This is a genomic window from Geodermatophilus sp. SYSU D00779 (assembly GCF_054050595.1).
The window spans coordinates 1-57,252 of the sequence record NZ_JBJGZQ010000028.1; the positions used below are offsets into that span (position 1 = coordinate 1).

53 protein-coding genes, 1 pseudogene and 1 riboswitch (1 of these 55 only partly in view) are annotated in these 57,252 nt (G+C 74.7%); of the genes and pseudogenes, 33 read left to right on the plus strand and 21 right to left on the minus strand.

Going from position 1 to position 57,252, the window contains the following annotated elements:
- Positions 1-181 precede the first annotated feature (181 nt).
- The 3 genes from ACI79G_RS19985 to ACI79G_RS19995 all read right to left on the minus strand — a co-directional run bounded on the left by ACI79G_RS19985 (position 182) and on the right by ACI79G_RS19995 (position 2,100).
- Positions 182-334, minus strand: coding sequence for a hypothetical protein (locus tag ACI79G_RS19985; RefSeq protein ID WP_175479654.1), 153 nt, complete (start codon positions 332-334; stop codon positions 182-184).
- Between the two features lie 224 nt (positions 335-558).
- Positions 559-1,596, minus strand: a complete 1,038-nt coding sequence (locus tag ACI79G_RS19990; protein WP_456882815.1) for an alpha/beta fold hydrolase — start codon at positions 1,594-1,596, stop codon at positions 559-561.
- A 75-nt stretch (positions 1,597-1,671) separates the two neighbouring features.
- Positions 1,672-2,100: a MarR family winged helix-turn-helix transcriptional regulator gene (locus tag ACI79G_RS19995; protein ID WP_456882816.1), complete on the minus strand. Its 429-nt coding sequence runs from the start codon at positions 2,098-2,100 to the stop codon at positions 1,672-1,674.
- A 136-nt stretch (positions 2,101-2,236) separates the two neighbouring features.
- Between ACI79G_RS19995 and ACI79G_RS20000 the strand changes: the two genes are divergently transcribed.
- The 7 genes and pseudogenes from ACI79G_RS20000 (at position 2,237) to ACI79G_RS20030 (ending at position 8,725) form a co-directional block, all read left to right on the plus strand.
- Positions 2,237-3,295: a substrate-binding domain-containing protein gene (locus ACI79G_RS20000; RefSeq protein WP_456882817.1), complete on the plus strand. Its 1,059-nt coding sequence runs from the start codon at positions 2,237-2,239 to the stop codon at positions 3,293-3,295.
- Positions 3,296-3,370: 75 nt separating this feature from the next.
- Positions 3,371-3,700, plus strand: coding sequence for a zinc ribbon domain-containing protein (locus ACI79G_RS20005; RefSeq protein WP_456882818.1), 330 nt, complete (start codon positions 3,371-3,373; stop codon positions 3,698-3,700).
- A gap of 41 nt (positions 3,701-3,741) precedes the next feature.
- A pseudogene (locus ACI79G_RS20010) lies at positions 3,742-4,050 on the plus strand (AmiS/UreI family transporter); the annotation flags it as partial.
- Positions 4,051-4,120: 70 nt separating this feature from the next.
- Positions 4,121-5,368, plus strand: coding sequence for a formamidase (gene fmdA / locus ACI79G_RS20015; protein ID WP_456882819.1), 1,248 nt, complete (start codon positions 4,121-4,123; stop codon positions 5,366-5,368).
- 71 nt (positions 5,369-5,439) lie between these two features.
- Positions 5,440-6,594 carry an MFS transporter gene (locus tag ACI79G_RS20020; RefSeq protein WP_456882820.1) on the plus strand — a complete coding sequence of 385 codons (1,155 nt, stop codon included), beginning with the start codon at positions 5,440-5,442 and terminating at the stop codon, positions 6,592-6,594.
- Positions 6,595-6,735: 141 nt separating this feature from the next.
- Positions 6,736-6,888: riboswitch (cyclic di-AMP (ydaO/yuaA leader) on the plus strand.
- 288 nt (positions 6,889-7,176) lie between these two features.
- Complete coding sequence (locus ACI79G_RS20025; protein WP_456882821.1) at positions 7,177-8,052, plus strand: hypothetical protein; 876 nt, start codon at positions 7,177-7,179, stop codon at positions 8,050-8,052.
- Between the two features lie 40 nt (positions 8,053-8,092).
- A complete protein-coding gene (locus tag ACI79G_RS20030) occupies positions 8,093-8,725 on the plus strand; it encodes a class I SAM-dependent methyltransferase (protein WP_456882822.1) in 633 nt (210 codons plus the stop codon).
- A 19-nt stretch (positions 8,726-8,744) separates the two neighbouring features.
- Here ACI79G_RS20030 and phaZ read toward each other — a convergent pair whose 3' ends face one another.
- The 3 genes from phaZ to ACI79G_RS20045 all read right to left on the minus strand — a co-directional run bounded on the left by phaZ (position 8,745) and on the right by ACI79G_RS20045 (position 12,696).
- Positions 8,745-9,989, minus strand: a complete 1,245-nt coding sequence (gene phaZ, locus ACI79G_RS20035) for a polyhydroxyalkanoate depolymerase (protein ID WP_456882823.1) — start codon at positions 9,987-9,989, stop codon at positions 8,745-8,747.
- Positions 9,990-10,173: 184 nt separating this feature from the next.
- A complete protein-coding gene (locus ACI79G_RS20040) occupies positions 10,174-11,778 on the minus strand; it encodes an acyl-CoA synthetase (RefSeq protein ID WP_456882824.1) in 1,605 nt (534 codons plus the stop codon).
- A gap of 102 nt (positions 11,779-11,880) precedes the next feature.
- A complete protein-coding gene (locus ACI79G_RS20045; protein ID WP_456882825.1) occupies positions 11,881-12,696 on the minus strand; it encodes an alpha/beta fold hydrolase in 816 nt (271 codons plus the stop codon).
- A gap of 268 nt (positions 12,697-12,964) precedes the next feature.
- Here ACI79G_RS20045 and ACI79G_RS20050 point away from each other — a divergent pair, with 268 nt between their 5' ends.
- The 11 genes from ACI79G_RS20050 (at position 12,965) to ACI79G_RS20100 (ending at position 26,374) form a co-directional block, all read left to right on the plus strand.
- The gene (locus tag ACI79G_RS20050; RefSeq protein WP_456882826.1) at positions 12,965-14,668 is read left to right on the plus strand and encodes an AMP-binding protein; all 1,704 of its coding nucleotides are present in this window, start codon (positions 12,965-12,967) and stop codon (positions 14,666-14,668) included.
- Between the two features lie 22 nt (positions 14,669-14,690).
- The gene (locus ACI79G_RS20055; RefSeq protein ID WP_456882827.1) at positions 14,691-15,830 is read left to right on the plus strand and encodes an acyl-CoA dehydrogenase family protein; all 1,140 of its coding nucleotides are present in this window, start codon (positions 14,691-14,693) and stop codon (positions 15,828-15,830) included.
- 92 nt (positions 15,831-15,922) lie between these two features.
- Positions 15,923-18,553 carry a PEP/pyruvate-binding domain-containing protein gene (locus ACI79G_RS20060; protein WP_456882828.1) on the plus strand — a complete coding sequence of 877 codons (2,631 nt, stop codon included), beginning with the start codon at positions 15,923-15,925 and terminating at the stop codon, positions 18,551-18,553.
- Positions 18,554-18,789: 236 nt separating this feature from the next.
- A complete protein-coding gene (locus ACI79G_RS20065; RefSeq protein ID WP_456882829.1) occupies positions 18,790-18,957 on the plus strand; it encodes a hypothetical protein in 168 nt (55 codons plus the stop codon).
- Positions 18,958-19,132: 175 nt separating this feature from the next.
- On the plus strand, positions 19,133-19,366 hold the full coding sequence (locus ACI79G_RS20070; protein WP_456882830.1) for a hypothetical protein: 234 nt from the start codon (positions 19,133-19,135) through the stop codon (positions 19,364-19,366).
- Between the two features lie 127 nt (positions 19,367-19,493).
- A complete protein-coding gene (locus ACI79G_RS20075; RefSeq protein ID WP_456882831.1) occupies positions 19,494-20,156 on the plus strand; it encodes an RNA polymerase sigma factor in 663 nt (220 codons plus the stop codon).
- A 126-nt stretch (positions 20,157-20,282) separates the two neighbouring features.
- Positions 20,283-20,939 carry a superoxide dismutase family protein gene (locus ACI79G_RS20080; RefSeq protein WP_456882832.1) on the plus strand — a complete coding sequence of 219 codons (657 nt, stop codon included), beginning with the start codon at positions 20,283-20,285 and terminating at the stop codon, positions 20,937-20,939.
- A gap of 173 nt (positions 20,940-21,112) precedes the next feature.
- Positions 21,113-22,462 (plus strand): NADP-specific glutamate dehydrogenase, encoded by a 1,350-nt coding sequence (gene gdhA / locus ACI79G_RS20085; protein WP_456882833.1) that lies wholly within the window; start codon positions 21,113-21,115, stop codon positions 22,460-22,462.
- 87 nt (positions 22,463-22,549) lie between these two features.
- A complete protein-coding gene (locus ACI79G_RS20090) occupies positions 22,550-24,244 on the plus strand; it encodes a PHA/PHB synthase family protein (protein ID WP_456882834.1) in 1,695 nt (564 codons plus the stop codon).
- Between the two features lie 37 nt (positions 24,245-24,281).
- Positions 24,282-25,496, plus strand: a complete 1,215-nt coding sequence (locus ACI79G_RS20095; protein WP_456882835.1) for an acyl-CoA dehydrogenase family protein — start codon at positions 24,282-24,284, stop codon at positions 25,494-25,496.
- 35 nt (positions 25,497-25,531) lie between these two features.
- Positions 25,532-26,374 (plus strand): alpha/beta fold hydrolase, encoded by an 843-nt coding sequence (locus ACI79G_RS20100; RefSeq protein WP_456882836.1) that lies wholly within the window; start codon positions 25,532-25,534, stop codon positions 26,372-26,374.
- Here ACI79G_RS20100 and ACI79G_RS20105 read toward each other — a convergent pair.
- From ACI79G_RS20105 to ACI79G_RS20115, 3 genes are read right to left on the minus strand one after another with little or no spacing between them, the layout of a single operon-like run.
- Complete coding sequence (locus tag ACI79G_RS20105; protein ID WP_456882837.1) at positions 26,313-27,308, minus strand: GNAT family N-acetyltransferase; 996 nt, start codon at positions 27,306-27,308, stop codon at positions 26,313-26,315. The two genes, ACI79G_RS20100 and ACI79G_RS20105, sit on opposite strands and share 62 nt — an antisense overlap.
- A gap of 38 nt (positions 27,309-27,346) precedes the next feature.
- Positions 27,347-28,315 carry a zinc-binding dehydrogenase gene (locus tag ACI79G_RS20110; RefSeq protein ID WP_456882838.1) on the minus strand — a complete coding sequence of 323 codons (969 nt, stop codon included), beginning with the start codon at positions 28,313-28,315 and terminating at the stop codon, positions 27,347-27,349.
- A 26-nt stretch (positions 28,316-28,341) separates the two neighbouring features.
- Positions 28,342-28,608 carry a hypothetical protein gene (locus tag ACI79G_RS20115; RefSeq protein WP_456882839.1) on the minus strand — a complete coding sequence of 89 codons (267 nt, stop codon included), beginning with the start codon at positions 28,606-28,608 and terminating at the stop codon, positions 28,342-28,344.
- Between the two features lie 584 nt (positions 28,609-29,192).
- Between ACI79G_RS20115 and ACI79G_RS20120 the strand changes: the two genes are divergently transcribed.
- Complete coding sequence (locus tag ACI79G_RS20120; protein ID WP_456882840.1) at positions 29,193-29,771, plus strand: N-acetyltransferase family protein; 579 nt, start codon at positions 29,193-29,195, stop codon at positions 29,769-29,771.
- 852 nt (positions 29,772-30,623) lie between these two features.
- Positions 30,624-30,989, plus strand: a complete 366-nt coding sequence (locus tag ACI79G_RS20125; protein ID WP_456882841.1) for a hypothetical protein — start codon at positions 30,624-30,626, stop codon at positions 30,987-30,989.
- Positions 30,990-31,077: 88 nt separating this feature from the next.
- Here the strand turns inward: ACI79G_RS20125 and ACI79G_RS20130 are convergent, their stop codons facing one another.
- From ACI79G_RS20130 to ACI79G_RS20145, 4 genes are all read right to left on the minus strand, one after another.
- Complete coding sequence (locus ACI79G_RS20130) at positions 31,078-31,305, minus strand: hypothetical protein (protein WP_456882842.1); 228 nt, start codon at positions 31,303-31,305, stop codon at positions 31,078-31,080.
- Between the two features lie 306 nt (positions 31,306-31,611).
- On the minus strand, positions 31,612-32,217 hold the full coding sequence (locus ACI79G_RS20135; protein ID WP_456882843.1) for a dihydrofolate reductase family protein: 606 nt from the start codon (positions 32,215-32,217) through the stop codon (positions 31,612-31,614).
- 400 nt (positions 32,218-32,617) lie between these two features.
- Positions 32,618-33,031, minus strand: a complete 414-nt coding sequence (locus ACI79G_RS20140) for a hypothetical protein (protein WP_456882844.1) — start codon at positions 33,029-33,031, stop codon at positions 32,618-32,620.
- Positions 33,032-33,157: 126 nt separating this feature from the next.
- The gene (locus ACI79G_RS20145) at positions 33,158-33,541 is read right to left on the minus strand and encodes a hypothetical protein (RefSeq protein WP_456882845.1); all 384 of its coding nucleotides are present in this window, start codon (positions 33,539-33,541) and stop codon (positions 33,158-33,160) included.
- Positions 33,542-33,879: 338 nt separating this feature from the next.
- On the opposite strand from ACI79G_RS20145, the gene ACI79G_RS20150 reads away from it, so the two are divergent.
- Entirely contained in the window at positions 33,880-34,029 is a 150-nt protein-coding gene (locus tag ACI79G_RS20150; RefSeq protein ID WP_456882846.1) for a hypothetical protein, read from the plus strand.
- Positions 34,030-34,056: 27 nt separating this feature from the next.
- Here the strand turns inward: ACI79G_RS20150 and ACI79G_RS20155 are convergent, their stop codons facing one another.
- On the minus strand, positions 34,057-34,392 hold the full coding sequence (locus ACI79G_RS20155; RefSeq protein ID WP_456882847.1) for a hypothetical protein: 336 nt from the start codon (positions 34,390-34,392) through the stop codon (positions 34,057-34,059).
- Positions 34,393-34,539: 147 nt separating this feature from the next.
- Positions 34,540-35,754, minus strand: coding sequence for a cytochrome P450 family protein (locus ACI79G_RS20160; protein WP_456882848.1), 1,215 nt, complete (start codon positions 35,752-35,754; stop codon positions 34,540-34,542).
- Between the two features lie 263 nt (positions 35,755-36,017).
- Between ACI79G_RS20160 and ACI79G_RS20165 the strand changes: the two genes are divergently transcribed.
- Complete coding sequence (locus ACI79G_RS20165; RefSeq protein ID WP_456882849.1) at positions 36,018-37,595, plus strand: serine hydrolase; 1,578 nt, start codon at positions 36,018-36,020, stop codon at positions 37,593-37,595.
- Between the two features lie 45 nt (positions 37,596-37,640).
- On the opposite strand, the gene ACI79G_RS20170 is transcribed toward ACI79G_RS20165, so the two are convergent.
- The gene (locus ACI79G_RS20170; RefSeq protein ID WP_456882850.1) at positions 37,641-38,882 is read right to left on the minus strand and encodes an FAD-dependent oxidoreductase; all 1,242 of its coding nucleotides are present in this window, start codon (positions 38,880-38,882) and stop codon (positions 37,641-37,643) included.
- Between the two features lie 265 nt (positions 38,883-39,147).
- Between ACI79G_RS20170 and ACI79G_RS20175 the strand changes: the two genes are divergently transcribed.
- Positions 39,148-39,651, plus strand: coding sequence for a hypothetical protein (locus ACI79G_RS20175; RefSeq protein ID WP_456882851.1), 504 nt, complete (start codon positions 39,148-39,150; stop codon positions 39,649-39,651).
- A 49-nt stretch (positions 39,652-39,700) separates the two neighbouring features.
- Here ACI79G_RS20175 and ACI79G_RS20180 read toward each other — a convergent pair whose 3' ends face one another.
- Genes ACI79G_RS20180 through ACI79G_RS20195 form a run of 4 tightly spaced genes read right to left on the minus strand, consistent with a single transcriptional unit; the run spans position 39,701 to position 43,234 of the window.
- Positions 39,701-40,090: a universal stress protein gene (locus ACI79G_RS20180; protein WP_456882852.1), complete on the minus strand. Its 390-nt coding sequence runs from the start codon at positions 40,088-40,090 to the stop codon at positions 39,701-39,703.
- The gene (locus ACI79G_RS20185) at positions 40,087-41,601 is read right to left on the minus strand and encodes a tripartite tricarboxylate transporter permease (protein ID WP_456882853.1); all 1,515 of its coding nucleotides are present in this window, start codon (positions 41,599-41,601) and stop codon (positions 40,087-40,089) included. The genes ACI79G_RS20180 and ACI79G_RS20185 overlap by 4 nt, the downstream gene beginning before the upstream one ends.
- An 8-nt stretch (positions 41,602-41,609) precedes the next feature.
- On the minus strand, positions 41,610-42,224 hold the full coding sequence (locus ACI79G_RS20190; RefSeq protein ID WP_456882854.1) for a tripartite tricarboxylate transporter TctB family protein: 615 nt from the start codon (positions 42,222-42,224) through the stop codon (positions 41,610-41,612).
- The gene (locus ACI79G_RS20195) at positions 42,221-43,234 is read right to left on the minus strand and encodes a tripartite tricarboxylate transporter substrate binding protein (protein ID WP_091214999.1); all 1,014 of its coding nucleotides are present in this window, start codon (positions 43,232-43,234) and stop codon (positions 42,221-42,223) included. Before ACI79G_RS20195 ends, ACI79G_RS20190 begins: the two co-directional genes overlap by 4 nt.
- A gap of 141 nt (positions 43,235-43,375) precedes the next feature.
- Here ACI79G_RS20195 and ACI79G_RS20200 point away from each other — a divergent pair, with 141 nt between their 5' ends.
- From ACI79G_RS20200 to ACI79G_RS20230, 7 genes are all read left to right on the plus strand, one after another.
- Positions 43,376-44,269, plus strand: a complete 894-nt coding sequence (locus ACI79G_RS20200; RefSeq protein WP_091214998.1) for a LysR substrate-binding domain-containing protein — start codon at positions 43,376-43,378, stop codon at positions 44,267-44,269.
- A 135-nt stretch (positions 44,270-44,404) separates the two neighbouring features.
- Positions 44,405-45,319 carry a 5-dehydro-4-deoxyglucarate dehydratase gene (kdgD, locus tag ACI79G_RS20205; protein ID WP_456882855.1) on the plus strand — a complete coding sequence of 305 codons (915 nt, stop codon included), beginning with the start codon at positions 44,405-44,407 and terminating at the stop codon, positions 45,317-45,319.
- 31 nt (positions 45,320-45,350) lie between these two features.
- Positions 45,351-46,682: an enolase C-terminal domain-like protein gene (locus ACI79G_RS20210; protein WP_456882856.1), complete on the plus strand. Its 1,332-nt coding sequence runs from the start codon at positions 45,351-45,353 to the stop codon at positions 46,680-46,682.
- Between the two features lie 31 nt (positions 46,683-46,713).
- A complete protein-coding gene (locus ACI79G_RS20215) occupies positions 46,714-47,886 on the plus strand; it encodes an L-talarate/galactarate dehydratase (RefSeq protein WP_456882857.1) in 1,173 nt (390 codons plus the stop codon).
- Positions 47,887-47,925: 39 nt separating this feature from the next.
- Entirely contained in the window at positions 47,926-49,428 is a 1,503-nt protein-coding gene (locus ACI79G_RS20220) for an aldehyde dehydrogenase (NADP(+)) (protein ID WP_456882858.1), read from the plus strand.
- On the plus strand, positions 49,425-50,315 hold the full coding sequence (locus ACI79G_RS20225) for an ATP-grasp domain-containing protein (RefSeq protein ID WP_456882859.1): 891 nt from the start codon (positions 49,425-49,427) through the stop codon (positions 50,313-50,315). The genes ACI79G_RS20220 and ACI79G_RS20225 overlap by 4 nt, the downstream gene beginning before the upstream one ends.
- Positions 50,312-51,232 (plus strand): AEC family transporter, encoded by a 921-nt coding sequence (locus ACI79G_RS20230; RefSeq protein ID WP_456882860.1) that lies wholly within the window; start codon positions 50,312-50,314, stop codon positions 51,230-51,232. Before ACI79G_RS20225 ends, ACI79G_RS20230 begins: the two co-directional genes overlap by 4 nt.
- Before the next feature lie 8 nt (positions 51,233-51,240).
- On the opposite strand, the gene ACI79G_RS20235 is transcribed toward ACI79G_RS20230, so the two are convergent.
- Positions 51,241-51,879 carry a maleylpyruvate isomerase family mycothiol-dependent enzyme gene (locus ACI79G_RS20235; RefSeq protein ID WP_456882861.1) on the minus strand — a complete coding sequence of 213 codons (639 nt, stop codon included), beginning with the start codon at positions 51,877-51,879 and terminating at the stop codon, positions 51,241-51,243.
- A 147-nt stretch (positions 51,880-52,026) separates the two neighbouring features.
- Between ACI79G_RS20235 and mqo the strand changes: the two genes are divergently transcribed.
- The 3 genes from mqo to ACI79G_RS20250 form a co-directional block, all read left to right on the plus strand.
- Positions 52,027-53,505: a malate dehydrogenase (quinone) gene (gene mqo, locus ACI79G_RS20240; RefSeq protein WP_456882862.1), complete on the plus strand. Its 1,479-nt coding sequence runs from the start codon at positions 52,027-52,029 to the stop codon at positions 53,503-53,505.
- Positions 53,502-54,908 (plus strand): FAD-binding oxidoreductase, encoded by a 1,407-nt coding sequence (locus tag ACI79G_RS20245; protein WP_456882863.1) that lies wholly within the window; start codon positions 53,502-53,504, stop codon positions 54,906-54,908. Before mqo ends, ACI79G_RS20245 begins: the two co-directional genes overlap by 4 nt.
- 119 nt (positions 54,909-55,027) lie before the next feature.
- Positions 55,028-57,252, plus strand: partial view of a BTAD domain-containing putative transcriptional regulator gene (locus ACI79G_RS20250; RefSeq protein ID WP_456882864.1) — the 5' portion only. It continues 835 nt past the right edge of the window; 2,225 of the gene's 3,060 nt are visible here — the first part of the coding sequence; it begins with the start codon at positions 55,028-55,030; the stop codon falls past the right edge of the window.

The window sequence follows — 57,252 nt, forward strand, 5'->3', positions numbered from 1 at the left end:
GTTGGTGTGCGTGGGGGGGGTGGGGGGGGGGGGGGGCGGGGGGGGGCGGGCGGGGGGGGGGGGGGGGGCCCCCCCCCCCGCCGCCGTGCGAGGACCCGTGGGCAACGCCGGCTGACGCACCACGGCCCCGTCCGGGGCACCGCCCCGAGCCTGCGAGGGGCGGGGAGGACCGGGTCCGCTCTCAGAGCAGCTCGTCGAGGTCGTCCGGGCCCGGGCCGGTGCCGCCGGAGTCGCGCAGCGGCGAGGTGTCGGGCAGGTCGTCCTCGGGCGGCTCGGGCGCGACCGGACCCTCCGAGTACAGGGTGCTCGGGTCCCGCGGGTCCATCTCGCTCATGCCGACTCAGGTGCCCCGGGGAGCCGCGGGGAACCGTCCGCGGACAGCCCTGCTCCCGCGCGGCGCTCGCTGTCCACGGTCAGACGTCCTAGACATCTGTTGCGGACCTGTTCCGTTCCCCGCATGCTGTCCCCGGCGGGGCCCCGGGGCAGAACCTGGGTGAGCTCCGCCGCCAGCTCCCCGCCGCCTCCCGGGCCGCGGGTGCGGACCGCGCGGGGAAGCGGTCAGACGGGACGGTGGAGCAGCTCCTTCAGCGTCCGGTCGACGTAGGCGTTGTCGGCGGCGTTCATCCCGAGGCCGGCGAAGTGCCCCCAGATCGTGTCGATGACCCGGACCTCGCCCTGCTCGATGAACTGCGAGGCCCACTGCTCGTCCTCGGGCGGGAAGTACAGGTCGGTCCGGGCGGGCATGGCCACCACCGGGCAGCGGATGGAGCGCAGCGCCGCCTCGGTGTCCCCGTCGAAGCCCGGGGTCCGGCCGACGTCGCCGTGCTCCCAGGTCCAGAGCATCGCCAGCAGGTTGTTCGGGTCCCGGTCCTCGTCGAGCCAGAAGCCCTCCCAGAACCCCACCAGGAAGTCCTCGAGCGAGGAGTAGCCCATGGTCCGGTACTCGCGCTCCCAGTAGAACGCCTGCGACAGGCCCCACCCGGCGTAGATCCGGGCGAAGGCCCGCATGCCGGCGGTGGGGCGCGCGTCGGGGGAGTACTCGCCGCCCCGGAACGCCGGGTCCAGCGTCAGCGTGGCCCGCAGGCTCTTCAGGAAGACCTGGTTGTGCTCGCTGGTGCGGCTGGAGCCGACGATCGGGGCGGCCCGCTTCACCATCTCGGGGTGACTGACCGCCCACTGGTAGGTCTGGCCGGCACCCATGGAGGAGCCGAGCACGAGCTCGATCGACTCGATGCCCCACTGCCGCGTCAGCAGCCGGTGCTGGGCCTCGACCTGGTCGGCGAAGGTGACGCGGGGGAAGTGGGGGCCGTCGAACGGGGGAGGGGTGGTGCTCGGGGAGGTCGACAGGCCGTTGTTGAGCTGGTTCGGGACGACGATGAAGTACCGCTCGGGGTCACAGGCCAGGCCCGGGCCGATCGACCACTCGTTGGCGTCGTGCCAGGCGCTGAACCAGGTGGGGTGCAGGATCACGTTGGACCGCTCGGCGTCCAGGGTCCCGTAGGTCTTGTAGGCCAGCTGCGCGCCCCGCAGCGTCGCACCGCTCTGCAGCGGCAGGTCGCCGAGGTCGAACAGCTCGTGGTCCGTCGGAGCCGGCACGGCGGGTTCCTCTCAGCCGGGAGGCCGGCCAGCCTGCTCGCCGGGCTGTGCCCAGCGCAACCCCGAACGCCGGGGTCAGGGGGTCGCCAGCCGCTCCAGCAGCCGGCGCAGGGTGTGCGCCTCGGTCGAGGACAGCGCGGCCAGGCCGTCGCGCTCGGCCTCGGCGATCCGCGGGGCCAGCGACCGGCACAACACCCGGCCGCGTTCGGCGGCGTGCACGACGACACGGCGACGGTCGGTCGCGTCGACGTTGCGGTAGAGCAGGGAGCGCTCCACCAGCCGGTCCACGATCCGGGTCACGGTGGGCCCGGAGATGCGGGTGCGGCCGCTCAGGTCGCTCATGGACAGCGGGCCGCCCTCGGTCAGGGTGTGCAGCACCCGCCACTGGTCCAGGGTGAGGTCGCTCCCGACGAGGATCTCCTCGACGCGGGAGGTCAGGCCGGAGGTCACCTGCCGTAGCAGGTCGACGTGGGGCAGTGACCCCCCCGACGCCTCCTGCCGCATGCTCGCCTCTCCCTCGCCCAGGACCCTTCCCATGGCCGGGGCCGGTCAGCATAGTGGGGCCCGACTCGGGCCGATTCTCGCAGAGGTCCGGGACGTCCCGCCCCAACGACCACGCACTCCACGCCCGGGGGGATCGATGCGTCGTCGATCCGCAGAGGTCGCGCGGGTCGGGCTGGTCGTGCCCCTGCAGGGTCCCGCGGGCCTCTTCGGACCGTCCTGCGAGGCGGTCGCCGCGACGGCGGTGCGGAGCCTCAACGACGCCGGCGTCCTCGGCCGGCAGCTGGCCGTCGAGGTCATCGACGGAGGCGCGCGCCCGGAGCAGGTGGGCGCCACCGTCGGCCGGTTGATCGACGCCGGGCGGATCGACGCGGTGACCGGCTGGCACATCTCGGCGGTCCGGCACGCCGTGGCCCCCGTGACCGCTGGGCGGATCCCCTACGTCTACACCTCCCTGTACGAGGGCGGGGAGTCCCGGCCGGGCGTCTTCTGCTCCGGTGAGACGCCCGCGCGGCAGATCGCCCCCGCCCTGCGGTGGCTGCGCGACGTGTGCGGCGTGCGGCGGTGGTTCGTGGTGGGCGACGACTACGTCTGGCCCCGTGCCTCGGTCGAGGTCACCCGGGAGTTCGCCCGGCGACTGGACCTGCAGCTGGTCGGGACGGCGTACGTGCCGCTGGGGACCGACGACTTCCGCGGCGTCGTCGAGCGCATCCGCGCCAGTGACGCCCAGGGGGTGCTGCTCTACCTGGTCGGGCAGGACGCGGTCCAGTTCAACCGCGTGTTCGCCGAGCACGGACTGCAGGACGGGCTGCTCCGCTTCACCCCGCTCATGGAGGAGAACATGCTCCTGGCCAGCGGGGCGGAGGCGACGAGGAACCTCTTCGTCTGCGCCTCCTACTTCCGGTCGCTGGCCACGCCGTCGGCGCTGGAGTTCTGCGGCGACTACGTCGACCAGCACGGCCCCGACGCGCCACCCCTGAACAACGCCGCGGAGTCCTGCTGCGAGGGGCTCATGGCCCTGGCGGCCCTCGCCCGGCGGGCCGGCAGCCTCGACGTCCACCGGATGGTCGCCGTCGCCGACGGGCTCGGGTACGACGGGCCGCGCGGCCCGGTGTCCTTCACCGGCAACCACCTCCGGCAGCGGGTCCACCTCGCCGTGGCCGACGGCTACGACTTCGACGTCCTCGCCACGCTGTAGCGGAGGCCGCCCCCCGCCACCTCTTGACACTCCCTTTCACCTGAATAAGTTGCGAGTGAAAGGAAGTGAGGAGCCATGGCCACGTACGTGTTCCGGTGCCCCGAGTGCTCGGTGTTCGAGGTGGTGATCCCGATGTCCTCGCTGCGTCCGACACACCCCTGCCCGACCTGCGCGGGGGAGTCCCGCCGGGTGTGGACCGCGCCCGCGCTGGCGACGACACCCGCCGCACTGCACCGCGCGATCGCGACCGCCGACGCCAGCGCCGAGGCGCCGCAGGTGGTCCGGTCGATCCCCGCAGGCAGGCCCCGGCCGCGGAGCCGCCGGTGGAGTCCCGTCACCGGCGCCGCCCCCGTCAACGCGGCACACCGCCCTGCGAGCCCGCACCCCGCACTGCCGCGCTGGTGACCCGCGGGCGCCGTCGGCCCGCTCCACGTCGCTGCCGTCTGGTGGTCGACGGCGTCATGCTGCTGGGCCACGTGAGCCCTGCCGGCGCCGCACCGCTGGACCTCTTCGTCGGCGGGCTCCGGGTGGTCACGCCGACCCACCCCAGCATCGCCGCGGACGGCGACCGGGCGCAGATCGCGCTCGCCGCCGGGCTCTCCTACGTCGGCCCCACCCACCCGTGGGTGGGGATCAACGGCATCACCGGCCGGCCGGGCGAGGGGCTCGGCCGGTTCTCCCTGGTCGTGGCCGCTGCCGCCGTGGGGTTCGCCGCCCACTCCTGGCCGGCGGTCGGTGACCGGACCTCCGCCGTCACCTGGCTGCTGTCCGCCCGCCCCCACCCAGCCCGGTGCCGCACCGGGCGCCCAGTGAGAGGAAACCGCCATGCCCGAGGTCATGTTCACCGTCGACCAGAGCAGGTCCATGCGGGACCAGGCCGTCCCCGGCCACAACCGCTGGCACCCGGACATCCCGCCGGCGGTCACCGTCCGACCGGGGCAGGACTTCCGGGTCGAGTGCCGGGAGTGGACCGACGGCCAGATCGGCAACAACGACTCGGCCAACGACGTCCGGGACGTCGACCTCTCGCACGCCCACATGCTCTCCGGGCCGATCGCCGTGGAGGGGGCCGAGCCGGGTGACCTGCTGGTCGTCGACATCCTCGACCTCGGGCCGGTGCCGCAGGCCCAGGGGCCCAACTGCGGGGAGGGCTGGGGGTACTCCGGCATCTTCGCCAAGGTCAACGGCGGGGGCTTCCTCACCGACTACTTCCCGGACGCCTACAAGGCCATCTGGGACTTCCGCGGGCAGAAGTGCACGTCCCGCCACGTCCCCGGGGTCGAGTACACCGGCATCACCCACCCCGGCCTGTTCGGGACCGCGCCGTCGGCGGACCTGCTGGCCCGCTGGAACGCCCGCGAGCGGGCGCTGATCGCCACCGACCCCGACCGCGTCCCACCGCTCGGGCTGCCGCCGCTGCCGGACAACGTCCTGGGCGGCACGGCCACCGGCGACCTGCTCGAGGCGATCGGCCGGGACGGCGCCCGCACCGTCCCGGCGCGGGAGAACGGCGGCAACCACGACATCAAGAACTTCACCCGCGGCAGCCGGGTGTTCTACCCGGTGTACGTCGACGGCGGGCTGCTCTCCGGCGGGGACCTGCACTTCAGCCAGGGGGACGGCGAGATCAACTTCTGCGGCGCCATCGAGATGGGCGGCTTCATCGACTTCTCCGTCGACCTCATCAAGGGCGGCATGGAGACCTACGGCGTCACCACGAACCCGATCTTCATGCCCGGCCGGGTCGAGCCGCGCTACTCGGAGTTCCTGACGTTCATCGGTGTCTCGGTCGACCACCGCGACGACACGAACGCCTACATGGACGCGACGCTGGCCTACCGCAACGCCTGCCTGAACGCCATCCGCTACCTGGAGAAGTGGGGCTACACCGGTGAGCAGGCCTACCTCATCCTCGGCACCTCGCCGATCGAGGGCCGGATCGGCGGTGTGGTGGACATCCCCAACGCCTGCTGCTCGGTGTTCCTGCCGACGGAGATCTTCGACGAGGACATCCGGCCCGGCGGCCAGGGCCCGCAGCGCAGGGACCGCGGGCAGGTCTGCGTCACCTCCTGACCGCGTCACCTCCTGACCGAGGTGCTGCGGCCGGGCGCGGGCGGACGACGGTCCGCCCGCGCCGCCGCGCCGTGACCCGGGTCCCCGCCGGCGGGCCGGGGGTCGTCCGCCTGGTCGCCGCAGGCGTGGTGGCCAACCTCGCGGTCGGCACGCTGTTCGCCTGGAGCCTCGTGGCGCCCCGGGTGGTGGCCGACGTCGGGGCTCCGCCGGGGAGCGGCCCGGCGGTGTTCGCCCTCGCCCTCGGCGTGTTCACCGTCGTCCTGCTCGCCGTGGGGCGCCTGCTGGCGCGGCTGGGACCGCGCCGACTGCTCGCCGCGGCCGCTCTCGCCGCCGGGGCGGGGCTGGGGCTGACCGCCGCGGGGGAGGAGCCCGGGACGCCGTGGTTGGGGATCGGCCTGCTGTTCGGCGCGGCCAACGGGTCGGCCTACGGCGTCGCGGTCGCCCTCGCCGCCCGGGTCCCCGCTGCGCGCCGTGGCACGGCCAGCGGTCTGGTGGTCGGCGCGTACGCGGCCGGGCCGGTGGTGCTCGGCCTGGTGTCCCCGCACGTCCTGCCGGTGGTCGGCTGGCGGACCTGCCTGGCCGTCCTCGCCGTGCTCGTCGCCGGTCTGGTGGGTCTCGCCGCCGCCCTCGCCCCCGGCGGTGCGGGGGACCAGCAGCGCCACGACTGCGTCGAGGAGCCGGTGCCCTGGACGACGGTGGGAGCCCTGTGGGTCCTCTTCGCCGGAGGTGCCGCGCCCGGTCTGGTCGTCTTCGCCGCCGCCGCGCCCCTGGCCGCCGCCCGGGGCCTGGCGCCCGGAGCCGTGGGAGCGGCCGTCTCCCTGCTGGCCGCCGGCAACCTGGCCGGCCGGCTGGGTGCCGGGTGGTGGTCGGACCGCGTCGGACGCCTCCCCGCCCTGGCGACCGCGCTCGCGGCCACCGCCGTCGCGGTCGCCGGGCTGGCCGTGGAGGCCGCACCCGGCGTCGTCCTGACCGGCCTGCTCGTCGTCGGACTGGCGTACGGCGCGGTCTCCGCGCTGGTCCCGGCGGCGACGGCGGACCGGGTCGGCGTCCGCGCCTTCCCGGCGGTGTACGGCCGGGTCTTCACCGCGTGGGGGTGTGCCGGTCTGCTCGCGCCCCTCCTCGGCAGGGGGCTGACCGACGTCGGCGGTCCGCAGGCCGCACTGCTCTGGCTCACCGTCCCGCTCGCCCTCGCGGCGGCCGCGCTGGCCGTCCTCGCCCGGAGGTGACCCCTACACCCTCCGGCCGTCGAACCCGGGGTGCGCGACGCGCATCACCTCACGAAAACGGGCCCGCGGATTGTCACAGTTGCATAACGCCGTTACGGTCGACAGGTCCGGTCGGTCGTTCCGCCTCCCAACGGGGGGCCCGAGCGGACGCCGCCGAGTCGCCTTCCGGGGCGAGCCGGGGACCCACCGCAGTACTGGGGTGAATCCCGCTCCTGGACGCACGTCCGGGGCCGGGTAGGGCTGCTTCCCGCCCGAACCCGTCAGCTAACTCGGTAGGCGGCAGTCGGAAGAAACGGAGAGCCGCCGGATGGCGTGCGCCTGCCCCGCTGCACCACCCCGCCGGCTCCGGTCCCGGGGGCGCTCCCGCACCTGACCGCCCGCGGCCGTCCGCAGCGGACGTCGCCCGCGCAGGCCCACCGGAGCCCCGAGCACCTCGGCTCGACCGGCACCCCGCCGTCCCCCTTCCGGTGCGCCCGCCTCGGCACTCGCCGCACGGCCGCGACCCCCTGCCGTCCGCACGCCTCCGCAGACCCGCGCGCCCACGCGCGCCGCTGCGCCCGCACCCCGGAGAACCCCATCCCCATGGACCCCCGCACCACCACCTCTGGCCGCCCCTCCCCTCGCCGCCCCGCCCGCGCACGCCGCCGTCCCGCCCTGTACCTGGGGATGGCCACCGCCGGCGCCGTCCTGGCCGGCGTCGTCGTCGGCCCCGAGCCGGCCGCGCAGGCCGAGGCCGCCCCGCCGGAGACCGTCAGCGTCGCCCGGGAGCTCGGGCTGACCGCCGGCTCCGGCCCCGTCGACGTCGCCACCGAGCTGCAGCCGCTGCAGGACCTCGCCGCCACCCGCAGCACCCGCGAGGCCGCCGAGACCGCCGCCCAGCAGGTCCAGGCCGCCGCCGACCAGGCGGTGCTCGACCGGCAGCGGGCCGAGGCCGAGGCCGCCGCGAAGGCGAAGGCCGAGGCGGAGGCCGCCGCGAAGGCGCAGGCCGAGGCCGCGGCGGCCGCGCAGGCCGCCGCCGGTCCCGCCCCGGCGCAGGCGGGTGCGGCAGCTCCCGCGGCGGCCGCGCCCCGGGCCTCGGCCGCCGCGGCCGGCACGGTCGCGCGCATCAGCAACACCGCCGGTCCCGTCGCCGCGGTGGTGCAGGCCGCGGCGAACCGGGTGGTCAGCAACGTGCCCGGCGCCGACTCGATCACCCTGGGCGGCACCCGCCCGAGCGCGGCCGACCCGGGCGGCCACCCGTCCGGCCTGGCTCTGGACTACATGGTGCTGTCCGACGCCGCCCTCGGGGACGCGATCGTCGCGTACCACATCGCCCACTGGGACGAGCTCGGCGTCGACTACGTCATCTGGCAGCAGCGGATGCTGTCCTCGCCCAACGGCTCCTGGAAGGCGATGGCGGACCGCGGTGGCGCGACGGCGAACCACATGGACCACCCGCACGTGAACTACCGGGGCTGACCTGCGGTTGCCCACCGCGCCGGCGGGGCAGGACGGCACGATGGGCACCAGCTCCTCCCGTCCCGTCCCGCCGACCCTCGTCGACGCCAACCGGCTGTGGGTCGACTCGCGCGTCCGTGCGCTGGTCCAGCGCCGCGTCGAGGCGCCGGTCCTGCTCCGGCTGGGCGGGCCGGTGCCCGGCGGCCGGGTCCTCGAGCTCGGCACCGGGCGGCGCGGCACCGGGCTGCGCCTGGCGCTGGAGGTCTTCGGCGCCGCACACGCCGACGGCGTCGAGCGGTACGAGACGAGCGTCGCGGCGTGCCGGGAGGCGGTCCGTGACCTGAGCGGCCGGGTCGACGTGCAGTGCGGCGACGCGACGGCGCTGACCGCGCAGGACGGGGCCTACGACGCGGTCTTCGGCTACCACGTCCTGCACCACGCCGACGCCTGGCGGGACGTCGTCCGGGAAGCGGCGCGGGTGCTGCGGCCCGGCGGGCGCCTCTACTCCTGCGAGATGACCGCGCGTTTCGTGGACAGCCGCCCGCTGCGGGCGGTCTCCCGCCACCCCGCCGACGGCGACCGGCCCACCCCGGACGGCCTGGCCGCCGCGTGCCGGGCGGCGGGGCTGACCGTGACCGCGCAGGACACCCGGCTCGCCGGCTGCTGGACGGCGCTCGTCGCGACCCGGCCCTGAGCCGGCCGCCCGCCGGACGTCAGAAGAGCGGGGCGACCGTCCGCTCGGTGTCGTGCTCGGCGATGAAGGCGCGGACGACCGGGTAGATCTCGGACTCCCAGCGCGAGCCGGCGAACACGCCGTAGTGGCCCACGCCCGGCTGCAGGTGGTGCCGCCGCCGCTCGGGCGGGAGCCCGGTGCACAGCGCGTGCGCGGCCTCGGTCTGCCCGGGCGAGCACATGTCGTCCTGGGCGCCCTCGACGGTGAGCAGCGCGGTCTCCTCGATGAGCGAGGGGTCCACGCGCCGGCCGCGCCACGTCAGGACGCCGCGGGGCAGGTCGTGCGCCATGAAGACCCGATCCAGCGTCTCCAGGTAGAACTCCGCGGGCACGTCCATCACCGCGCCGTACTCGTCGTAGAAGGCGCGGGTGGCGGCCGCGGTCGCCTCGTCGCCGGCCACCATGGCGCGGTACATCCCCAGGTGGGCGCCGAGGTGCCGCCGCGGGTTCATCGACATGAAGGCCGTGAGCTGGGCGACCCCGGGGTAGACCCGCCGTCCGGCGCCCGGGTACCGGGCCGGGACGGTCGTGGTCAGCAGCCGCTCGTACCGGGACAGCGGGACGCGGCCGGCGCCGGCGTTGACCCGGTTGGGGTTGACCCGGGTGTCGATCGGGCCGGCGATCAGCGTGAGGCTGCGCGGCTGGGCGGGGTCGTCGTCGGCGGCCAGCAGGGCGACGGCGGCGAGCACGAGCGGCGCGGGCTGGCACACGGCCAGGACGTGGGTGTCCCGGCCCAGGTGCCGCACGGCCTGCAGGACGTGGTCCACGTACTCGTCCAGCCCGAACCGGCCGGCGCCCACCGGGACGTCGCGGGCGTTGTGCCAGTCGACGACGAACACGTCGTGGTCGGCCAGCAGGGTGCGCACCGTGGGGCGCAGCAGCGTCGCGAAGTGCCCGGAGATCGGCCCCACGACCAGCACCTGCGGCTGGCCGGCGATGTCGGGCTTGGAGAAGTGCAGGACGTCGGCGAACGGCGTCGACAGCACCGGCTCCACGACCACCTCGGCGGACCGCCCGTCGACGTCCACCGTGTCGATGCCCCAGTCGGGACGGACGTGCGTGGGGTGCGCGTCGGCGACCACCCGGCAGGCCGCCCGCAGCCGGCGGGTCCCGGGCAGCCCGGCCAGCGGCGCGGGCAGCGACTCCAGGGCACGGGCGGTCAGCGCCGACGTCGTCCGGGCCGGGGCGGTCAGCCGCCGCTGCCACTCGTACGCGGTGTAGAGCACGGGTGTCCGCCCTTCGGAGCTCCTGCTGTGTGGCCGGTGCCACACGCTGCCGACGCTAACCGACGGTCCCGGGGAGGGCCCGTCGGGACGCGCGGGGTCGGTCAGCCGGCGACGACACCGGTCGGCTTCCGCGCCCCGGTCCGCTCCTCGCTCGCTGGCGCTCGCTGCGATGCTCCCGCGGCTGTCAGCCGACGAGGTCCGCGTACGCCGTGCGCAGCTCGCGCTTGAGGATCTTGCCGCTGGCGTTCTTGGGCAGGCCGTCGGCGACGGCCACGTACCGGGGCGTCTTGTAACCGGCGAGCCGCTCGCGGCAGAACGCCACCAGCTGGTCGGGGTCGACCGGCTGCCCGTCCCGGGGGACGACGACCGCGGCGACGGCTTCGATCCAGCGCGGGTGGGGGATGCCGAAGACGGCGACCTCCGCGACGGCGGGGTGCTGGTAGAGGACCTCCTCCACCTCGCGGCTGGCCACGTTCTCCCCGCCGGTCTTGATCACGTCCTTCTTGCGGTCGACGATCGTGATGTAGCCGTCCTCGTCGGCCACGCCGAGGTCGCCGCTGTGGAACCAGCCGTTGCGGAACGCCTCGGCCGTCTTCTCCGGGTCGTTCCAGTAGCCGGCGGTGGCGTGCGGGCTGCGGTGCACGATCTCGCCCTCGACGCCCGGGCCCACCGGGTCGTCGGCGTCGTCCACGATCCGGGTCTCGCTGTTGACGACCGCCGTGCCGGCCGACCCGGGCTTGCGCAGCTGGTCCTCGGGGGAGAGCACGAGGGCCACCGCGGACATCTCGGTCTGGCCGTAGAAGTTGAACAGCGCCATGTCGGGCAGCCGGGTGCGGAGCTCCTCGACGATGGAGACCGGCATGATCGACGCGCCGTAGTAGCCGGTGGCCAGCGACGAGAGGTCGCGGCGGTCGAAGTCGGGGTGCCGCAGCAGCCCGATCCACACCGTCGGCGGGCAGAACAGGCTGGTGATCCGCTCCCGCTCGACCGTCTCGAGCACGGTGGCCGGGTCCGGCCCGTCCAGGACGACGTTCGTCCCGCCCAGGTAGAGGTTCGGCATCAGGAAGCAGTGCTGGGCGGCGACGTGGAACAGCGGCAGCGCGTGCAGGGCGACGTCCCCCGCGGTGTAGCGCCCGTCGACGATGCAGCTGACGTACTGGGCGATGAGGCTGCGGCTGGTCATCATCACGCCCTTGGGCCGCGACTCGGTGCCGCTGGTGTACATCAGCTGGAGCACGTCGTCGTCGGCGACGTCCACCTGCGGTGGGGTGGCGTCGCCGTGCGCGGTCCAGGTCTCGACCGCCTCCCAGCCCTCCGGGAGGCTGGGGGAGGGCTGGGAGGCGGTGGAGCCCAGGACGCCGCGGACCCGGACCGACTGCGCGCGCCCGGACTGCTCGATCGCCTCCTGCGCCACCGGCAGCAGCGCGGACTCGGCGACGACGCCGATCGCCGCGGAGTGCTCGAGGATGTAGGCCACCTCCCCGGCCCGGAGCATGAAGTTCACCGGGACGGCGATCGCACCCAACCGCGCGAGCGCGAAGGTCAGCACCACGTACCCGTCGTCGTTGTGGGACAGCAGCGCGACCCGGTCGCCCTTGGCCACGCCCCGTTCGGCCAGGGCGTTGGCCGTGCGGTCGGCCGCCGCGTCCAGCTCGGCGTAGGTGTGGGAGCGGTCCCGGAAACGCAGGGCGGTCCTGCCCGGCACCCGGGCCGCGGAGCGGCGCAGCAGGTCGCCGAGGGCGTGCCGGCGGGCGCGGGTGATCGTCGTGGTCAGCGCGTCGTCGAACACGGGGGCCTCCCGGTGGCCGGCAGCGGTCGGGGTCGGTGGAGCCCGGGTCGGTGGACCGGACTGCACACGAGTACCACGGGATGCCGGGGACGGGCCCCGGTGCTACCGCCCGGAGTGCGCGCCGACCCGCTCCTGGGGGCCCCGGACGTCCTGCTCGCACAGGAAGTCCTCGACCAGCGCGCAGCCGTGCTCCGGGTCCTCGAACAGGAACAGGTGGCCGCCGTCGACCATCTCCAGCCGGGCGTGCGGCAGGGCGGCCGCCAGGATGTCGGCGTTGCGCGGCCGCGCCAGCGGGTCCCGCCGCGCGCCGATGACCAGGGTCGGGTGGTCCAGCTGGCGCAGCCACCACCGGCTCGACCAGCCGGAGACGGCGTGCAGCTGCTGCGTGTAGCCGACGAGGCTGGGCGGCCGGTGCAGCCGGGCCCGGCCGTGGAGCGAGTCGGCAGCCGCCCGCGGGCTGGTGCCGAACACCAGCGGCGCGGTCAGCCGCAGGTAGGTGCGCGAGTAGTAGCGCGCCGGCGAGCTCATCAGCGCCAGGACCCAGGGGAACGGCGGCTGACCGCCCACGCCCGGCGTCGTGGCGGCGAGTACGAGGGCCCGCACGCGCTCCGGCGCCTGGTGGGCCAGCTGCTGGGCCAGCGCGCCGCCCCACGAGTAGCCCAGGACGTCGACCCGGTCCAGCCCCAGGGCGTCGAGCACCTGCGTCACCAGCTGCGCGTAGCCGCGCATCCGCAGGCCCACCCGCAGCGCGGGGGACTCGCCCGTCCCCGGCACATCCAGCATGACCAGCCGGCGCCCGGTCAGGTGGCGCGCGGCGGGCTCCCACATCTCGATGTTGGCGCCGATGCCGGTGAGCAGCAGCAGCGGCGGCCCCTCACCGGCGACCGCGACCCGCACCGTGGCCGAGTCCGTGCGCACCGTCGAGTAGACGGGGGACCATGCCGTGCTGGCTGCGCCTGCGTCTGCGCCGTCCCGGGACACCCGGGGGACGATACGCAGCACCTCCGGGAGCCGCTCGCGCGCCGGGCCCACCGCCGCCGTCGCGCCGTCGTCCACCCGGGCCTCCGGCCGTCGTCCTCGCGCCGGCGGCGAGGGCCGCAGCCTGCCGACACCCCGTACGGAGGTGGTGACCTGCGCCACCATGGACGACGCTGACCGCACCCGACCACGCAGAGGGAGGACCCCGATGGACGTCGCCGAGGCCTACCGGGCCAGCCGGGACCAACTGCTGGCGCTGCGCGGCCGGCACGAGACGGCGGTCGCCGAGTTCCGCTGGCCCGAGCTGGGGGAGCGGTTCAACTGGGCGGTCGACTGGTTCGACGCCGTCGCGCGGGGCAACGACCGCCCCGCCCTGGTCCTGGTCGCCGAGGACGGGACGACGACGCGGCGCTCCTTCGACGAGATGGCGCGGCGTTCCGACCAGCTGGCCGCCTGGCTGGCCGGCCGCGGCGTGCGCAGGGGCGACCCGGTGCTGCTCATGCTCGGCAACCAGGTCGAGCTGTGGGAGTCGATGCTGGCCGTCATGAAGCTCGGCGCGGTGATCATGCCGACCACCACGGCGGTCGGCCCCGCCGACCTGGTCGACCGGATCACCCGCGGCGGGGCGCGGCACGTCGTCTGCAACGCCGTCGACGTCGGGAAGTTCGACCGGGTCCCCGGCGACTACACGCGGATCAGCGTGGGGCCGGCCGAGGGCTGGGCCGACCTGCGGGCGGCCGCCGACCTCGGGTCCGCGCCGGTCGGGCACCCGGGCACCGCACCCGGCGACCCGCTGCTGCTGTACTTCACCTCGGGGACGACGTCGCGGCCCAAGCTGGTCGAGCACACGCAGGTCTCCTACCCGGTCGGGCACCTGTCGACGGTGTACTGGCTGGGCCTGCAGCCCGGCGACGTGCACCTCAACATCTCCTCGCCCGGCTGGGCCAAGCACGCCTGGTCCTGCTTCTTCGCCCCGTGGATCGCCGAGGCGACGGTCGTCGTGCACGACTACCGCCGCTTCGACCCGACCACGCTGCTGCGGCTGGTCCGCGAGCACGGCGTGACCACCTTCTGCGCACCCCCCACGGTCTGGCGGATGCTCGTCAACGCCGACCTCTCCGGCGGGCCCGGCGCGCTGCGGGAGGTCCTCGCCGCCGGCGAGCCGCTCAACCCCGAGGTCATCGAGCAGGTCCGCCGCGCCTGGGGGCTGACCGTCCGCGACGGCTACGGCCAGACCGAGACGACCGCGCAGGTCGGCAACACCCCCGGCTCGGAGGTCAGGCCCGGCTCCATGGGCCGCCCGCTGCCCGGGGTGCCGGTGGTGCTGGTCGACCCGGTCGGCGGCCGTCGCGTCGAGGGGCCGGGGGAGGGGGAGATCTGCCTGGACCTCTCGCAGCACCCGCTCCCGCTGATGACCGGCTACCAGGGTGACCCGGAGCGCGACGCCGAGGCCAAGGCCGGTGGCTACTACCACACCGGGGACGTCGCCAGCGTCGACGCCGACGGCTACATCACCTACATCGGGCGTACCGACGACGTCTTCAAGGCCAGCGACTACAAGATCAGCCCGTTCGAGCTGGAGTCGGTCCTCATCGAGCACCCGGCCGTCGCCGAGGCCGCCGTCGTCCCCGCGCCCGACGCCCTGCGGCTGGCCGTGCCCAAGGCGTACGTCACGCTGGCACCGGGGCACGAGCCGACCGAGGAGACGGCGCTGTCGGTGCTGCGGTACGCCCGCGAGCGGCTCAACCCCTACCAGCGGGTGCGGCGCATCGAGTTCGCGGAGTTGCCCAAGACCATCTCGGGGAAGATCCGGCGGGTGGAGCTGCGCGCCCGCGAGGAGGAGCTCGCCACCGCCGACACGCGCTCGGGCGTCGAGTGGCGCGACGACCAGTTCCCCGAGCTCAAGAGCTGAACCGACCCGGGAGGGACCCGCTGTGACCGTCGACCGCCTGCTGCCCAGCGAGGAGGCCGAGGATCTGCTCGCCCTCGTCCGCGAGGTCGCGGACAAGGAGCTGGCGACCCGCGTGGACGAGCACGAGCGGGCCGAGGCCTATCCCGAGGGGCTGTTCGCGACCCTCGGCGGGCTCGGCCTGCTCGGCCTGCCCTACCCGGAGGAGCTCGGCGGGGGAGGACAGCCCCACGAGGTCTACCTGCAGGTCCTCGAGGAGCTCGGCGCGCGGTGGGCGGCCGTGGCCGTGGCCGTGTCGGTGCACGGGTTGTCCTGCCACCCGCTGGCCACCTTCGGCACCGACGAGCAGCGGGAGCGCTGGCTGCCCCGGATGCTCGCCGGTGAGCTCGTCGGCGGCTACTCGCTGTCCGAGCCGCAGGCCGGGTCGGACGCCGCGGCGCTGGCCTGCCGGGCGGAGCGGACCGACGGCGGCTACCGGGTGACGGGCACCAAGTCGTGGATCACCCACGGCGGGAAGGCCGACTTCTACGCGCTGTTCGCGCGCACCGGCGAGGGCTCCCGCGGCATCTCCTGCTTCCTGGCCCCCGGGCAGGTCGACGGCCTGTCCTTCGGCCGGCCCGAGGAGAAGATGGGCCTGCACGCCATCCCGACCACGATGGCCAACTGGGACGGCGCGCTGCTCGAGGCCGACCGGCTCATCGGGGCCGAGGGGCAGGGGCTGCCCATCGCGTTCTCCGCGCTGGACTCCGGGCGCCTCGGCATCGCCGCGGTCGCCACCGGCCTGGCGCAGGCGGCCCTGGACACCGCGGTCGACTACGCGCACCAGCGCAGCACCTTCGGTCGCCGGATCATCGACCACCAGGGGCTGGGTTTCCTGCTCGCCGACATGGCCGCCGCCGTCGACGCCGCGCGGGCCACCTACCTCGACGCCGCCCGCCGCCGCGACGCCGGGCACCCGTACAGCCGGCAGGCGTCGGTGGCCAAGCTGGTGGCCACCGACGCGGCGATGAAGGTGACCACCGACGCCGTGCAGGTGCTCGGCGGCTACGGCTACACCCGCGACTTCCCGGTCGAGCGGTACATGCGCGAGGCCAAGGTCATGCAGATCTTCGAGGGCACCAACCAGATCCAGCGCCTGGTCATCAGCCGCCAGCTCGCCCGCTGACCGCTCGGTGGTGGGGCTCCCAAGGGCGTGGACACCGGCGGCGCCGAGGACGACGGTGGTGGTCCGCGGCTGATCCCGAGGGGGCCTTCGCCATGGACACCGCAGCGCAGCCGACCGCGACCGACTCCGGCCGGCACCCCGTCGTCGTCCCGCTCCGGGACCTCGACGCGGGCGACCTGGCCCTGGCCGGCGGCAAGGCGGCCAACCTCGGCGAGCTGATCGGCGCCGGCTTCCCGGTCCCCGACGGCTTCTGCGTCACCACGGACGCCTACGCCGAACTGGCCGAGGCCGCCGGGCTCGCCGACCTGCTCGACGCTCCCGCGACCGACCTCGCCCGGACGGTCCGGGAGCGGGTCCTGGCCGCCCCCGTGCCCGCGCACGTGGCCCAGGCGGTCGCGGCCGCGTACGCGGAGCTGGGGGAGTCGGCACCGGTGGCCGTCCGGTCCTCGGCCACGGCCGAGGACCTGCCGTTCGCCAGCTTCGCCGGACAGCAGGACACCTACCTGGACGTCGTCGGGACCGACGCGGTCCTCGACGCGGTGCACCGGTGCTGGGCCTCGCTGTGGACCGACCGCGCCGTCGTGTACCGAGCGCGGAACGGCATCGACTCCGCGACGACCCGGCTGGCCGTCGTGGTGCAGCGGATGGTCCCGGCGTCGGTGGCGGGGGTGATGTTCACGGCCAACCCGGTGACCGGACGGCGGACCGAGACGGTCGTCGACGCCGCGCCCGGCCTGGGGGAGGCGGTGGTCAGCGGCTCGGTCGACCCGGACCACGTCGTGCTGGACAGCGGCACCGGCGCCGTGCTGGAGCGGCGGCTGGGCGGCGGCCGGGAGGCGTGCCTGACCGACGGGCAGCTGCGGGAGCTGGTCCGGCTCGGCGCGCGGGTGCAGGAGCACTTCGGGCGGCCGCAGGACACCGAGTGGGCGATCGACGCGGCGGGCACGCTCTGGCTCACCCAGGCCCGCCCCGTGACGACGCTGTTCCCGGTCCCGCAGGCCGGCACGGCCGACGGCGGCCTGCGGGTCTGGTTCTGCGCCAGTCTCGCCCAGGGCCTGACCCGGCCGCTGACCCCGATGGGGATCTCGGTGTTCCAGGCGGTCGGGGCATCGGTCCAGCGCCTCGCCGGCCGTCCGCCGGTCGATCCGGTGGCCGGCTCACCGCGCGTGCGCGCCGCCGCGGGGCGGCTGTTCTTCGACGTCACGCCGATCGTGCGCAGCACGGCCGGGCGGGCGGTCTTCCCGCGGCTGCTCGACGTCATGGAGGCGCGGTCGGCCGTCGTCCTGCGGGGTCTGTTCGACGACCCGCGGCTGTCGCTCGTGCACCGGTCGTGGCTGCCGGTGGTGCGGCGGCTGGCCTGGGTGGCGGCGCGGTACGGCGTCCCGCTGCAGGTGGCGCAGGCGCTGGTCCGGCCGGCGGCCGCCCGCCGCAGGGTCGACCGCGTCGGGGCGCGGCTGCGGGCCCGGCGCCTGCCGGGGGACGACGCACCCGCGGACGAGCGGCTCGACGCCGTCCTCGGCCTGCTGGGCAACGCGGTGCCCACGGTCGTGCCCCGGGTGATGCCGCCGGTCGCCGCCGGGTTCGCGGCGTTCGGGCTGGCCGGGAGGCTGCTGGGGGACGCCGCGCAGCCCGGGGACCTCGGGACGGTGCTGCGCGGGCTGCCGCACAACGTCACGACGGAGATGGACCTCGACCTGTGGCGGCTGGCGACCGCGGTGCGCGCGGACGAGCCGAGCGCGGAGGCCGTGCGCGGCGGGACGCCGGCGGAGCTCGCCGAGCGGTACCGGTCCGACGCGCTGCCCGCCGTCCTGCAGCGAGGGCTGCGGCTCTTCCTGGCCCGCTACGGGATCCGGGCCGTGGCCGAGATCGACGTCGGCGTGCCCCGCTGGGCGGAGGACCCGGCCCACCTGCTCGGCGTGCTCGGCAACTACCTGCGGCTCGACGACCCGGAACGCGCGCCGGACGCCGTGTTCGCCCGGTCCCGAGCGGAGGCCGAGGACGTGGTGGCGACGCTGACCGCCCGCGCCCGGCTGCGGGGGCGGGCGCGCGGCGCCGTCGTCGGGTTCGCGCTCGACCGGACCCGGCAGCTCGCCGGCCTGCGCGAGCTGCCCAAGTACGACCTCGTGCTGGTGCTGGGCCGGGTGCGCACCCTGCTGGCGTCGATCGGGGCGGACCTCGCCTCCCGTGGGGTGCTCGCCCGGGCGGACGACGTGTTCTTCCTGGACCTGGGGGAGGTGCGGGTCGCGCTGGACGACGGCCGGCCGCTGCAGGACGTGGTCACCGAGCGGCGGGAGTCCCACGAGCGGGAGACGGGGCGGCGGCACGTGCCGCGCGTCCTGCTGAGCGACGGCACCGAGCCCGAGGCGGTGTCGGCCGGCCCGGCGGTGGCGGAGGGTGCCCTCCTGGGCACCGCGGCGTCGGCGGGGACGGTGACCGGCCGGGCGCGCGTGGTGCTGGAGCCGACCGGGGCGCAGCTGCAGCCCGGAGAGGTGCTCGTCGCGCCGTCCACCGACCCCGGGTGGACGCCGCTGTTCCTCACCGCCGGCGGGCTGGTCATGGAGATGGGCGGGGCCAACTCCCACGGGGCCGTCGTCGCCCGCGAGTACGGCATCCCGGCGGTGGTCGGCGTCCCCGGTGCGACGAGCCGTGTGGAGACCGGCCAGGAGGTCACCGTGGACGGCACGCGCGGGGTGGTGGTCCCCACAGGGGCGTCTCCGAGCTGAGCCGAACCGGGTGTGCCCCGACCCCGGACCGCGAACGCCCGGACACCTGCGAGGAGACCTCCGAGCTCCCCGAGGAGCCACCTGACCCGATGCCCTCGGGGCAGCCGCTCCAGCGCCACGGTGGTGCTCACCCGTGGGCCCAGCACCCGCTCCAGCGCGAGGTGGATCAGTTCCCACCCGTGAGTTCGACGGGGGACAGCCCCACCAGCAGGACAGGGGGACCCACGGCCCTGCCGGTGGAGCAGGCGCATGCCGCGCAGGACCTGACGCGGGCCGCCGCGGAGCGGCCGGCCGACTGGCGGCGCGGCGCCGCGCACCAGGCGTCCCGCGCCGCCGCCCACCGCCTCGCCGGCGCCCTCGTGCAGCGCCGCGAGCGGTTGCTCACGGCGCTGATTCGGCGCTGAGCCGGGGACCCCACCCCCGGTGTCGAGCGGGGGAGGACCCCACGCGAGAAACGGGGGATCCGCTCGCCGGATCCGGGGGTCTGCTCGCTCGTCCCGCCGCTCACCGGAGGACAGCCTGTTCGTCATCGGGAGAGCCACCGGCGGCTCGGGCCCGGCTCGTGGAGAGGAGAGGGCGATGTCCGCCTCCGCCACCACCACCTTCACCGCCCGCCCCGTGCACACCGGCCCCCGGCCTTGCGGCAAGCACACGGCTTGCCGCTGGCTGGCCTACTGCGACGACTGCACCGCCTGGCACCGCGGCCGCCAGATCGCCGCCCGCGAGGCCGCCCGCACCCGCACCGCCCCCGTCCTGACGCTGGTCCGCTCGACCGACCGCCGTCCGGCCCGCCTGCTGCGCCTCGCCGCCTGACCCGACCGGCGGCGCACCGCTCCCGCCGGCCTCCGGCTCGGACCGATCCGGGCCCGCCCGCCGGCCACGGGTCTGCCCCACCCGATCAGCCGCGCCGGAGCCCGGCGTCGGCGAGACGAGGAACGACATGACCACCGACCTGCGCCAGTCCACCCGCCGGTGGGTCGCCTCCCCCGCCGGGGGGTGCGTCACCGTCCTCCACCGGGATGCGTCCGAGGACCGGGTCCTCGCCGACCTCGTCCAGCGCGCCGCGGACGGGAACCAGGAAGCGTGGCGGGCCATCGTCGAGCGGTACAGCGCCCTGCTGTGGTCGGTGGTCCGGAGCCACCGGTTGTCGGACGCCCAGGCGGCCGACGCCGTCCAGGCCACCTGGCTGAAGCTCCTGGAGAACATCCGGACGATCAGGGAGCCAGCGCGACTGGCCGGATGGCTGCGCACCACCGTCCGCCGCGAGTGCCTCGAGACGCTGCGCCGAACCGGCCGCGAGCGTCCGTCGGACCCGCACTCCGAGGAGCCCGTCGCCGCGGCGGCACCGGACCTGGTCGACGGCGACCCCGAGGGCTCCGCGCTGCGCCGCGAGCGGGTGGACCTGGTCCGCGCGGCCGTGGCGGGCATGCCGGAGCGCTCGCAGCGACTGCTCGAACTGCTCGTCGCCTCCCCGCCGCTGCGGTACGAGGAGATCGGTGCGCGGCTCGGCATGCCGGTCGGCAGCATCGGCCCGACCCGGGCGCGGCTGCTGGCCCGGCTGCGCGCGACCCTCGCCGCGGCCGACCTCTGCGATGCCGCCTGACCCTCCGCCGCGCCGGACCGGGCCCGATGACGCGCCGCGCGCTTCCGGGGCCGGTGACCAGGGGCCTGGCCTCCGGACGTCGCTTTGGAGGACCCTGGCCGCCCGGCTGATCCCAGGGAGGACCCGATGCGCCGACCGATCGCCACCTCCTTCCTGTCCGCGTGCGCGCTCACCGCCGTCCTGGGCGGCTGTGCGGCCGGTGGCGACGAGGCGTCGTCCCCACCGGCTGCGGACTCGGCGGCGGCCGGGTCCGGCGCGGCGGCCGGGTCCCCGCCGGCCGGGGACGGCGGCGCGGAACTGACGGCCCGGCTGGTCGACCCCGAGGGCGCGGAGGTGGGCGTCGCGACCCTGACCGAGGCCGAGGGCGGCATGCAGGTCGACGTCCGGGTCACCGGCCTGCCGCCGGGGTTCCACGGCTTCCACGTGCACGCCGTCGGCCGCTGCGAACCGGACAGCCCCAGCCCGGCCGACCCCTCGATGACGGGCGACTTCCTCTCGGCCGGCGGGCACATCGGTGCCGGCGAGGCTGATCACGGGGAGCACGCCGGTGACCTGCCCCTGCTGTACGTGACCGAGGCCGGCACCGGGAGGCTCACGACCGTCACCGGCGCGCTGACCCGTGCTCGGCTCACCGACGAGGACGGCAGCGCGGTCGTGGTGCACGCCGGCCGGGACAACTACGCGAACGTCCCCGAGCGCTACGCAGCCGGCGGCCCCGACGAGATGACGCGGAACACCGGCGACGCCGGAGGCCGCATCGCCTGCGGAGCCGTCGAGGGCTGATCCGCCCGCGTCCCGGGGCGGTCGGACCGCGGTCCGGCAGCAGGGTCCCCGCCGCCCCGCCGCGTGGTGCCCCCCGACCACCGCGCAGCCCCGCGGACGATCCGGTTCCATGGGACTCGTACCGTCGTCCGGGGCCGCTCGGGAGAGGCCGGGCGCGGAGGGATCGGAGAACAGTGAACGCAGACGTGCCACCGGTCGTGGAGCAGATCTACGACGACGTCCTCCGCCGCAACCCGGGTGAGGTCGAGTTCCACCAGGCCGTCCGCGAGGTGCTCGAGTCCCTCGCCGTCGTCCTGACCCGGCACTCCGAGTACACCGAGATGAAGACCGTCGAGCGGATCTGCGAGCCCGAGCGGCAGATCATCTTCCGCGTGCCGTGGCAGGACGACCGCGGCGAGGTGCACATCAACCGCGGCTTCCGGGTGGAGTTCAACTCCGCGCTGGGCCCCTACAAGGGCGGCCTGCGCTTCCACCCGTCGGTCAACCTGAGCATCATCAAGTTCCTCGGCTTCGAGCAGGTCTTCAAGAACGCCCTCACCGGGATGCCGATCGGCGGCGGCAAGGGCGGCTCCGACTTCGACCCCAAGGGCCGCTCCGACGCCGAGGTCATGCGGTTCTGCCAGTCGTTCATGACCGAGCTCTACCGCCACCTGGGCGAGTACACCGACGTGCCGGCCGGCGACATCGGCGTCGGCAGCCGCGAGATCGGCTACCTGTTCGGCCAGTACAAGCGGATCACCAACCGCTACGAGTCCGGCGTGCTCACCGGCAAGGGTCTCGGCTGGGGCGGCTCGCTGGTGCGCACCGAGGCGACCGGCTACGGCGCGGCGTTCTTCGCCGACGAGATGCTGAAGGCACGCGGCGAGTCCTTCGACGGGCGGCGGGTCGTCGTCTCGGGGTCGGGCAACGTGGCCGTCTACGGCGTCGAGAAGGTGCACCAGCTCGGCGGGACGGCGGTCGCCTGCTCGGACTCCAGCGGCTACGTCGTCGACGAGAAGGGCATCGACCTCGACGTCCTCAAGCAGGTCAAGGAGGTCGAGCGCGGCCGCATCGGCGCCTACGCCGACCGGGTCGCCTCGGCGACCTTCGTCGAGGGCGGCAGCATCTGGGACGTCCCGTGCGACCTCGCCATCCCCAGCGCCACGCAGAACGAGCTGGACGGCGACGCCGCGACGACGCTGGCCCGCAACGGCTGCCGGTACGTCGTCGAGGGCGCCAACATGCCGTCGACCCCCGACGCGGTGCGGGTCTTCCGCGAGGCCGGGATCGCCTTCGCCCCGGGCAAGGCCGCCAACGCCGGCGGGGTCGCCACCTCCGCGCTGGAGATGCAGCAGAACGCCTCGCGCGACCGGTGGACCTTCGAGCACACCGAGGCCCGCCTCGAGGAGGTCATGCGCGACATCCACACCCGCTGCCACCAGACGGCCGAGGAGTACGGCTCCCCGGGCGACCTCGTGCTGGGGGCCAACGTGGCGGGGTTCCTGCAGGTCGCGGAGGCGGTGCACGCCCTCGGGCTGGTCTGATCCCCACCCCGGGTGGGGCCCCGCTTTGTGACCGCGGCGGAGCGGTGGCAGTGTCGGGGGGAGAGTCGTCGCAGGAGGGGAGCCGGGATGGCATCGCAGGACGACACGCGCGAGGTGGCAGGGGCGGCCGGGCCGCTCGACCTGCTCCTGACGCAGGCGGCCCAGGGGACGCTGCGGCGGCTGTCCCCGGGCAAGTCCGGGCTCAGGTTCCTGGGCGGGCTGGCGCGCCGGCCGGACCGGGTGGCCGCGCGAGCCCGCTCGCTGGCCGGTCAGCTGGCGCAGATCGCCGTCGGCACCAGCGACGTGGCCCCCTCCAAGCGGGACCGGCGCTTCGCCGACCCGGCGTGGACGGAGAACCCGCTGCTGCGGCGGCTGGTGCAGGCCTACCTCGCCACGGGCGAGACCGCCCTGGGCCTGCTGCACGACGTGCCGCTGGAGTGGAAGGACGCCGAGCGGGTGCGCTTCGCCGGCACCAACCTGGTCGACGCGCTCGCGCCCAGCAACAACCCGCTGATCAGCCCGGTGGCGTGGAAGGCCCTCATCGACACCGCCGGCGCCAACCTCGTGCGGGGGCCGCGGAACCTGGTGCGCGACCTGGCCAGCCCCCCGCGGGTGCCGACGATGGTCGACCCCGACGCCTACGAGGTGGGCCGGGACCTCGCCGTCACCCCCGGCGCGGTGGTGCTGCGCACGCCGGTGTTCGAGCTGATCCAGTACCGGCCGACGACGGAGACCGTCCGCACGGTGCCGGTGCTCATCGTGCCGCCGACGATCAACAAGTACTACGTGCTCGACCTCGCGCCCGGGCGCAGCCTGGTCGAGCACCTCGTCGGCCAGGGCCAGCAGGTGTTCATGGTGTCGTGGCGCAACCCCGACGCCCGGCACCGCGACTGGGGCTTCGACACGTACGCCACGGCCATCCTCGACGCGCTCGACGCGGTCGAGGAGATCAGCGGCGAGGACGCCACCCACCTGATGGGCACGTGCTCGGGCGGCATCCTGGCCAGCATGACCGCCGCCGTCCTGGCCGCGAAGGGGCGGCAGGACCGGCTGGCCAGCCTGAGCCTGCTGGTCACGGTGCTGGACCAGACGCGGGCCGGCCTGCTCGGCGCGACCATGGACCCGGACACCGCCGCGCAGGCCGTCGAGGCCTCGCGGCGCGCCGGCTACCTCGACGGCCGCAAGCTCGCCGAGGTGTTCGCCTGGCTGCGGCCCAACGACCTGATCTGGAACTACTGGGTCAACAACTACCTGCAGGGCAAGCGGCCGCCGAAGTTCGACATCCTGTCCTGGAACTCCGACACCACCCGGATGACCGCCCAGCTGCACGCCGACTTCGTCGACATGGCCGTGGGCAACAAGCTGACCCGCCCCGGCAGCGTGACCCTGCTCGGCACCGAGGTGGACCTCAGCCAGGTCACCGTCGACTCCTACGTGCTGGCCGGGTCCGCCGACCACATCTGCCCGTGGCAGTCGTGCTACCGCAGCAGCCAGCTGCTCGGCGGCAAGATGCGCTTCGTGCTCTCCACGAACGGGCACATCGCGGCGCTGGTGAACCCGCCGGGCAACCCCAAGTCCAGCTACCGGGTCACCGACGACAACTCGGCCGCGGTCGAGGAGTGGAGCGACACCGCCCGCACCGAGAAGGGCTCCTGGTGGCCGGACTACTCCGCGTGGCTCGGGGAGCGCTCCGGGCCGGACAAGCCGGCCCCCGAGCAGCTCGGCAGCGCGCGGTTCCGGGTCCGGGAGGACGCCCCGGGCAGCTACGTCCGGGACAAGTGACACGCGGACCGGCACGCTCCGACGGGAGGCGACTGACGTGACGCTGGCAGAGGGCATCGGCAACGACCTCGCAGAGGGCATAGGCAGGGCACTCTCCACCGACTACTTCCAGCTGCGCGAGGAGCTCTCGCCCGAGCAGATGGACCACCTGCTGCGCACCCGGGCCTTCGTCGAGGACCGCGTGCTGCCGGTGATCAACGGCTACTGGGAGCGGGCGGAGTTCCCCCGCGAGCTGGCCGAGGAGCTGGGCGCGGCGGGCCTGGTCGGTGACGGCATCGAGGGCTACGGCTGCCCGCCGATGGACCACCTCTCCGCCGGCCTCGTCCACATGGAGCTCAACCGCGGCGACGGCAGCCTGGGCACCTTCCTCGGCGTCCAGGCGGGGCTGGCGATGAAGTCGATCGCCATGCTCGGTTCCGAGGAGCAGAAGCAGCGCTGGCTGCCGCCGATGGCCCGCTGCGAGGCGCTCGGCGCCTTCGCGCTCACCGAGCCCGACCACGGGTCGGACTCCATCGCGCTGGAGACGTCGGCCCGCAGGGACGGCGACTCGTACGTCCTCAACGGCTCGAAGAAGTGGATCGGCAACGGCACCGTCGCCGACGTCGTCGTGGTGTGGGCCCGTGACACCGACGACGGTCAGGTGAAGGGGTTCCTCGTCGAGAAGGGGACGCCGGGCTACCGGGCGCGGCGGATCGAGGGCAAGGGCTCGCTGCGCGCCGTGTGGCAGGCCGAGATCGAGCTCGAGGACGTGCGCGTCCCGGCCGAGAACCACCTGCCGGGTTCGCGCAGCTTCAAGGACACCGGTGCGGTGCTGGCCACCACCCGCGGTTCCTGCGCCTGGATGGCCCTGGGCCACGCCGTCGCCGGGTACGAGGCGGCGCTGACCTACGCCGGGCGGCGCAAGCAGTTCGGCAAGCCGCTCGTGGAGTTCCAGCTGATCCAGGAGCGGCTGGTCGGGATGCTGGCCAAGGTCACCGCGATGCAGCTGTACTGCCGGCGGCTGGCCGACCTGGGCATGGCCGGCCGGGTCGAGCCGACGCTGGCCGGGCTGGCCAAGGCGCACAACACCAGCACCGCCCGCGCGGTGCTCGCCGAGGCCCGAGACCTGCTCGGCGGCAACGGGATCCTGCTGGACTTCCACGTCATCCGGCACATGGCCGACATCGAGTCGATCCACACCTTCGAGGGGACCGAGACCATCCAGACCCTCATCGTCGGCCGGGACATCACCGGCGCCTCGGCGTTCGCGTGAGGCCGGCGGGGGTCCGCACCATCCAGGTGGGGGAGGTGCGGCTGCGGACGTCGGTCCGCGGCTCGGGGCGGCCGCTGCTGCTCATCACCGGCCTGGGCGCCAGCCTGGAGCTGGCCGAGTCGTTCGAGCGGGAGCTGGTCGCCCGCGGCCGGCAGGTGATCAGCTTCGACGCGCCCGGCATCGGCGGCTCGACGCCGTACCGCAGCCCGCGGCGGATGCCGGGCCTGGTGCGGACCGTGGTCGGGCTGCTCGACGTCCTCGGGCTGGACGAGGTCGACGTCTTCGGCGTCTCCCTCGGCGGCGTGGTGGCCCAGCAGCTGGCCCACCAGGCACCCCACCGGGTGCGGGGCCTGGTGCTCGCGGCCACCGCCCCCGGGGTGGGCGGCATGCCGGGGGCGCCGTCGGCCCTGCTCGCGCTGGCGACGCCGCGCCGGTACCGCGACGTCGAGCACTACCTGCAGATCGCCGGGCGCATCTACGGCGGCATGGCGCGCACCGACCCGCACCGGCTGCTGAGCACGGTCATCGGCCGGGTGCGGCCCCCGTCGGTGATCGGGTACGTCGGCCAGCTCTACGCGATCGCCGGGTGGAGCAGCATGCCCTGGCTGCACACCCTCCGGCAGCCGACGCTGGTGCTGGCCGGGGACGACGACCCGATCATCCCGCTGGTCAACGGGCGGATCCTCGCCTGGCGCATCCCGAACACCACGATGCACGTCGTCCGCGGCGGGGGACACCTGTTCATCCTCGAGCGCCCGGCGGAGATGGCGGCCCTGGTCACCTCCTTCCTCGAGGGGGAGCCCGTCGCGACGACGGTCAGATCCGGCGCGACCAGGTGGACAGACCACCCGAGCGACGGAAGCCCAGTGCCTCGTTGACCGCGACCATCGGCCGGTTGGACTCCGAGTTGTAGGTGCTGATCCGCCGCACCTGCGGCAGCGTCGCGGCCACCTCCCGCAGCACCGCGACCTTGACGCGGGCGCCGAGGCGGTGCCCGCGGTGCTCGCGCAGCACCAGCGTGGCGCCCTGGTGGGCGCGCTCGGGCTGCTCCAGCGGCACGTGCAGCTCGCTGTAGGCGACCAGCCGACCGTCGCGGACCGCGCCGCCGGTGAGCACCGTGCGGCCCCGGGCGACGTGCGCCGCCTCGTCCTCGCGGATCCGGGCGACGTCCCAGTGCTCCTCCTCGACCGGCACGTCCCCGCTCGGCGCGTCGGTCGACATCCGGCGGGCGAGCAGGGCGCGGTCCTCGGCCAGGGCGTCCGGCGTCCGGTCCCGCCAGGTCAGCACCTCGTAGTCCTCGCCGGCGGCGCGGGCCTCCGCCTCCAGGGCCGACAGCCGGTCCTCGTCCACCGGGAGCGCCAGGTCCCGGCGGCTCTCCTGCAAGTCGCACGTCCACCCGTGGTGCCGGGCGAACGCGCACCCGGCGGGATCCGGCACCGGCTCGTCGACCTCCGCGACCATCGCCGTCCGCCCGGCCGCCGCGGCGATCCGACCGGCCACCTCCAGCAGCGCGCTGCCGACGCCGCGGCGGCGGGCGTCCGGGTGCACCGCCAGGTCGACGTACGCGACGGTCGTGTTGTCGCGCACCGGCAGGAGCAGCCGCAGCGCGCCGACGACGGCGTCCCCGGCGACCGCGGCCCGGTGGGTGCCCACCATCGAGCCGCCCGGCTCGAGCAACCGGCGTCCCAGGGCCACGTGGTCGCGTGCCGGCCGCGGCAGCTCGTCCGGGCGGTCGGCGCGCTGGCTCGCCGCCCACACCTCGCACCAGGCGGTGAAGCGCGCGTCGTCGGGGTCGGTCTCCAGGATCCGCACCTCCCCGTTGTAGCGAGGGGCGCAACGGGGTTTCCCGGTCAGGGGAGCAGGGCGAGCTTCCCCACGACCTCCCGCCGGGCCAGCCGCGTCAGGGCGTGCGCGGCCGCGTCGAGCGGGAGGGAGGTGGGCACCGGCGGCCGGAGTTCGCCCCGCGCGATGCGACCGAGGACCTCGGACACGAGCGCGTTCGCGGCCTCGGGCTCGGTGCGGGCCCAGTCGCCCCAGTCGACCCCGACGACGGTGCGGTTGCGCAGCAGGACGACGTTGGCCGGCAGCCGGGGGATCTCCCCGCTGGCGAACCCGACCACGCAGAACCGCCCGTAGCCGGTGAGCGAGCGCAGCGCCGTCTCGGCCAGCGGGCCGCCGACCGGGTCGATGACGACGTCCGCCCCGCCCCCGGTCACCTCCCGGACGCGGTCCTTCAGGTCGGTGTAGTCGAGGACGACGTCGGCGCCGGCCGCCGTGGCGGCGGCCCGCTTGGCCTCGCTGGAGGCGGCGGCGATCGTCCGGGCGCCGGCCGCGCGGGCGACGTCCACCGCCGCCAGGCCGATCGCCCCGCCCGCGCCCAGCACGAGGACCCACTCGCCGGGCTCGACGCGCACGCGGTGCGTGAGGGCGAAGGACAGCGTGCTGTAGTTCTCGATCGCGGTGGCCGCGAGCTCCGGCGCCAGACCCGGTGGCAGCGGGCTCAGCGCGGAGGCGCGGACCACGAGGTCCGTGGTGAACCCGCCACCGGCCATCGACAGCACGGCCACCGGGTCCCCGACCGCGACCGTGCCGACGCCCTCGCCGACGGCTCGCACCCGGCCGGCGACCGCGGACCCCGGCGTCCAGGGCAGCGGCGGCCGCACCTGGTAGAGCCCCTCCACCATCAGGCCGTCCACGAAGCTGACCGCGGCCGCCTCGACGGCCACCACCACGTCGCCGGGCCCCGGCGTGGGGTCGGGCTCCTCCACGAGGGTCAGTCCGTCGACCGGACCGAACTCCCGGCACACGATGCGCCGCACGTGTCCTCCTCCAGCGTCGGCCCCGATCAGGGCAGGGCGAGCAGTACCCGGCCGGTGGCGCCGGCGTCCACCCGGTCGTGCGCGGCCGCGACGTCGTCGAGCGGCAGGACGGCGCCGACCGGGACCGACAGCGCGCCGTCGGCCGCCGCGGCGGTCAGGTCGCCGCCCGCCTGCCGCTTCGCCTCGGCCGGGAAGTCGTCGCTGCCGAGCAGCCGCAGCGTGACGTTGCTGAAGAGCATCGGCCAGAACGGCAGCGCCGGCCGGTCGTCGCGGCTGGCGTAGGCCGCGAGCACCCCGCCCGTCCCTGTACACCGCCCGGTGCGCGGTGATCCCGGGGATGCCGAGGCAGGCGCCGAGCTCGTCGGCGACGCCGTCCGACAGGTCCATGGCGGAGTCGGCAGGGACGACGGTGCGCTGCGCCGCCGTGCCCGACGGCCGGTAGGACTGGGCGCCCCAGACCCACACCCGTCGGCCGACCCGTGCGATATCGACCCCCCCGCGCCGATCGCCTCCACGCCCCCGGCGCCGTCGCTGTGCGGCACGATCCGCGGGAAGGCCGTCGGGTTGCCCAGCCACCCGCCGCGCTTCTCGGTGTCGCCCGGGTCGACCCCGGACAGCCGCAGCCGGGCCCGAACCTCGCCGAGCCCGGGCTCGGGGGTGGGCAGGTCGCCGACCTGCAGCACCTCGGCCGCCGGTCCCTGCCGCTCGTACCAGGCTGCTCGCACCCGGCCACTGTGCCGCGGGAGCCGTCGGCGCGCAGGAGGTCGGCGCAGCCGGACCGCCACCCGAGGCAGGCTGCGCTGGGGGCCGACGTCCCCGCGGGACGCCCACGGCGATGGACCCGGCTCCCGTGCCGGCGCGGCGCTAGCGTGGCCAGGTGGGCATCGAGATCGAGCCGGCGACGAGGGCGCGGTTCGACGACGTCGAGACCATGCTCGGTCCCAAGAACCCGGCCGCCAACGTCTGCTGGTGTCTCAGCCACCGGCTCGACTCGAAGACCAACCGGGAACTCGTCGGACCGGCCCGCCGCGAGTACGTCCGGGAACTGACCGGCCGCCCGGTGGCCCCGGGAGTGCTCGCATACGACGGCGGTGAGGTGGTCGGCTGGGCCGCGGTCGCGCCGCGGGCGGAGCTGCCCTTCGAGCGCTCGCGGAAGATCCCGCACGTCGACGACCTGCCCGTGTGGTCCGTGTGGTGCATCCGCGTGCGTCCGGGTCATCGCGGCAGGGGGATCGCGCACGCGCTCCTCCGCGGGGCCGTGGACTACGCCGCTTCGCAGGGCGCCCCCGCCGTCGAGGGGTACCCGGCTGACAACGGGGGCCGGCGAGTCGACCCGACCATGGCCTACGTCGGCACGCGGAGCCTGTTCGAGAAGGCCGGGTTCACCAAGGCCGCGGACACCGACGCTGTCGCAGGCGGGTTCCCTCGGGTCGTGATGCGCCGCGTCCTCCCCTGACCCCGCTTCCCGCTCGTGGGAGCACTCGATCGGCCGGGTGCCTCACGCCTGCCGGCACGCCTCTGGGCCCGCTGCTGCAGTGACATCGGGGTCGCGGGGAAGCGGCGAGCTGTCGGCCGGTCGCCCGTCAGCAAGGCGAGCTGCTTCTCGTCCCCAGCGGCCGTCCAGGAACAGCGGACCCTCTACGGCCGCGGCCGGCTCCGCTGAACCGCGAGCAGTCGTTCGGTACCAATGTCCGGTCGCAGGTCGGCCTACCACTGGCTGAGCGCGTCATCCCGCCTGGACATCTGGACACCTGGACACCTGGACACGATGGCAGACCCGGATCGACCTCGGACCGAGGTCGGATCCACCCGTGCGGTGAGCCCCGGTGTCTCGTGACGATCTGGGCCAGCCGTAGTCCCTGACCTGGCGGCGGCGCGAGCCTCGCGCCCAATCCCCCACAGCGGCCCGCTCAGGAGACCTGCCGGACGACGACGGAGCGGTGGCCGGGGGTGGGCGCGAAAGTCGTCCGGCGCCCCCGGGTGCCTGCACGGGCCCGGCTCGAACGGGCAGCTCCCCTCCACGACGGACGCATGGGCCAGGCGGGGCAACCCGTGCGCCGAGGCTGCGGCCAAGGCCGTCGGCCACCACCCCCGCCGGCGCCGTCGATGCTGACACGTCACCACGGACTTCGGCCTCACCATTCGGGACGTTCCCGAGCGGTCCACTACGGGACAGGTCCGTTGGCCGCGTCCCGTGTAGGTGCAGCGGCGGGGCAACCGTTCAGGCGACCGCACTGGTACAGCGGTCAGCCCCAGACGATCATGCCGACGTGCCGCCACTGACACCCATCCGGCGGATGACAGGCCCATGACGTCAGGTCAGAAGGCCGGTGTCGTGCTCACCGTCGTGGCCGATGCCCTGTGGCTGGTCGTCCTCATCGCGATCCTGGCGACCCCGCCGGACCAGGGCGCGAACATCGGTGCCGGACTCCTCGGCCTACTCGCCCTGCCGCTGTCAATCGTGTCGGCGGTCGTGCTCATCACCACGACGGCTTCCATCGCACCTCGTGCGGCGAGTGCCGCCTCCATCGCCCTGTGGGCGCTGTTCGTGACCCTTTCGTGGACCTACGCCGCAGGGAACAGAGTGCAGATCATCGTCGGACTGGCGGCGATCCTGGCCCTCAGCACGAGCGCCGTTCTCGTCGGCACGGCTCAACGACGCCAACGGCGCTAGTGGCCTCTCGACCACCGGCTGTCTCCGCGCTCGCGGGAGTCCATGAAGCCGCCCCCTGTCCCAGAGCGGCCCACTATGGGGCACCAGCTCACCTGTGGCTGGACCAGTGCTCCCATAGGTCTCTGCCGACGAGAAACAAGCCTCCTCCTGCTGCGAGATAGCCGAAAAGGAGGATGAGGCCGCCGCCGATGTCCCCTGGGTCGCCGATCGTCGTCGTGGCGGCGAGGGCGAAGTAGGCAGCGATCAGCGCGACACCCAAGGCGAGCAGTCTCAGCGAGCTGCTCCGGACGGCGCCGAGCCCAGGCTCCTCACCCATGATCGTGACCGTAGGTCAGCAGCGGAGCCCTTGGGGCACTGCCTTGCTCGCTCCGATGGCACAGGACGGGGTAGGTGTCTCTGAGACCAGGACCGATGCGGAAGTGCAAGGGGCGCTGACAGCGCTGTTCGCTCTGAGTCGAGCGCCTTCCGCGAGACAGCCGCCACGATCTCACGCGAGCTCGCGGACGAGACAGGCGCCATCATCGCCGAGCAAGATGGTCAGACGCTGGGCTGTCTCATGACCAAGCCGCTCGACCGCGGTCTGCACTTCGGGCGGCCGTCCAGACCGGCGGACGGGGCGACGTCACGCAGGGGCGCCCAGCGGCGGGTGCTCGAGCACGCGGGGCTTGTACTCGACCAGCTGGATGCGGCCGTCGAAGGTGCGGTGCTCGATCATCTCGAGGGCGACGTCCGGATAGCCGTCGTAGATGCGTTCTGCGCCCGTGGCCCCGGTGATCACCGGGAAGATCCCGACCCGGAAGCGGTCGACGAGTCCGGCTCGCAGCAGGGACCGGCACAGGCTGAGGCTGCCGATCGTGCTGAGGAGCCCCGAGCCACTCGCCTTCATGGCGCGGACCGCCTCGACGGCGTCGTCGCGGACGAGCGTGGAGTTGGCCCACGTCAGTGGCTCCTCGAGTGAGGAGGAGAACACCACCTTGGACGCTTGCGTGAGCTCGTCGACCGACGCCTCTTCTTCAGGCCTGAACTCGTCTTGGCCATTCGGGACCTCGCCGGCGGCGAAGCCCGACATCAGGCGGTAGGTGTTCGCTCCCATCAGGTAGGTGACGTCGGGCTGCTCACCGAGCCATGCGAGGTACTCCGGGCCCTCGAGGCCCCAGAACCCGGGCCATCCCTCTGCCGATGCGTAGCCGTCGAGGGAGGTGATGAAATCGACGAGAAGCTCCGACATGGCGGGTCCTTTCCTCGGGTGTCACGAGCGTGGACCGGCCGGGAGCCACGAACTCATCGGCCGCGCTGCGGGGTGACGAGGAAAGCCATGACGCTGCAACATCCCGAGTTCTAGCAGGTAGATCTCGACAGGGAGCAGGTAAGGGTCCGCATCAGCGACGACGAGATCCTGGTGTCGTGGCACCCTCCTGATCGGCCGCCGGATGGCCAGCGTCACGGCGCGGAAGGCATGTGCGTCACCGACAGCGGCGAGGTCATCGTCCTCAGTCGCGACGGGCAATGCTGGAAGCTCCCCGCCGGTCGACCTGAGACTGAGCCGGAGCTCCCGTCGCCCTGAGCGGCCACTTCCGGGCAGTGCTGAGAGTCGAGGTTCCCCGGAGGTGATGCCTGCGCGGCCAGGCCTAGTCGGGGTTGTGGGACCGACTCCAGCTACGACGACGCAGCACCCACTCCCGGCCGTCGACGACGATCTTCAGCACCACATGCGAACGGATCAGACCGCGCCTGCGCTCGACGCATCCCTCACCGCCTAGGTATGCGCGGACGACCAGCGCCAGATCGCGGAGCGCCGCTTCCTTGTCCGCTTCCTCGTCGTTGTAGTCCACCAGAAAGGTAGAGACGCCGAGGTCGAAGATGTCGGCGTCGAACCACTCGTCTGAAGCGCGCAATCCGGCGTGGCGCTGGCCACCTGCGCTGGTGAGCTGGACGCGATGCATCTGCGGGTCTTTCGGCTCTGTCGAGTACGTTGCGTCGACGTCCGCGTCGAAGACTTCGGCGACCACTCGTCGCAGCAGAGCCTCCACGTCGATCGCCACGGAGATGCAGCCTGCCACCCCCACACCCAGCGACGCCTGCAAGGCGTGGCGTCGGAGCAGCGGGGAGGGTGTCTCTGAAGCCGCCCTCGCGGACCGACCGGCCGCGGGGTATCCCATAGCGGCCCACTAAGGGACATCTGGCCCGTCAGGGACGCGCAGGTGGCTCAGCCGGTCAGCCAACTCTGCGAGCGGGATCGTCAGCAGGAATCGTCCGCCATCCTCGGACTGAAGGCCCGTCTCCTGGATGCCTGCCCGCTGCCAAGCGGGGATGCCTTGCAGCAGGTGGTCGATGCTCAGGAACAACGGTCGCTCGTCCGGATCGCTGTCGTCCCGGTTCTCCACTGTTGCCTGTTCGGCGCTGATCCAGAGCGGCACTACGTCGTGACCGAGGCTGTCCGTCCATGGCGCGAAGCCGTCGTCGGTGCCCCACGCCCACAGGCCCTGAGACTCGCGGGCCGCTTCCCAGATGCCGGCGATGCGCTGTCGCCGGGACAGTCCTCGTTCGCTCACGCGTGCTTGCCCCCGTCGAAGAACGGATGCCCCGCAATCTGGTTGGGCCTGGCAGCGCTACTGCTGTAGGTCGCTATCGCGCTCCCGGGCATGACATGTGACGGGAACGGGTCGCCGGTAGGCCAGGGACTCCCCATGAGACAGCAGCGTCGCTCACCGGCGGCTCCGGCTCCGGAAGCTTTGGCGGGGGGACAGGCAGCGCCGATGTCCTCTGGGTCATGCACTTCAGAGGCTCAGCCCCTTCGCGCGACTGTTGCCCAGGCGGGAGTAGGCCCGACGATGACGCAGTGACTCGACCGCGACCAGGACGCTTCGCGAGTCGTGCGCACCGGCCCGGCGTGTGGATCGGGCCGAGCCTCGCCGGCATCACCGGTCTGATCCTGGCCCTGAACAGCGATCCTTGGTGGCTCGGTGCGTCACTGGCCGTCGTCGCTGCTGTCTTCGTCGGTCATGTCGTCTACGCGAGGCGACGCTGGCCGAAGCCCTGAGCGGCCCACTTCGGGACACCGCCCCTGTCAGCCGGCGCCGAACAGCACGCCACCGGCGACGAACAGGGGCAGCGACACGAACAGGAAGACGCCCAGGCCGGTCAGGCCCTCCCCGGTGTAGGGCTCCTCGCGGTCCGGCCCGCTGCCGAGAAAGGCCCGCACGTCGTTGTCCGCGGCCCTGGAAAACGCCGTCCCGCCGGTCAGGCTGATGAGACCCGCGATGACCATCACCGCGATCGCGACCTTCGACCGCAATCCGCCGCCCTGCAGTGCACACCACAGGCCCGCGACGGCCAGTGCCAGGACGGCCGAGGAGAGCAGCATGACCAGCGCCTGCCGAAGGCCTCGGACGACATCGACCACCGGACAACGGTAGAGGCCGCTGCCAGTGAGCGGCGGACGCCGTGATGTCCCTGAGGCCGCCTTCAGGGCCGCGCCCCGAGCTCGCGCAGCCGGACGCCCTCGCCTGGCTCCCGGTGTCTGAGGCGCCTGGTCGCACCCGGCGCCGGCTCAGCGCAGCCGGACGGGCAGGCGGGTCAGGCCGCGCATGAGGATGCTCTGCCGCCAGGTCAGCTCGGCGGGGTCGACGGCGAGGGCCAGGTCGGGGAAGCGGTCGAGCAGGGTGCGGAACGCGACCTCGCCCTCCAGCCGGGCCAGGGGCGCGCCGAGGCAGTGGTGGATGCCGTGCCCGAAGGCGAGGTGCCCGGCCTCGCGGTGCAGGTCCACCTCGTCGGGGTCGGCGTAGTGCTCCGGGTCGCGGTTGGCCGACGCCAGGGACACCAGCACCACCTCGCCGGCGGGGATGGTGGTCCCGCCGACCTCGACCGGCGCGGTGGTGTGCCGGAACGTGGCCAGGTTGACCGGGCCGTCGAAGCGCAGCAGCTCCTCGACCGCGGCCGGCACCAGGTCGGGGTCGGCGCGCAGCTCGGCCAGCCGGTCGGGACGGCGCAGCAGCGCCAGCACCCCGTTGCCGATGAGGTTGACCGTCGTCTCGTGGCCGGCGACCAGCAGCAGGAAGGCCATCGACACGGTCTCGTCGGCCGAGAGCCGGTCGGCGTCCTCGGAGGCGGCGACGATCGCCGACAGGACGTCGTCCGCCGGGTGCGCCCGCTTCTGCGCCACCAGGTCGGTCAGGTACACGGCCATCGCCATGCCTGCGGCGGTGCGCTCGTCGACCGCGCCGTCGGAGGACAGCATGGTGTTCGACCAGCGGCGGAACGACGTCCGCTCGGCGTCCGGCACGCCGAGCAGCTCGCAGATGACGCCCATCGGCAGCGGGAAGGCGAAGGCGTCGAGCAGGTCCACCTCCGCGGGTCCGGTGGCCATGCGGTCGGCGAGCCGGCCGGCGATCGCCTCGATCCGCGGGCGGAGGGCCGCGATGGCCCGCACCGTGAAGGCCCGGCTGACCAGCTTGCGCAGCCTGGTGTGGTCGGGCGGGTCGGTGCTGAGCATGTGCCGGTTGAGCTCCTGGGTGAACGCCACCCGGGAACCCGACGGCAGCGGCTTGCTCTCCAGCACCCGCGCGAAGCCCTCGGCGTCCTTGGCCAGCCGCGGGTCGGTGAGTGCCTCCCGGACGTCGTCGTACCGGGTCACCAGCCAGACCGGCATGCCCACCGGGGTCACCGCCCGCGCCACCGGCTCCTCGACCCGCAGCCGGGCGTACAGCGCGTGCGGGTCGGCGAAGAAGGCCGCGTCGAGCGGGACGACCGGGGCAGCGAGGTCCATCGCCCGAGGTTCCCGACACCGCCGAGCGCGCGCCAGGTGCCTAGGTCCCGCGTGGCGCGGACCCTGGACGCCCACGTCAGCCCGCCACTACGGTCCCCGGCCACCACGGGTGCCCCGCGTGCCGACCGCGCCCGGCCGGCCCCACCCGTGGCGTTCCGCGAGCAGGCGCCCGAGCGGCGGCGCCGGTCAGGACCGTGCCCGTGCCCGAGGGACCGAACGCAGCAGCTCCCCGCCGTCGCAGGCTGAGGTCGGCCGGTACGGCCGTGGCCGTCGTGACCGTGACCGCCCTCACGTCGGCCTGCGCGGCCGCCGGCGGCGCCGTGGCCGCGCCGGCGACGAGCACGCTGCCGCCGGTGCCGCCGGGGCCGGCCGCGTCGCTGAGCCAGGAGCAGGTCGACTCCGCGCTGAATAGCCTGGACGGGCTGGTGACGGACGCCATGGACCGGACCGGGGTCCCCGGCGTGGCCGTCGCCGTGGTGTACCGGGACCAGGTCGTGTACTCGAAGGGCTTCGGGGTCCGGGAGGTCGGCAGGCCCGAGCTCGTCGACCCGGACACGGTGTTCCAGCTCGCCTCGGTGTCCAAGCCGCTGGCGTCGACCGTCGTCGCCGGGGTCGTCGGGCAGGGCGTCGTCGAGTGGGACCGGCCGGCCGGGCAGTACGACCCGTCCTTCGCGCTGAGCGACCCCTACGTCACCGAGCACGCCACCATCGCCGATCTGCTGTCGCACCGCAGCGGGCTGCACACGGGGGCGGGTGACCTGCTCGAGGACCTGGGCTTCGACCGGGACTACATCCTGAGCCACCTCGACCAGCACCCCCTGGACCCGTTCCGGTCCAGCTACAACTACAGCAACTTCGGGTACACGGCCGGCGCGGAGGCCGCGGCCGTCGCCACGGGGACGGCGTGGGAGGACCTGGCGGACCAGGTCCTCTTCGACCCGCTGGGCATGACCCGGACCAGCTACCGCCACGAGGACTACGAGGCCGCGGCGAACAAGGCCGCCATCCACGTGCCGGCCGGCGACGGGACCTGGGTGGCCCGCTACACCCGGGACGCCGACGCGGAGGCGCCCGCCGGTGGGGCGAGCTCCTCGGTGCGGGACCTGGTCCAGTGGATCCGCCTCCAGCTGGGCAACGGCGTGCACGACGGCACCCAGGTCATCGACCCGGACGCGCTGGCGGTCACCCGGGTGCCGCACTCGGTCTCCAGCCCCCCGGCGTCCCCGGACGCCCGCACCGGCTTCTACGGCCTGGGCTGGAACGTCTCCTACGACGACCAGGGGAGGCTGCAGATCGGGCACTCCGGCGCGTTCGACCTCGGCGCCGCCACCTCGGTGCTCATGCTCCCCGTCGAGCAGCTCGGCATCGTGGCCCTGACCAACGGGCACCCCGAGGGGATCCCCGAGGCCATCACCGCCGGCTTCTTCGACGTCGCGCAGCACGGGCAGCCGACCGTCGACTGGCTCACCTTCATCTCCGGGATCTTCGCCCAGATCGAACAGGCCGACGCCCCCGAGACCGACTGGTCCCAGCCGCCGGCCGACCCGCAGCCGGCGCGCGACCTCGCCGCCTACACCGGCACCTACGCCAACTCCTACTACGGCCCGCTCACCGTCACCGCGGACGGCGACCGCCTCACCATGACGATGGGCCCGGCGGCGGCGCCGACGACGTTCCCGCTGACCCACCACTCCGGCGACGTCTTCACCTTCGAGTCGATCGGCGAGAACGCCAACGGCCTGGCCGGGGCCCTGTTCGCCGTCGGCGGGAACGGGACGGCGACCAGCGTGCGGCTGGACTTCTACGACCGCGAGGGGTTGGGCACCTTCACCCGCGGGTGATCCCGAACGGCGCCCGCGACCGCGCCGGCCGGGGGCGCCGCCGGGTCAGCCCGAGCGCGCCGGCGCGCGCCGGGCGAAGGCCGGTGCGTGCTCGGGCCGCAGCCCCACGCCGATCAGGTACGCCGGGACGACGGAGAGCTGGGGGAGCCGCTGTACCAGCGCGAGCAGCGGCTTCGGGGGGCCGGCCCGCCGTCCCTCGACCAGCGGGCCCACGAAGCCGCGGTGCAGCGCCCGCTGCAGGGTCTGCACGGCCACGGTGGGCAGGATCCGGCGGGCGCGCACGGCGGCCAGGTCGGAGGGACCCACGGTGCCGTTGCGCAGCGGTCCGGCCAGCAGCGTCGCGGCGGCCACGGCGTCCTGGACGGCGAGGTTGATGCCGACACCGCCGACCGGCGACATCGCGTGCGCGGCGTCCCCGATGCACAGCAGCCCGTCGACGTGCCACTGCACGAGCCGGTCGACCCGCACGTCGAGGTGCTTGACGTCGTCCATCGAGCGCAGTGCGTCCACCCGGTCCCGGAACTCGGGGATGAGCTCGGCGACGTCCGCGCGGAACGCCTCGATGCCGCGGGCCCGCAGCTGCGCGTCGGTGCCCTTGCGGCCGATGTAGGCGACCTGCAGGAACGTCTCGCGCGGGATGACCACGGCGAACCGGCCGGGCGCCGCGTGCGGGGCCAGGGCGGAGGGACGGTCGTCCGGCAGGCGGGGGACGCGGAACCACCAGGCGTCGATGGGGACGGCGAACTCGCGCGGCCGCAGCCCCGCCTGCCGGCGAGCGAGGGAGTGCCGGCCGTCGCAGGCCACGGTCAGGTCGGCACGGATCTCGCCGGTGTCGCCGTCCGCCGTGCGGTAGCGCACCCCGCGGACCCGGCCGTCCTCGCGCAGCAGGTCGGTCATCTCGGTGGACATCCGCAGCGTGAACGTCGGCTCGCGCCGGCCGGCGTCGGCGAGCAGGTCGAGCAGGTCCCACTGCGGCGTCATCGCGATGTAGGGGTAGGGCACGTGCAGCCGGCGGAAGTCCCCGAGGGTCACGGTGTTCCCGTCGGCCATGGGGATGACGACCTGCTCGACCTTCGTGTGCGGCAGCCGGTCGAACTCCTCGGCCAGGCCCAGCTCGTCGAGCAGCTGCAGCGTCGAGGGGTGCACGGTGTCGCCGCGGAAGTCGCGGAGGAAGTCGGCGTGCTTCTCCAGCACGGTCACCTCGACGCCGGCGCGGGCCAGCAGCAGGCCCAGCACCATGCCGGCGGGACCGCCGCCGACCACCACGCAGGTCGTGTGCTCACTCATGCGCCGGCCTCCCGTCGGCTGCCCGGGACGCGTCCGGCGTCGCGGGGACGGTGGAACGTCTCCTCCCTACCGCCGCGTGGCCCGGACGGGAAGGGCAGCTCGACCCCGTTCCCGTCCGGCGGGGTGTCGGAACGGGCCGTCCCACCAGTGCCGGTCGTCCCTTGCGGGGGCCCGGACCGCCGCAGGACGATCACGCGCACGGGCCCGGTGGACGTGCACCGGCCGGCCGTCGCGGTCGTCGCCGGGCATCGCGGGAGGGGGTTCCGTGCGTCGCGCCGTCAGTGGCCTGCTGGCCTGGTTCGTCGTCTTCGGCCTGGGTGTCGGCGGGTGGCAGACGCTCGCGCCGCGGTCCTTCTACGAGGACTTCCCGGGCTTCGGCCGGACCTGGGTGAGCGTCGACGGCCCCTACAACGAGCACCTGCTCCGGGACGTCGGTCAGGGCAACCTGGCCCTCGGGGTCGTGGCCCTCGTCGCGCTGGTGACCGGCGGGGTGTGGCTCGCCCGGGCGACGGGTCTGGCCGCGGTCGTGGCCTACCTGCCGCACCAGCTCTACCACCAGCTGACCCTGCACCTGCTCGAGACGAGGAGCGACGCGGTCCTGCAGACCGTGACGCTGACCCTGGTGTCGGTCGCCGCGGTGCTCCTCGCCGTGCTCGCGTTCCGGCTGCCGGTCGGGGAGCGCCCGTCGCGGGGGTCGGCGCTGCGGTCCGACCCGGTCCGCGCCCCCGCTGAGGACGCCGGACGCCGGCACGCCGTCGCGGAGGAGTGACCTCCTCGGGGAACGGCGTGCCGGCGTCCGCGACGCAGGGCCGGGGGCCTCAGGGCTTGACGGCGAGCACCGGGCGGTCGGCGTCGAGCAGGATCCGCTGGGCGGTGCTGCCCATGAGCAGCTTGCCGACCGGCGAGCGCTTGCGCAGGCCGATCACGATCACCGAGGCGTCGACGGCCCCCGCGACGCGCACCACCTCGTCGGCGACGTCACCGGTGTGCGCCTCCTGGTGCACCTCGACGTCGACGCCGGCCGCGGCGGCGCGCTCCACCAGCGCCCGCACCGCGTCCTCGTCGGCCATGGCCGCGCTGACCGGGGCACCCTCGCGCGGGGTGTTGAGCAGCACCAGCCGCCCGCCGCGGCGGCCGGCCTCCTCGACGGCCGCGGTGAAGGCGGCGTCCCCCTCGGGGGTCGGGACGTAGGCGACGAGGACGGTCACACGAGCTCCTTGGTGGTGTGGCGGTCGGTGCTCCGCCGGCGGGCGAGGGCGGCCCGGATCACCGGGAGCAGCACCACGACGAGGAAGAGGACGAGCAGCGTCCCGGAGATGGGACGGGTGAGGAAGCCGGTCGGGTCGCCGTCGAAGAGCAGCAGCGAGCGGCGCAACGAGTCCTCGAGCAGCGAGCCGAGCACGAAGGCGAGCACCAGCGGGCCCGGGTCGAAGCCCAGCTTCTTCATCAGGTAGCCCAGCGCCCCGAAGGCGACGACCAGCCCGATGTCGAAGACGTCGTAGTTGACCGTGTAGACCCCGATCAGCGTGATGAGCACGGTGATCGGCGCGAGGATCGTGGCCCGCACCCGCAGGATCTTCACGAACAACCCGACCAGCGGGATGCTCATGATCAGCAACAGGATGTTGCCGATGTACATGGAGTTGACCACGCCCCAGAACAGCTCGGGCTCCTGGTCGACCAGCTGCGGGCCGGGGCTCACGCCCTGGATGAGCAGCGCGCCGTAGATGACCGCCATCGTGGCGTTGGCGGGGATGCCCAGCGTGAGCAGCGGGATGAACGACGAGGTGGCGGCCGCGTTGTTGGCCGACTCCGGCGCGGCGACGCCCTCGACGGCACCCCGGCCGAAGCGCTCGGGCGTCTTCGACCGGCGCTTCTCCATGGCGTAGGCGGCCAGCGAGGCCAGCGTGGCGCCGCCACCGGGCAGGATGCCGAGGAAGAAGCCGAGGACCGAGCCGCGGCCGATGGCGCCCGAGGACTGGCGCAGGTCCGTGCGCGAGGGCCAGACGTTGGCCACCGTCGCCGGCGCGTGCACCGCCCGGTGCCGTTCCTCCAGGTTGTAGAGGATCTCGCCGAGGCCGAACAGGCCCATCGCGATCGGCACGAAGTCCAGGCCGTCGGCGAGCGAGAGATTGTCGAAGGTGAACCGCTCGGCGCCGGTGAACCCGTCGCGGCCGACCGTGGCCAGCAGCAGACCGAGGCAGGCGGCGATCACGGCCTTGAGCCGGTCCCCGCTGCTGACGGTGGCGACCAGCAGGATGCCCAGCAGCGCCAGGGCCGTGTACTCCGGCGGGCCGAAGTCCAGGGCGAAGCCGGCCACCAGCGGGGCGACGAAGGAGAGCGCGACGATCGAGACGGTACCGCCGAGGAACGAGCCGACCGCGGCGATGCCCAGCGCCGTCCCGGCGCGGCCCTGCCGGGCCAGCGCGAAGCCGTCGAACACGGTGACCACCGAGGACGCCTCGCCGGGCAGCCGCAGCAGCACCGAGGTGATCGTGCCGCCGTACTGGGCGCCGTAGAAGATGCCGGCGAGCATGATGACCGCGGTCACCGGTTCGATGCCGATGGTGATCGGCAGCAGGATGGCGATGGTCGCCGCCGGGCCGAGGCCGGGCAGCACGCCGACCAGCATGCCGACGACGACGCCGATCAGGCAGTAGAGCAGGTTGGTGGGCTGCAGCACGACGCCGAAGCCGTCGAGCACCGGGGCGAGGTCCACGGCGTCTCCTAGAACAGGTGCGGGACGGGCACCGAGAGGGCGCCCACGAAGATGAGGTAGAAGGCGACCACGAGGGCCAGGCTCGTGACGATCGACGTGCGCCAGCCCTCGTGTCCGAGGAAGCGCAGCCAGACGAAGGCGAGCAGGGCCGCGGGGATCTCGAAGCCGATGACCGGGATCAGCGCGACGAAGGCGACCATGGTCGCCAGGCCCGCGAGCACCAGCCAGCTGGTCCGGCCGAACCGCTCGGCGTCCGTGGTGCGCCGGGCCGTGGCCACGAGGCCCAGCCCGAGGACGACGATCACGACGCTGACCATGAGCGGCCAGGTGCCCGCCTCGGGGCTGCGAGCACTGCCGGCGTCGAAGGCCAGCGAGCCGACGACCGCGGCTCCCCCGAGGACGACGACGGCGGCGGCGACGACCAGGTTGCCCAGCAGCCCGGCGGCCGGCGGGCGGCCCTCGTGCTCCTCGGCCTCCACCTGGTGGATGGCCTCCTCGAGGTCGAACTCCTCGGGGGCGGCCTCCTCCGGCGGCGCTCCGGGGCCCCCCTGGGGGGTGGCCCCGGCGGCCGTGCGGCCGCCGGGGCGCCCCGGGACGTGCGCCCCGCCTGCGGAGGAGGTCATGAGTCCCCGCCGAGGTCGATCGAGTACTGCTCGACGACGCTGCGGTACCGATCGAGGTTCGACGTCCAGGCCTGGCGGACCTCCTCGCCGTCGATCTCGTTCGGGGTGAGCTGGTTGTCCTGGTTGAACTGCTGGTAGGCCTCCGACCCGAAGGCCGTCTGGAACGAGGCCTGCAGGGTCTCGATCACGTCCTCCGGCGTGCCCTTCGGGGCGAAGACCGCGCGGGACTGCTGCACCGGCACGTCGTAGCCGGCCTCGATGGCGGTCGGGGTGTCGGGCAGGTAGCTGACCCGCTCCTCGGCGAAGGTCACGATCGGCGTCAGCTCGCCGGCCTCGATCTGCTCGATGGCCTCGCCCAGCTGGATGGAACCGACGTCGACCTGACCGCCGAGCACGGCCGTGAGCGTCGGGGAGCCGCCGTCGAAGGGAACGGCGGTGGCCTCGATGCCGGCCTGGTTGAACAGCAGCTCCTGGGAGAGCTGGCTGCCCGTCCCGACGCCCGTCGTCCCGAAGGTGATCGGCCGGCCGGCGTTGGCCAGGTCCTCCACCGTCGTGAAGCCGGAGGACGGTGCGGTCACCAGGACGTAGTCGTCCTGGCTGATGCCGGTGACGATCTCGTAGTCGGCGATGTCGGGCGCCTCGCCCTCGGCGACGGCCAGCGGCGTGATGTAGGCGAGGCTGCCGTTGTAGACCATCAGGGTGTGCCCGTCGGGCTCCGCGCCGGCCAGCTCCTGGGCGGCGAGCGCGCCGTTGGCGCCGGGCCGGTTCTCCACGGTGACCGGGACGCCGAGGTCGTCGGAGACCTCGTCGGCGAGCGCGCGGGCGATCAGGTCGGTGCTGCCGCCCGGGTCCTGCCCGACGAGCACGGTGATCGGGTCGTCGCCCGGGAACTCCTCGCCCTCGGCGGCCGTCCCGCCGCCGACGTTGCCGCCGCAGGCGGCCAGCGAGAGGGCCAGTGCGAGGCCGGTGCCGGCCGTCGCCCATCGGCGCGCGCGGTTGTCAGTGGTCATGAGAGTTCTCCTCGGAGAGCAGCCGTGGCCGGGCCGCGGGCGGTGTGAGTGGCGTCACGGACGCCGGGTCGTCGGCGAGCCTAAGAAGCCTCGCTCATGCCTGTCCAAATCCATTGAGGCATCGGTTGATACCTTGTCGGCATGGCCTTCACGCTTGAGCAGCTCCGCGGATTCGTCGCCGTCGCCGACGAGCTGCACTTCGGTCGCGCCGCCGCCCGGCTGAAGATGACCCAGCCGCCGCTGAGCCGGCAGATCCAGAAGCTCGAGCGAGTCGTCGGCGCCCAGCTGCTCGAGCGGGACAACCGCCGGGTCACCCTGACCGCCGCCGGCCAGGTCTTCCTCGTCGAGGCCCGGAGGCTGCTGGGCCTCGCGGACTCCGCGCCCGAGCTCGCCCGGCGGGTGTCGTCGGGGGCCAGCGGCGTGGTGCGCATCGGCTTCACCGCCGCCTCGACCTACGGCATCCTCGGCCAGCTGCTCAACGACCTGGCGCAGGAACTGCCCGACGTCGACGTCGACCTCGCCGAGATGGTGACCCGGGAGCAGGTCGCCGGGCTGCTCAACGAGGAGGTCGACCTGGGCCTGGGGCGCCCGCCCTTCGACGAGGACGCCTTCGGGCACCGGCTGCTGCACCGCGAGGCGCTGCTCGTGGCCGCGCCCGTGGGTCACCGGCTGCTGGAGCTCGGCCGGCCCGTGACCGCCGCGGACCTCGCGTCGACGCCGGTCGTCATGCACTCGCCGACCCAGGCGAAGTACTTCTACGACCTGGTCGCCGGCGTCGCGCCGATCGCCGCCGAGAACACCGTGCACACCGTCAGCCAGGTGCTCACCATGCTCTGGCTCGTGGCGGCCGGCCGGGGGGTGGCCTTCGTCCCGGAGTCCGCCGCGCGGTTGCCGATCGAGGGGGTGGCCTTCGTCCGGCTGGAGACGCCGGTGCCCGAGCCGGTGGAGCTGCACCTGCTCTGGGCCAAGGACTCGAAGAACCCCGCGCTGTGGCGGGCGCTCGCCGTGCTGGAGCAGCGGGCCGGTCGTCTCTGATACCAGGCTGGCATAGCGCGATGCGAAAGTGCTCTTGGACGTGCATCGTCAATCGTTCCTACGGTGGCCGCGACCACAGCCCGCGCCGCCGGAGGACCCCGGCGCGGACCCGTCGGACCCAAGGACACGATCCCCGTGACGCTGCTGCCCCCGGACGCCCTCGCTGACCGGCTGAAGGCCGGCCTGCTCTCCTTCCCGGTGACCCACTTCGACGCCGACCTGCAGTTCGACGAGGCCCGGTACCGGGAGCACCTGTCGTGGCAGGCGGGCTTCGACGTCGCCGGCCTGTTCGCCGCGGGCGGCACCGGGGAGGGCTTCTCGTTGACGCCGGCGGAGATCGACCGGGTCGTCCGCGTCGCCGTGGACGAAGTGGCCGACCGGGTGCCGGTCATCGCGCCGGCCACCGGCGGGACCGCCGTCTCCGTCGCCCAGGCCCAGGCCGCCCAGGCCGCCGGCGCCTCCGGGCTGCTGCTCTTCCCGCCCTACCTGACCGAGGCCAGCCAGCGCGGCCTCGTCGAGCACATCAGCGCCGTGTGCCGCGCCACCGACCTGGGCGTCATCGTCTACAGCCGGGCCAACGCCGTGCTCACCGACGCGACGGTGGCCGAGGTCGCCGAGCGCAACCCCAACCTGATCGGCCTCAAGGACGGCGTGGGTGACATCGAGCAGATGACCCGCACGTACGCCCGCGTCGGTGACCGGCTGATCTACGTCGGCGGGCTGCCCACGGCGGAGACCTTCGCGCTGCCGCTGCTGCAGCTGGGCGTGACCACGTACTCGTCGGCGCTCTACAACTTCCTGCCCGAGTTCGCGCTGCGCTTCTACGCCGCGGTGCGCGCGCAGGACCGCACCGCCGTCTACCAGATGCTCAACGACTTCGTGATCCCGTACCTGGACATCCGGGACCGGGCCAAGGGGTACGCGGTCTCCATCGTCAAGGCCGGGCTCACCGCGGTCGGGCGCGACGGCGGCCGGGTCCGCCCGCCGCTGTCGGACCTGACCGACGCCGAACTCGCCGAGCTCACCGCCCTGGTCGACAAGGTCTCCTGACCCCACTCCCGAGAGGACGGCGAGGACTCCCATGACCGGTCGCACGCCCACCGTCGCCCGCGTGGAGGTGGTGCCCGTCGCCGGGCACGACAGCATGCTGCTCAACCTCAGCGGCGCACACGGGCCCTTCTTCACCCGCAACCTCGCGATCGTCACCGACAGCGAGGGCCGGACCGGCGTCGGGGAGGTGCCCGGCGGCGAGGCGATCCGCCGCACCGTCGAGGACGCCGGCGCGGTGCTCAGCGGGCAGCCGGTGGCGCGGTACGGCAGCCTGCTGCGGCAGGTGGCCGCCGCGTTCGCGGACCGGGACGCCGGCGGCCGCGGCCTGCAGACCTTCGACCTGCGGACGACGATCCACGCCGTCACCGCGCTGGAGTCCGCGCTGCTCGACCTGCTCGGCCAGCACCTCGGGGTCCCGGTCGCCGAGCTGCTGGGGGAGGGCCAGCAGCGCGACAGCGTGCCGATGCTGGGCTACCTGTTCTACGTCGGCGACCGCCGCGCCACCGACCTGCCCTACCTGGCCGAGACCGACCCGGCCGACGACTGGGAGCGGCTGCGGCGCGAGCCGGCGCTCACCCCCGAGGCGGTCGTGGCGCTGGCCGAGGCGGCGCAGGCCCGCTACGGGTTCTCCGACTTCAAGCTCAAGGGCGGCGTGCTCGCCGGCGAGCAGGAGGTCGCCGCGGTCCGCGCGCTGGCGCAGCGGTTCCCGGACGCCCGGATCACCCTCGACCCGAACGGCGGCTGGCTGCTCACCGAGGCCGTCGAGCTGTGCCGCGACCTGCACGGGGTGCTGGCCTACGCCGAGGACCCGGTCGGCGCCGAGGGCGGCTACTCGGGCCGCGAGGTCATGGCCGAGTTCCGCCGGGCCACCGGGCTGCCGACGGCGACCAACATGGTCGCGACCGACTGGCGGCAGATGGCGCACGCGGTCCGCTCGAACGCCGTCGACATCCCGCTGGCCGACCCGCACTTCTGGACGATGCGCGGCTCGGTGCGGGTCGCCCAGCTCTGCCACGAGTTCGGGCTGACCTGGGGCTCGCACAGCAACAACCACTTCGACGTCTCGCTGGCGATGTTCACCCACGTCGGCGCCGCGGCCCCGGGGCGGATCACCGCCCTGGACACGCACTGGATCTGGCAGGACGGGCAGGCGCTGACCCGCGGGCCGCTGCAGATCCGCGACGGCGCGATCGCCGTCCCCACCGCGCCGGGCCTCGGCGTCGAGCTGGACCGCGACGCCGTGGCCGCCGCGCACGAGCTCTACCTCGAGCACGGGCTCGGCGCGCGCGACGACGCGGTCGCGATGCAGTACCTCGTCCCCGGCTGGGCGTTCGACCCCAAGCGCCCCTGCCTCGTCCGCTGAGCCTCGTCCGCTGACCACCTGGAGACCCGCCATGACGACGACCGTCCCGGCCCCGCTCACCTCCACCGCCCCGGCGGTGCTCGACCGCATCGAGTCGGTGACCCTCTCCTCGGTCACCCTGCCGCTGCCGAACCCGATCAGCGACGCGAAGGTCTTCACCGGCCGGCAGCGGCCGATGACCGAGGTGGCGTTCCTCTTCGCCGAGGTCACCACCGAGGGCGGCCACGAGGGCGTCGGGTTCAGCTACTCCAAGCGGGCCGGCGGCCCGGCGCAGTTCGCGCACGCCCGCGAGGTCGCCCCCGACCTGATCGGCGAGGACCCCAGCGACATCGGCCGGCTGTGGACCAAGCTGGTGTGGGCCGGCGCGTCGGTGGGCCGCAGCGGCGCCTCGACGCAGGCCATCGCGGCCATCGACGTCGCCCTGTGGGACCTCAAGGCCAAGCGCGCGGGCCTGCCGCTGGCCAAGCTGCTCGGTGCGCACCGCGACTCGGTGCGCTGCTACAACACCTCCGGCGGCTTCCTGCACGAGTCGATCGACCAGGTCCGGGACAACGCCACCCGCACCCTGGAGCAGGGCATCGGCGGCATCAAGATCAAGGTGGGGCTGCCCGACTCGGCGGAGGATCTGCGCCGGGTCCGCGCCGTCCGGGAGCACCTCGGCGACGGCGTGCCGCTCATGGTCGACGCCAACCAGCAGTGGGACCGGCCGACCGCCATGCGGGTCAGCCGCCGGCTGGAGGAGTTCGACCTGGTGTGGATCGAGGAGCCGCTCGACGCCTACGACGCCGAGGGCCACGCGCAGCTCGCCCGGTCGCTGGACACGGCGATCGCCACGGGGGAGATGCTGACCAGCGTCGCCGAGCACGCCGAGCTGATCCGGCACGGTGCGGTGGACGTCATCCAGCCCGACGCGCCGCGCATCGGGGGCATCACCCAGTTCCTCAAGCTGGCGACCCTCGCCGACGTCGCCGACCTGCAGCTGGCGCCGCACTTCGCGATGGAGACCCACGCACACCTGGCCGCGGCCTACCCTCGCGAGCCGTGGGTGGAGCACTTCGACTGGCTGCACCCGCTGTTCAACGAGCGCCTGGAGACCCGCGACGGGCGCATGTACATCTCCGACCGTCCCGGGTTGGGCATCACGCTCAGCGAGCAGGCCCGCGCCTGGACGGTCGACCGCGTCACCGTCGGCGCCGTCCGCTGACCCCCCGCACCGCCTGGAGGAAGTCCCTTGTCTGATGTCGTGAGCACCGACCCCCGCACCGGTGAGGCCGTCGAGGTGGTCGCCCAGGAGACCACCACCGAGGAGGTGGACCGGCTCTGCGCGGCCGCGCTCGCCGCGGCCCCCGCCCTGGACGCCCTCGGCCGCGCCGGCCGGGCGGCGCTGCTGCGCGCCCTCGCCGACGCCCTGGAGGCCCGGCGGGACGACGTGGTCGCCGTCGCCGACCGGGAGACCGCCCTCGGCCCGACCCGGCTGAACGGCGAGCTCACCCGCACCTGCTACCAGCTACGGCTGTTCGCCGAGGTGCTCGACGAGGGCAGCTACCTCGAGGCCGCCATCGACCCCGCCGGCGACACCCCGATGGGCCCGCGCCCGGACCTGCGCCGGATGCTCGTGCCGATCGGCCCGGTCGCGGTCTTCGGCGCCAGCAACTTCCCGCTGGCCTTCTCCGTGCCCGGCGGCGACACCGCCTCGGCGCTGGCCGCCGGCTGCCCCGTCGTCGTCAAGGCGCACGGCTCGCACCCGGCGACCTCGCAGCTGGTCTTCGACGTCCTGGACGCCGCCGCCCGCGAGGCCGGGGCGCCCGACGGCACCCTCGGCATCGTGCACGGACTGCAGGCCGGTGCCGACCTGGTGGCGCACCCGGCGATCCGCGCCGTCGGCTTCACCGGCTCGGTCAACGGCGGCCGCGCCCTGCTGGAGATCATCGAGCGGCGGCCCGACCCGGTGCCGTTCTTCGGCGAGCTGTCCAGCCTCAACCCCGTCGTCGTCACGCCGCAGGCCGCCGCCGAGCGCGGGACGACGATCGGCACCGAGCTGGTCGGCTCGTTCACCCTCGGGGGCGGCCAGTTCTGCACCAAGCCGGGCCTGGCGTTCGTGCCGGCCGGGCCCGAGGGCGATGCCGTCGTCGACGCGATGGCCGAGGCCGTGCGCGGCACGGCCGCCCCGGTGCTGCTCAACGAGGGCATCGCCGCCTCCTACGGGCGCATCTCCGACGGCCTGGCCGCAACAGCCGGCGTCGAGGAGATCGCCCGCGGCGGGGACCCCTCCGGGCAGGGCTTCGAGGCCGTGCCCCGGCTGCTGACGACGTCGGCGGCCGACCTCCCGCACGAGGTGACCGAGGAGTGCTTCGGCCCGGTGTCGGTCGTGGCCCGCTACGACGGCGAGAAGGAGCTGTTCGCCGCGCTCGACGCCATGCCGTCCTCGCTGACCGCCACCGTGCTGCGCGGCGAGGGGGAGACCGAGCTGCCGCTGGCCGTCTCGCAGGAGCTGCGCACGCGGGCCGGCCGGCTGGTGTACGACGCCTACCCGACCGGCGTGGCGGTGTCCTGGGCGCAGCACCACGGTGGCCCGTGGCCGTCGACGAACTCCCAGCACACCTCGGTGGGGACGACGGCGATCCGCCGCTTCCTGCGCCCGGTGACCTGGCAGGGCGCGCCGCAGGAGGTGCTGCCGGAGGAACTGACCGACGACTTCCGCGGCATCCCGCGGCGGGTCGACGGCGTCCTGCAGCTGCCGCGGTGACGCCGCGGGTCGCCCTCGTCAGCTCCGAGCGCGGCCTGCGGCTCGACCCGGACCTCCCGCTCGCCGCGCCGGCGCTGCGGGAGGCCGGGTGCGCCGTCGACTGCGTGCGCTGGGACGACCCGGCGGTCGACTGGGCCGGGTACGACCTGGCCGTCGTCCGCTCCTGCTGGGACTACGCCTGGCGGCGGGCGGAGTTCCTGGCCTGGGCCGACGCCGTCCCGCGGCTGCGCAACGACGCCGCCGTGCTGCGCTGGAACACCGACAAGACCCACCTGCGCGACGTCGAGGCCGCCGGGCTGCCGGTCGTGCCCACGGTCTGGGACCCGGCGAGCGCCGCCGACCTGCCCGACGCGGGGGAGTGGGTGGTCAAGCCGGCGGTGTCCGCGGGCGCCCGGGACACCGCACGCTGGACCGACCCCGGCGACGTCCTGGCGCACGTCGCGCAGCTGACCGCGGCCGGCCGGACGGCGATGGTGCAGCCGTACCAGGCCAGCGTGGACGACGCGGGGGAGACGGCGCTGCTGTTCCTCGGCGGCCGGTTCTCGCACGCCGCGCGCAAGCCCCCGATGCTCGGCCGGGGGGAGGGCGTGCGGCAGGACCGCAGCGGCCGCCGGGGCGTGCGGCCAGCGACCGCGACGCCGGAGCAGCGGGAGCTGGCGGAGGCGGTGGTCGGCGCCGTCCCCGCGCTGGTGCGCGATGCCCTCCCCTCGCGGGGGCGAGATGCCGCGCCGCTGCTCTACGCGCGGATCGACCTGGTCGCCGACCCCGACGGCCGTCCGGTGGTGCTCGAGGTGGAGCTCACCGAGCCGAACCTGTTCCTCCCGCACGCCCCGTCGGAGGCGCTGCCCCGGCTGGTGCGCGCGGTCGGGGACGCGATCGCCGCGTGAACGGGGTGGTGGGGGGCTTCGCCGCCCTCACCGCGGTCATCGCCGTCGGTTGGCTGGTCGCCCGCACCGGCACCCTGGGGCGGGACGCCGCGGCGGTGCTGTCGAAGCTCTCCTACGTCGTGGCGACCCCGGCGCTGCTGCTGCTCACCCTCGCCGACGCCGACCCCGGCGTGCTGGTGTCACCGGCGCTGGTCGCCACCGCCGGCAGCGCGGTGCTGGCCGCGCTGCTGTTCGCCGGGCTGGCGCGCTGGCGCTGGCGGCTGCGGCCGGCGGAGCTGACCGCCGGTGGGCTGGCGTCCTCGTACGTCAACGCCGGCAACCTCGGCGTCCCGATCTCGGTGTACGTGCTGGACGACGCCTCGGTCGTCGCCCCGGTGCTGCTGTTCCAGGTGCTGGTCATGGCCCCGGTCGGCCTGGCCGTCCTGGCCGGGTCGCGCGCGCAGGCGCGGTCCCGCTGGCGGGTGCTGGTCCAGCCGCTGGCCACGCCGGTCGTCCTCGGCTGCGGCCTCGGCGTGCTGGTGGCCGCGACCGGGGTGGAGCTGCCGGCGCTGGTGCTGCAGCCGGTCGAGCTCACCGCCGGGCTGGCCGTGCCCGCGGCGCTGCTCGCCTACGGCATGAGCCTGCACGGCGCGCCGCGGCCGGCGTCCGGCGAGGGCGCCGGGCCGGTGTGGCTGGCGGTGGCGCTCAAGACGGTGGGGCAACCGGCGCTGGCCTACGCCCTCGGCCGCTGGGTCGCCGGCCTCGACGGGGGAGCGCTGCTCGCGGTCACGGTGACCTCCGCGCTGCCGACGGCGCAGAACGTCTTCGTCTACGCCGCGACCCACGACCGGGGCACGCTGCTCACCCGGGACGTCGTCCTGCTCAGCACCGTCCTGTCGGTCCCGGTGCTGGTCGGGATCGCCCTGCTCCTCGGCTGAGCGCCGGCTCAGGTCGCGGCGGAGCGGAGCCGCGCACGCGCCTCGGGGACGCCCTCGCCGGTGAGGTCGTCGAGGGCCGCCGGACGGCCGGCGAGCGTGCTGAGCAGCGCGGTGGCCGGACCGCTGACCGGGAGGCCGGTGCCGTGGCGCCAGCCGGTGTCGGTGGCCGTGAAGGCCAGCCCGTCGAGCAGGCCGGGGGCGAGCGCGCGACGGCCGGTCAGCTGGCCGAGGGCGATGCCGGCGTCCTCCGGGTCGGTCGGCGACGGGACGCCGAGCGGCCGGTAGACGTCCTGGGCGTGGATCACCAGGTGGCTCAGCGGCGCCTCCGCCGGCGCTCCGGGCCCGGCCTCGAAGCGCCGGTGCTCGGTGTCCCGCAGGGCGGCGACGACCTGCGCGGGGGACCGCGGGTCGCGGCGGGCCCAGCGGTCCGCTGCCCGGTCGAAGCGGAGACCGGAGCGCACCATGAGGGCGAGGAACCCGGGCACCGAGAGCTCGTAGGGCATGAGCAGGTGGACGACGAGGTCGCGCACCGTCCAACCGGCGCACAGGCTCGGCGTGCGCCACCCGTCGGCGTCGAGGCCCTCGAGCACGGTGAGCAGCCGGTTCCGCTCCCGCCGGACCCGCAGCTCCACGTCGTCCCCGGTCATCGCCATCCCGGTGCCCCTCTCGTCGTGTCCGGAGCGGTGACGCCCCCGGCGGGGAGAACTCATCGCAGCACCCCATGCCGGCCGCGCATCGCATCATGCAGCAGCGGACTTGGACAGGCATCGCAGCAGCTCCCTAGCGTGCGTACCGTGCCGGGAACCGGGTCGGTCGAGGACTGGGACGCCGTGCTGGTGGGCGGTGGGGTGATGAGCGCGACGCTCGGGATGCTGCTCGCCCAGGCCGAGCCGGACCGGCGGGTCCTCGTCGTCGAGCGGCTGGACGAGGCCGGGTGCGAGAGCTCGGCCGCGGAGAACAACGCCGGCACCGGGCACGCCGGGCTGTGCGAGTTCAACTACACGCCGCGGCGGCCCGACGGCACCGTCGACCCGGGCGCCGCCGTGCTGATCGCCGAGCAGTTCGCCGCCTCCCTGGTGTTCTGGGCCCGGCTGGTCGAGCGCGGTGAGCTGGGGCCGCCCGCGGCGTTCGTCCGGTCGGTGCCGCACCTGGGCCTGGGCCGCGGCGCCGACGGGGTGGCGTACCTGCGGGCCCGCTTCGAGGCGCTGCGCTGCCACCCCCTCTTCGCCGACCTCGAGTACAGCGACGACCCGGACGTGCTCGCCACCTGGGTCCCGCTCGTGATGGCGGGGCGCGCGGAGGGCGAGCCGATGGCCGCCACCCGGGCGGCGCAGGGCACCGACGTCGACTTCGGCGTCCTCACCCGGCAGCTGCTGGCGGCCCTGCGGGCGCGCGGTGGCGAGGTGCGGCTGGGCACCGAGGTGACGTCGCTGCGGCGGAGCGGCGGACGCTGGGAGCTGGCGGTGCGGGACCGGGCGACGGGGACGCGGCGGCGGCTGCGGACGCCCTACGTCTTCGTCGGCGCCGGCGGCGGGACGCTGCCGCTGCTGCAGTCGGCGCGGGTGCCCGAGGTCCGGCGGTACGGCGCCTTCCCGATCAGCGGCCGGTTCCTGCGCACCGACCGCCCCGAGCTGGTGGCCGCGCACCGCGGCAAGGTCTACGGCCACGCCGAGCCCGGCGCGCCGGCGATCTCCGTGCCGCACCTGGACCTGCGGGTGGTCGACGGGCGCGAGTCGCTGCTGTTCGGCCCGTTCGCCGCCTTCTCTCCGCGCTTCCTCACCCGCGGCCGGCTCGGCGACCTGGTCCGCTCGGTGCGGCCGGGCAACCTGCCGGTGCTGCTCGCCTCGGTGCGCGACAACCGCGCCCTGGTCGCCCACCTCGTCCGCCAGGTCACCGCCCGGCCGTCGTCCCGGATGGCGGCGCTGCGCCGCTTCGTGCCCACGGCACGCGAGGAGGACTGGCGGCTGGTGAACGCCGGGCAGCGGGTGCAGGTGCTCAAGGAGACCGACGGCCGCGGCACCCTGGTCGGCTTCGGCACCGAGGTCGTCACCTCGGCGGGCGGGTCGCTGGCCGCCCTGCTCGGTGCCTCGCCGGGCGCCTCCACCGCCGTGGCCACCGTGCTCGACGTCCTGGACGCCGGCTCCCCGGGGCGGCGGGACGAGTGGGGGCCGCGGCTGGCGGAGCTCGTGCCGCCCCCGACGCCCGACGAGCTGGCCTGGGCGCGCCGGGTGCTCGGGCTGGCGCCGGTGCTCGCCGTCGGGGGTGCGCGGTGACCGCGGACCTCGCCGCCCGGCTGCGGGACCTCGTCGGGCCGGCGGGGGTGGTCGACGACCCGGCGGGCTTCCTCACCGACTGGCGGGGCGCGTACTCGGGGACGGCGGCGGCCGTCGTCCGCCCCGCCAGCACCGAGGAGGTGGCCGCGGTGGTCGCGCTGTGCCGGGAGCGCGGCGTCGCCGTCGTCCCGCAGGGCGGCAACACCGGGCTGTGCGGCGGCGCGGTGCCCGACGCCTCCGGCCGGCAGGTGGTGCTCTCGCTGACCCGGATGCGGCGGATCCGGGACCTCGACGCGGCGAACTCGACGATCACCGTGGAGGCCGGCGTGGTGCTGCGGACCGTGCAGGAGGCGGCCGCGGCCGCGGGCCGGCTGTTCCCGCTGTCCCTGGGCGCCGAGGGCAGCTGCACGATCGGTGGCAACCTGGCCACCAACGCCGGCGGCACCGGGGTGCTGCGCTACGGCACGATGCGCGACCTCACCCTGGGACTGGAGGTCGTGCTGCCCGACGGGCGGGTGTGGGACGGGCTGCGCGGCCTGCGCAAGGACAACACCGGCTACGACCTCAAGCAGCTGTTCGTCGGTGCCGAGGGGACGCTCGGCGTCATCACCGCCGCCGTGCTCGAGCTGTTCCCGGCCGTCCGCAGCCGGGCGACGGCGTGGGTGGCGCTGCCGGACCCGCAGGCGGCGGTGGACCTCATCGGCCTGGTCCGCGAGTCGGCCGGCGACCGGTTGACGGCCTTCGAGCTCATGTCCCGGCAGAGCGTGGAGTTCGTGCTGCGCCACGCGGCGGGGGCCCGCGACCCCATCACCGACGTGCACCCCTGGTACGCGCTGGTCGAGCTCAGCGACACGCTGCCCGACGCCGCCCTCGACGCGGTGGTGGAGGCGGCGCTGGGGGAGGCGGTCGAGCGGGACGTCGTGGCCGACGCCGTGGTCGCCTCCGGCTCGGCGCAGGTCGCCGCGCTGTGGGCGCTGCGCGAGGGCATCTCCGAGGCGCAGAACCGCGAGGGCCCGAGCCTGAAGCACGACGTCACCGTGCCGATCAGCTCGATCCCGGCGTTCGTGGCCGCCACCGACCGGGCGCTGGCCCAGGCCCTGCCCGGCGTCCGGGTCGTGGCCTACGGCCACGTCGGGGACGGCAACCTGCACTACAACCTGAGCGGACCCGAGCCGAGGGACGACGGGGCCTTCCACGCGCGGGCCGGCGTGCTGAGCCGGATCGTGTACGACTCGGTGTCCGCCTTCGACGGCAGCATCAGCGCCGAGCACGGGCTCGGGCAGTCCAAGCGCGACGTGGTCGCCGGCTACAAGAGCCCGCTGGAGCTGGAGCTGATGCGCGGGGTCAAGCAGCTGCTCGACCCGGCCGGGCTGATGAACCCCGGCAAGGTGCTGCCCGGCTGACCGGGTGGGGACGGCGGCGCCCCCACCGTCGCCGTCGCGACCCGCACCCGGCGTCGGCGGGCCGGACTGGCGCGATCCGGTGGGTCCCCCGAGGGGCGCGGCGTCCGTACAGTCCGCCCATGAGCCGGGCGTTCCGGTACACACCGCCACTCGCCGACCGTGGGCTCATCGTCCGGCCCCGGCTGCTGGACCGGTTGCACACCCGCTTCGAGCGGCGCCTGACCGCCGTCGTGGCGCCGGCCGGCTTCGGGAAGACGACGCTGCTGGCGCAGGCGGTGCAGGAGAACACCCTCTCGCCCCTCGGGGAGGACCGCTGGCTGACCTGCCAGCGCGACGACACGGCGCTGTCCTTCCTGGGCGCCGGTGCCTTCGCCGCCGTCGGCCTCACCGCGCCCGTCCCCGACGACCCGCGGGAGGCCGCGGTCACCGTCGCCGAGGCCATCTGGCACGCCGCGCCCCGGCAGGTGGCGCTGATCCTCGACGACGTCCACCTCGTGGGGCCGAGCTCGCCCGGTGGCCACTTCGTCGCCGAGCTCGTCGAGGAGCTGCCGCGGAACGGCCACGTCGTCCTCGCCTCCCGCCCGCCGCTGCCCGTGCGCACCTCCCGGCTGCTCGCCACCGGCGACGCGGTCGTCGTGGGCGAGTCCGAGCTGCACTTCGAGGACGACGAGGTGGCCGCGTTCGCGGCGTCCCGGCACGTCGCGCCCGACCTGCTGCGGGACGTGGGCGGCTGGCCCGCCCTGGCCGAGCTGACCGCGACCGCCGGCCCGTACGCGGTCAGCGGCTACGTGTGGGAGGAGCTGCTCAGCCGGCTCACGTCGGACCGGCGCCGCGCGCTCGCCGTGCTCGTCGCCGTCGGCGGCGCGGACGACGAGCTCGCCACGGCGCTGCTCGGAGCGGACGTGCGGCTCGAGGAGCTGCTCGACGGGCTGCCGCTCGTCGCCCGTGGCCGCTCCGGCTGGTGGTCGCTGCACGGACTGTGGACCGAGGTCCTCCAGCACCAGCTGGACCCGGCCGAGGTGGCGGCGGTGCGCCGCACCGCGGGCCTGGTCCTGGCCCGCCGCCACCGCTACCACGACGCCGTGGACCTGCTGACCGAGGCCGGCGCGTGGGAGGACCTCCGGCGTGTCGTGGTCGAGGTGTGCGAGGTCGGCACGCCGCTGGTCCCGCCGGACCAGCTCGAGGGGTGGCTGCGCCGGCTGCCGCCGGCGGTGCAGGGGAGCGCGGAGGGACTGCTCCTGTCGGCGATGGTCGCCGAGCCCATCAGCCCGGACGCCGCCGAGCAGATCCTCGAGCGGGCCTTCGCGCTGGCGCCCGACACCGCGCCGGTACGCGTCGCCTGCCTCAACGCCCTCCTCGAGGTGGCCTTCCGCCGCAGCGACGGCACGCGGATGCGGCACGTCATCGAGCGGCTGACCGACCTGGCCGCGCACGGCCACGAGCGCGCCGCGAGCTGGATCCCCCTGTTCCGCGGTCTGCTCGCGCGCACCCCGGGTGAGGTCCGGGCCCAGCTGGCCAGTCCGGCACTGGTCGCGGGGACCGCGCTCAGCCCGGTGCAGGAGTGGCTGCGCGGCCACCTGCTGCTGCGCTCACTGGGGGACGCGGCAGCCGCCGAGTCCGTCGCCCGGGCGGCGCTCCAGCAGCCGGCCCCGAACATGCTGGTCCAGACCCAGTGCCTGCTGCTGGAGTCGCTGCGGCTGCGGGGCCGCCTCGACCAGGCGGCGGCGCTGCTGCCGGACCTGCTCGCCGGCATCGATTCCGCCCGGGTGTGCACCTCCCCGGAGTGCGTCACCTACGCCGTCGTCCTGCTCGGCGTCCTCGGCCGCGACGCGGAGGCCGCGGAGCTGCTGCGTGCCTCGCGGGCGGCGCTCGCCGACTCGACGGTCGACTGGGCGCCGGTCGCCGCCGCCGTGGCCGAGGCCGCCGTCGCCGTGTCGGCCGGCGACGAGACGGCCGCCGCCGCCGCGCTGCGGTCGGTGCAGCACCTCCGGCTGAGCCGGCGCCGGGGGGTCCTGACGGTGACACCGGCGGCCCTGCCGCTGCTCTACGTGCTGCTCCCGGAGGTCCGGCCCCAGTGGGACGCCGAACCGCCGCCGGGCTGCTTCGAGGCGGTCCTCGAGCTCTCCCGGGCGCTCGTCGCCCTCCGGGAGGAGGGGCGTCTGGAGCCGGTCCGACGCCTGTCGGCGGACGCGCGTGCGGTCGTGCGGGCGGTGCTCCCGGGGCCGTGGACGGCGGAGCTGGCCCTCGGGATGGTCGCCTCGGGGCTGGAGGAGGGGCGGGCGCTGGTGGAGGAGCTCGGGCCGCGGGCCCGGCGCACGCTGCGGGGGATGAGCGCCTCCGGCCC

Bases quoted from the DNA above. Each gene is read 5' to 3' on its own strand.
- ACI79G_RS20080 (WP_456882832.1), top strand. From the start codon at position 20,283: ATGCGCCGACCGATCGCCACCTCCTTCCTGTCCGCGTGCGCGCTCACC.
- ACI79G_RS20000 (WP_456882817.1), top strand. From the start codon at position 2,237: ATGCGTCGTCGATCCGCAGAGGTCGCGCGGGTCGGGCTGGTCGTGCCC.
- ACI79G_RS20060 (WP_456882828.1), top strand. From the start codon at position 15,923: ATGGACACCGCAGCGCAGCCGACCGCGACCGACTCCGGCCGGCACCCC.
- ACI79G_RS20160 (WP_456882848.1), bottom strand. From the start codon at position 35,754: ATGGACCTCGCTGCCCCGGTCGTCCCGCTCGACGCGGCCTTCTTCGCC.
- ACI79G_RS19985 (WP_175479654.1), bottom strand. From the start codon at position 334: ATGAGCGAGATGGACCCGCGGGACCCGAGCACCCTGTACTCGGAGGGT.
- ACI79G_RS20210 (WP_456882856.1), top strand. From the start codon at position 45,351: ATGACCGGTCGCACGCCCACCGTCGCCCGCGTGGAGGTGGTGCCCGTC.
- ACI79G_RS20025 (WP_456882821.1), top strand. From the start codon at position 7,177: ATGGACCCCCGCACCACCACCTCTGGCCGCCCCTCCCCTCGCCGCCCC.
- ACI79G_RS20075 (WP_456882831.1), top strand. From the start codon at position 19,494: ATGACCACCGACCTGCGCCAGTCCACCCGCCGGTGGGTCGCCTCCCCC.
- ACI79G_RS20005 (WP_456882818.1), top strand. From the start codon at position 3,371: ATGGCCACGTACGTGTTCCGGTGCCCCGAGTGCTCGGTGTTCGAGGTG.
- ACI79G_RS20190 (WP_456882854.1), bottom strand. From the start codon at position 42,224: ATGACCTCCTCCGCAGGCGGGGCGCACGTCCCGGGGCGCCCCGGCGGC.
- ACI79G_RS20170 (WP_456882850.1), bottom strand. From the start codon at position 38,882: ATGAGTGAGCACACGACCTGCGTGGTGGTCGGCGGCGGTCCCGCCGGC.
- ACI79G_RS20090 (WP_456882834.1), top strand. From the start codon at position 22,550: ATGGCATCGCAGGACGACACGCGCGAGGTGGCAGGGGCGGCCGGGCCG.
- ACI79G_RS20030 (WP_456882822.1), top strand. From the start codon at position 8,093: ATGGGCACCAGCTCCTCCCGTCCCGTCCCGCCGACCCTCGTCGACGCC.
- ACI79G_RS20050 (WP_456882826.1), top strand. From the start codon at position 12,965: ATGGACGTCGCCGAGGCCTACCGGGCCAGCCGGGACCAACTGCTGGCG.
- ACI79G_RS20125 (WP_456882841.1), top strand. From the start codon at position 30,624: ATGACGTCAGGTCAGAAGGCCGGTGTCGTGCTCACCGTCGTGGCCGAT.
- ACI79G_RS20200 (WP_091214998.1), top strand. From the start codon at position 43,376: ATGGCCTTCACGCTTGAGCAGCTCCGCGGATTCGTCGCCGTCGCCGAC.
- ACI79G_RS20195 (WP_091214999.1), bottom strand. From the start codon at position 43,234: ATGACCACTGACAACCGCGCGCGCCGATGGGCGACGGCCGGCACCGGC.
- ACI79G_RS20135 (WP_456882843.1), bottom strand. From the start codon at position 32,217: ATGTCGGAGCTTCTCGTCGATTTCATCACCTCCCTCGACGGCTACGCA.
- ACI79G_RS20235 (WP_456882861.1), bottom strand. From the start codon at position 51,879: ATGACCGGGGACGACGTGGAGCTGCGGGTCCGGCGGGAGCGGAACCGG.
- ACI79G_RS20215 (WP_456882857.1), top strand. From the start codon at position 46,714: ATGACGACGACCGTCCCGGCCCCGCTCACCTCCACCGCCCCGGCGGTG.
- ACI79G_RS20070 (WP_456882830.1), top strand. From the start codon at position 19,133: ATGTCCGCCTCCGCCACCACCACCTTCACCGCCCGCCCCGTGCACACC.
- fmdA (WP_456882819.1), top strand. From the start codon at position 4,121: ATGCCCGAGGTCATGTTCACCGTCGACCAGAGCAGGTCCATGCGGGAC.
- ACI79G_RS20130 (WP_456882842.1), bottom strand. From the start codon at position 31,305: ATGGGTGAGGAGCCTGGGCTCGGCGCCGTCCGGAGCAGCTCGCTGAGA.
- ACI79G_RS19995 (WP_456882816.1), bottom strand. From the start codon at position 2,100: ATGCGGCAGGAGGCGTCGGGGGGGTCACTGCCCCACGTCGACCTGCTA.